This is a genomic window from Streptomyces sp. NPDC059009 (assembly GCF_042740175.1).
Taxonomy (GTDB): Bacteria; Actinomycetota; Actinomycetes; order Streptomycetales; family Streptomycetaceae; genus Streptomyces.
Map to the genome: position 1 here is coordinate 54,901 of NZ_JBHYJB010000015.1, position 57,671 is coordinate 112,571.

Below are 57,671 nucleotides of genomic sequence, written 5' to 3' on the forward strand. Positions count from 1 at the left end.
GCCGGGCGCCGACCGCAGCCGGGCCCTCATCGCCCCGGTGAGCACCTGCGCGCGCGACACCGGGTCGTAGTCGTCGCCGAGCGACTCGGGCAGGCCCGCCGAGTGCGTGAGGAGCTGGTGCAGGGTGATGGCCCGTTTGTCGGCGGGCACGTGCGGGAGGTACCGGCCGATCCGGTCACCCACGCGCAGCTCGCCCCTCATCTCCAGCTTGAGGATCGCGGCGGCGGTGAACTGCTTCGTGACCGACATGACGTCGTACACGGTGTCGCAGGTCGCGGGGGTCTTCGCCGCGCGGTCGGCGAGCCCGCGTCCGGCGCAGTGCGTGAGCTCGCCTCCCCGGGCGGCGGCCACGGTGATGCCGGGCCCCTCGGGGAGTGTCCGGTCGAGGTAGCGGTCGACGGCGTCCCCCGGGCCGACCTCCGCGCGGACGTCCGCGCACCCGACGAGTGCCGGCAGTGCCAGCGTGAGCAACAGCACCAGGGAACCGACCCGGCCCATGCATGCCTCCAAGACAACGACGACAGACCTGACAGATGTGAGGCCGAGGCTGACCGCCGCTCGTGGACTGGTTCAACGGATCCGCTGTGCGAGCTTGTGCGAGTTCCTGTACGCGCAGGTCAGCGACGGACGGCACACGGACAGCAGATGGACGGCAGCAGTCACCCGCACCGGCACACCGCCCTCGGAGGGACCCTCATGACGCCACCGCCCGTGCCGAACCCCGCCGCCGGAGAGGCCGAATTCATGGCCGAGCTGCGCCGTCTGAAGGAGTGGTCGGGCCTCAGCTACCGGGAGTTGGAGCGCGCGGCGGCCTCGGCGGGTGAGGTGCTGCCGTACTCGACGGCGGCGACGATGCTGCGCCGGGACCGGCTGCCGCGCGAGGCGGTCCTCGTCGCCTTCGCCGTCGCCTGCGGCCTCGACGCCGACGCCACCGGGCGGTGGGTGGCCGCCCGCCGGGAGCTGGCGATGGGGCCACGGCCGCCACGGCCGACCGTCGTGGAGCGGCCCGTACGGCACCGCCCGCGCCCACGTCTGAGCCCGCTCCCCCGCCTGCGGCTCGCGGCCGTCGGTGCGGTGGCGGCCGTCGCGGTCCTCCTCGGGGCGGGCGCGGCGGTGATCGGCACGGGGGACACGCAGGAGGAGCAGACAGTGCGGACGGTGGAAACGGTGGGGAGCGCACAACTCCCCTGATCCACGCCCCAATTGCTGGGCGGCAGGCCCATGACCCAGCACGGCCCGGAGGGGTGACTCCCCCTCCGGGCCGCACGGCCGGCCCCTCCCGTGGCCGGTGGGAAATGGTCTATCGCAGCCGCTCGCAGATCATCCGCGCCACGAGATCCGCCTGGTCCTGCACGAAGTAGTGCGTCCCGCCCGGGACCACCTCGAGGGACACCTCGCGGGCGTAGTACTCCCACGCCCGGTAGCCGACCTCGACGCCGTCCGTGGCCGGGTCCGCGTCGCCGATGACCACGTGGACGGGGGCGTCGAGACGGTTCCAGTCCTTCGCCGAGTCGGCCAGGAAGCGGATGCCCTCGCCCATGTCGTGGCGCAGGACGCGCAGCACGTGCTGCAGATCCCGCTCGTCGAATGCCTGATCGAAGCCGCCCAGCGAGACCAGGAACGCGTGCAGTTCCTCGTCGCTGGTGGCGAGCGCGGCGTCGATCGACTCGTCCGTGAGGGCGGGTGCGAACTCGCCGATCTGCCAGGGCGCGCCCAGGTGGACCGCCGCCAGGGGCAGCTCCCGGTCCTCCAGTCCGCGGGCGAGGAGCACCGCGAGCAGGGTGCCCGCGCAGTGCCCGTACAGGCTGAACGGTCCCTCGACCGAGGCGGTGATCTCCTCGGCGAGGCGGGCCACGGACTCGTTGCGGTCCACCATGGGCTGGTCGGGCAGCACCGGGTCGTGGCCGGGCAGGGCCACCGTCCACAGGTCCACGTCCGCCGGCAGCTGTTCGGCCAGCGGCTGGTACACGGTGGCGCTGCCGCCGCCGTAGGGGATGCAGACGATGCTGTGCCGCGGGGCCTGACCCGGGGCCCGGTCCGGGGTGAGCCGGTGCAGCCAGCGGTGCGTGCCGTCGCCGTCGGTGGTGGCCAGGTGCTCGGCGAGGGCGCGCGGCGTGGGGTTCTTGAACACCGCGATCACGGAAAGCCCCTGGCCGATGGCGCGGGCGAGCGTCACGGCCTTGAAGGAGTCGCCGCCGATGTCGAAGAAGTTGTCGTCGATGCCGACCTCGGGGATGCCGAGGACCTCGCTCCAGACCTCGACGATGCGCCGCTCGGCCGCGTTGGTCGGCGGGGTGACCGCCCCGGTCCGGCCCGTGGTGAGGGCAGGGGTGGGGGCGGGCAGCGCCTTGCGGTTCAGCTTCCCGTTGGTGGTCAGCGGGATGGCGTCGATCAGGACATAGGCGGTCGGCACCATGTACGAGGGCAGGACGCCCTTCAACGCGGCGCGCAGCGCGGCCGGTTCGGGCCCGCCGTCGGCGGCACCGCCTTCGCAACGGCTGCTTTCGCCGCCCCCGGCCGACGCGGGCACCACGTACGCCGTCAGGACGCTGTCCCCGACCGCGTCGGCGCGCACCAGGACGCGCGCCTCCGCCACCCCCTCCTGTGCGATCAGCGCCGCCTCGATCTCGCCCGGCTCGATGCGGAAGCCGCGCAGCTTGATCTGGTCGTCCGCCCGCCCCAGATACTCCAGTTGACCGTTCCGCGTCCAGCGCGCCAGGTCGCCGGAGCGGTAGAGGCGGCTGCCGGGCGGGCCGAAGGGGTTGTCGACGAAGCGTTCGGCGGTCAGCTCCGGGCGGCCCAGGTAGCCGCGGGCGAGCTGGCCGCCCGCCACGTACATCTCCCCCGGAACCCCGGCGGGCACCGGCCGGCGCGCCCCGTCCAGGACGTGGACCTCCAGGCCCGGCAGGCCGATGCCGATGGTGCTGCCGGTCTGCTCCGCGACCAGCGCCTCGGTGAGCGCGAGATGGCTGACGTGCACGGTCGTCTCGGTGATGCCGTACATGTTGACGAGGGTCGGCGCGTCCTCGGCGTGCCGCCCGTACCAGTCGCCGAGCTGCGCCAGGTCGAGGGCCTCGCCGCCGAACACCACGTACCGCAGGGCGAGTTGGGCGCCCAGCTCCGGCGCCTCACGGTCGGCGCGCATCAGCTGGTAGAAGGCGGACGGCGTCTGGTTGAGGACCGTGACCCCTTCCCGTACCAGCAGGGCGAGGAAGTCCTGCGGGGAGCGGCTCACCTCGTACGGGACCATGACCAGGCGGCCGCCGTGGAGCAGCGGGCCCCACAGCTCCCACACCGAGAAGTCGAAGGCGTACGAGTGGAACATGGTCCACACGTCGTCCCCGTCGAAGCCGAACAGGCCCTGGGAGGCGGTGAACAGGTTCATCACGTTCTCGTGCGTGACGACGACGCCCTTGGGGCGTCCGGTGGATCCGGACGTGTAGATGACGTACGCGGCGTCGGCGGCGCCCGCCGGTGCGGTGCGCTCGGCCGGGTCGAGGTCGTGGCCCGGCAGGCCGGAGAGGGTCTCTTCCGTCGTGGCCTCGGCGAGCGGGACGCGGGGCACGTCGCTGTCGGGGAGCCGGTCGGCGACCTCCGCCGTGGTGACGAGCAGCTCGGGGCCCGCGTCCTGAAGGATGTAGCCGATCCGGTCCCCCGGGCTGTCCGGGTCGATGGGCACGTACGCGGCCCCCGACTTCACGACGGCGAGCAGCGCGACGACCAGGTCGGCCGAGCGCGGCAGGGCGACCGCCACGAACCGGCCGGGTCCCGCGCCGCGGGCCGCGAGGAGGCGGGCGAGCCGGTTGGCCCGCGTGTTGAGCTCGGCGTAGTCGAGCGTCACGCCGTCGAAGGTGAGCGCGAGGCTGTCGGCCGCCCGGGCCGCCTGTGCCTCGAACGCCTCGGCCAGCGTCACGTCGGGCACGGGGCCGGCCGGCCCGCCCGCGCGGGCCCAGCGCGCCAGCCGCTCCTTCTCCGCGGCGTCCAGGACGTCGACGTCGTCGACCGCGATCGCCGGGTCCGCCACGACCTGGCGCAGCACCCGTACGAACCGCTCGGCGAGGCGCGCGACGGAGTCGCGGTCGAAGAGGTCGGAGGCGTACTCGATGAGCCCATCCACCCGACGCCCGTCCGCGCCGCCGGTACCCCCGGTACCCCGGGTACCGCCGGTCTCCGTCAGGTTGAAGAGCAGGTCGAACTTCGACACCCCGGTCCGCACGGACACGAACTCGGCCTCTAGGTCCGGCAGTTCGACGTCCGGCCGGGCGAGGTTCTGCCAGGACAGCATCACCTGGAACAGCGGCGGGTACGCGGTGGAGCGCTCCGGGTTGAGCACCTCCACCAGACGCTCGAACGGCACGTCCTGGTGGTCGTAGGCGGCCAGGGCCTTGCCCTGCACCTGCCCCACGAGCTGCGCGAACGTCGGGTTGTCCGCCAGCTCCGCACGGAGCACCCAGGTGTTCACGAAGATCCCGACCAGTTCGCTGAGCGCCTCGTCGGTGCGGCCCGCGATCGGGGAGCCGATCGTGATGTCGTCGCCCGCCCCGAGGCGGCGCAGCAGCACGGCGAGCGCCGACTGCATGACCATGGACACGGTGACGTCCCGCGCGAGCGCCAACTCCTCGATGGCGTCCAGGAGTTCACCGTCGATGGTGAAGTCGAGCAGCTCACCCCGGTGGCTGGCCCGCTCCGGCCGGGGGCGGTCGGTGGGCAGCTGGATCGGCTGCGGCACGTCCGTCAGCTCCTGGCGCCAGTACTCGGACTGACGGGACAGGACGCTGTCGGGGTCGGCCGCGTCCCCGAGCAGCTCGCGCTGCCACAGGGTGTAGTCGGCGTACTGGACGGGCAGTTCGGTGAAGTCCGGCGCCCGCCCCTCGCGGCGTGCGGTGTAGGCCGCCGAGACCTCCCGCACCAGCGGCCCCATGGACCCGCCGTCCGTCGCGATGTGGTGGATCACGAGGGCGAGGATGTGCTCGTCGGCACGGACGCGCACGATGCGGGCGCGCACGGGGATCTCCGCGCCGAGCCTGAACTCGTAGGCGGCCGCCTCGGCCAGGACGTCATCGACTTCCCCGGCCGCGGCTCCTCCGTCCATTGCGACGTCGACGACGGGCACCTCGAAGTCCACCTGGTCCACGGGCAGCACCACCTGCGCGGGCGTCCCGTCGGCGTCCTCCACGTACACGGTGCGCAGGCTCTCGTGCCGGGCGACGACGTCCCGGAGCGCGGCGGCAAGAGCGTCCGTGTCGAGCTCGCCGGTGAGCTTCAGGTTCAGCGGGATGTTGTACGTGGCGGACGGCCCTTCCAGCTTGTCCATGAACCACAGGCGGCGCTGGGCGAAGGACAGCGGCAGCTTCCCGGGCCGTTCCGTGACCCGCTGGAGGGGGCGCCGCAGCGGAGTGGTGTTCTCCGCCCCGAGATGGACGGCGAGTTCGGCGACCGTCGGCGACGTGAAGACCGTCTTGATCGGTATCTCGGCACCGAATTCGGTGCGGACGCGGCTGACCAGCCGCGTCGCCAGGAGCGAGTGCCCGCCGAGAGCGAAGAAGCTGTCGTCGATACCGACCGGCCGCTCCGGGCTGAAGCCGAGGACCTCGGCGAACAGCCCGGCCAGGGTCTCCTCCCCGGTGGTGCGCGGCGCCCGGTGTGCGACGGCGGTGAACTCCGGCTCGGGCAGGGCCCGCCGGTCCAGCTTCCCGTTCGGGAGGAGGGGGAGCCGGTCGAGGAGGACGAAGGCTGCCGGGACCATGAACTCGGGCAGCCGGTCGGCGACGAACCCTCGCACCTCCGCCACCGTGAGCCGCTCCCGCGCGAGCCCCTTGCTCTCGCTGGTCACGGCATAGCCGACGAGCTGCTGACCGGTGTGGGCTCCGGCTCCTTCACGGACGATGACGGCGGCCTGAGTGAGGGCCGGGTGCGTGGTGAGCACGGCCTCGACCTCGCCCGGCTCGACGCGGAAACCGCGGACCTTGACCTGACTGTCGCTGCGGCCGAGGTACTCCAGCCGCCCGTCGGCACCGAAGCGAGCGAGGTCGCCCGTGCGGTACATGCGGGCGCCGGGCACCGCGCTGAAGGGGTCGGCCACGAACCGGTCGGCGGTCAGGTCCGGCCGCCCGTGGTAGCCACGGCCGACGCTTCCGCCCACGTACAGCTCCCCCACCACACCCGAAGGAACGGGCTGGAGCGCGGAGTTGAGGACGTAGGTGCGCATGTTGCCCAGCGGCGAGCCGATCGGCGCGGAGCCGCCCTGGCCGTCCCAGTCCTGATCCCCGTGGAGGGTGAAGGTGGTCGCGTAGAAGGACTCCGTCTGCCCGTACGCGTTGACGACCCGAACCCCCGGGAACAGCTCCCGGACGCGGGCCACCAGGCCCGCGGGCAGCGCCTCGCCCGCGAAGACCAGGGTGTCGACCGTCGCGTTGCCCGCCAACTGGTCGGCCAGCTCGGCGAAAGCGGAGGGCACGGTGGAGATGACCTGACCGTCCCAGCCCGCGCGCTCGCCGAGCACCAGGACGTCGCGGACGATCTCGATCGAGCCACCGTGGCACAGGCTGGTGAACAGCTCGAAGACGGACACATCGAAGTTGATGGACGTGCTCGTCAGGGCGCGACGGCCCGGACCGGCCGCGATGCACTCGCTGAGGCGCGAGACACCGTTCACCACATTGCCGTGCGTGACGGCCACGCCCTTCGGGGTGCCGCTCGAACCGGACGTGTACATCACGTATGCCAAGTCGGCGCCGCCTACAGCGTGTTCGTTCCCGAGATCGCTCCCGTCCCCGGCGAGCAGGTCCACCTCATCCAGGAACAGCACCTCGGCTGCGGCATTCTCCGGCAGCACAGCCACCGTGTCCGAATCCGTGAGGATCACATGCGGCGCGGCCTCACCGAGGATGAAGCCAAGGCGGTGGCTCGGGTACTTCGGATCGACCGGCAGATACGCGCCCCCGGCCTTCCACACCGCCAGCAGCCCGACCACGAGATCGGCGGACCGAGGCAGCGACACCGCGACGACGGAACCACGCCGCACCCCGCGCTCGACCAGCACCCGCGCCAGCCGGTTCGCCCGCGCGTTCACCTCCGCGTACGAGAACTCGACACCCTCGCACACCACGGCCAACGCGCCCGCATCCACACCCACTTGGCGCTCGAACAGCTCCGGCACCGAAGCCCCGGCCACCGGCACCGACGTCGCGTTGAGCGCGGCGAACCGCTCCCGCTCACCGTCCGCCAGCACATCGACCCGGCCCACCGGGATCTGCGGGTCCGCCACCAACTGCCCCAGTACAGAGGCGAGTCGGGCGGCGATCGTCTCGACGGCATCCCGTTCCAGCGCGCTCGGCTGGTATTGGAGGTGCACTTGGAGGTGGGGGTCGGCGCCGACCATCAAGGTGAGCGGGTAGTGGGTGCCGGACATCGGGCGGATGCCGGTGAAGGAGATGCCGCCCGCCGTGTTGGCCTCGGCGAGGGCGACCTGGTCGACGGGGTAGGACTGGAAGACGACCAGGGTGTCGAACAGTTCCTTGAGCCCCATGGACTGCTGGATGTCGGACAGCCCGTGGTGGTGATGGTCCAGCAGGGCGCCCTGCCGCTGCTGCAGCCCGCGCAAGAGCTCCGCGAGCGAATCGCCGGGTGCGCACTGCACGCGTACGGGAAGGGTGTTGATGAACATGCCGACCATCGCGTTCACGCCCGGCACCGCGGGCGGGCGACCGGACACCGTCGCGCCGAACACCACGTCCGAGCGGCCCGTCAGCTGCCCCAGCAGCACCGCCCAGGCGCCCTGCACGAGCGTGTTCACCGTGACGCCCAGCTCGGCGGCCCGGCGCACCAGCGCCCTGGCGTCCGCCGCCGACAGGGGCGTGCTCACCTGGCCGATGCCCGTGCTCTCGACGTCGGTGACGGCGCCGGGCAGGAGCAGCGTGGGCTCCTCCACGCCGTCGAGTTCCCGCGCCCAGGCCCGCGCGGACGCCTCGTGGTCCTGGCCGTCCAGCCAGGCCAGGAAGTCGCGGTAGCCACGCACCCGCGGCAGCGCGGTCGCGGCGCCGTGCGCCCCGTACAGGCGCAGGATGTCCTGCATCAGGATGGGGAACGACCAGCCGTCGAAGAGGACGTGGTGCGCGGTGAGGACGAGTTGGGCGTCGTCCTCGCCCATGCGCACCAGTGTCATCCGCAGCAGCGGAGGGGCTGCCGGGTCGAAGTGCGCGGCGTGGTCCTCGGCGAGGAGCCGCTCGAAGGCTTCGGTGCGGGCGTCGTCGGCGAGGCCGCTCACGTCGATGTGCCGCCACGGCAGTTCGACGTTCTCGCTGACGATCTGGACGAGGTCGCCGCGCAGGTCGTACGTGAACGCGGTGCGGAGGTTGGGGTACCGGTCCAGGAGCGCCTGTCCGGCCGCCCGCATGCGGTCCGGGTCGACCTGGCCCTCGATGCGGAAGGCCAGCTGCATCTGGTACGCGTCGAAGTCGTCGTCGTTGAGCATGGCGTGGAACAGGAGCCCGGACTGGAGGGCCGTGAGCGGCCACACGTCCGAGAGGGCCGGGTAGCGGCGCTCCCAGACCTCGATGTCCTGCTGGGTGGCCCGCACGAGCGGCAGGTCCGAGGGCGTGAACCCGCCCGCGTCCGGGGCGGACACATGCCGGGCGATGCCCTCCAGGGCCTCGCACCACAGGTCCGCGAGCTCCTGCACCTCCGCGCGGTCGAGGACACCCGTGGGGAACCCGATGACCGCGTCGAGCCGGCCGCCCTCGTCGGTGTCGACCACCATCGAGTTGAACTCGACGGTCGACATCACCGGCATGTCGGCGTCCAGGTCCGCGGTCACGGTGTCGGTGTCCGGCACCTGGGTCCAGCCGAGGCCGCGCAGGTGGTCGGGCATGTCGGCGGCGGAGAAGCGGCCGAGGTAGTTGAAGCTGATCTGTCCGGTGGGGTGCCGGGCCAGTTCCGTGCTCGTCTCGTCGTTGAGGTAGCGCAGCAGACCGAAGCCGAGTCCCTTGTCCGGTACGGCGAGCAGCTGCTCCTTCACTGCTTTCAGGACCCCGCCCATGGCCGCACCACCGGCCAGCGCGTCGTCGACGTCGAACCCGGCCGTGTCCACACGCACCGGGAACATGCTCGTGAACCAGCCCACAGTGCTCGACAGGTCCGCGCCCGCCACGACCTCCTGCTCCCGCCCGTGACCCTCCAGCTTGATGAGCGCGGACGACTCCTCCACTCCACGCCCCCGCCGCCACTTGGCGACGGCCACCGCGAGCGCGGTCAGCAGCCCGTCGTTCACGCCGCCACGGAAGGCAGCGGGCACCGATGTGAGCAGGGTTTCCGTGACGGACGGCGACACCCGCACGCGGACGCGGTCGACGGTGGACATCACATCCACCTCCGGGTCCAGCGCCCGCGAGCCCAGGAGCGGGTCCGGGCCGTCGACAACCGCCTGCCACAAGGGCAGTTCGGCCGTGCGCGCAAGGCTGTGAGCCTCGTCCATGAGGGCGTGCGTCCAGCGCCGCACCGACGTCCCGGCGGCCGGCAGCTCCGGCGCCGCGCCTTCCCGTACGCGCCTCCATGCCTCGGCGAGGTCGGGCAGCAGGATCCGCCAGGACACTCCGTCGACGACGAGGTGATGCAGGGCGAGGAGCAGACGGCCCGCGCCATCGCCCTGCCCCGTGTCTGCCTCCGCGCTCTCCCCTGCGCTCTCGTCCCTGTCGAACCAGACGAACTGGGCCATGACCCCGCCCGCCGGGTCCAACCGGCCGACGGCGGCGTCCAGTTCGGCGGCCGCGCGACGCTGCCAGTCCGTTCCGTCCCAGGCGACGCGGCGCACCAGGGCGGGCACGTCGGCCGAGCCCACCGGGTCGATGCGCAGGCTCCCGCCGCTCTCGTCGAGGTCGAGGCGGGAGCGCAGGACGTCGTGGCGGTCGACGACCGCGCGCAGCGTCGCGTGCAGACCCTCCGCGTCGATGCCGCGGGGCAGGTCCACCGCGAGGGACATGGCGAACCGGCGGTGTCCGCCGCCCAGTTCGAGCAGGTACGCGGCGACGGGCAGCAGCGGCACCACACCGGTGCCCCCGCCCTCGAACTCCTCCAGGGCGGCGACGCTCCCCGTGCTCCCGGCCGCCTCGGCGAGCTCCGCCACGGTCCGGTGTTCGAAGATCTGCCGGGGGGTCACCTCGACGCCCTGCGCACGCGCCCGGGTGACCACCTGGATGGAGCGGATGCTGTCGCCGCCGACCACGAAGAAGTCGTCGTCGACGCCCACGCGGTCGAGGCCCAGGACGCCCGCATAGACGCCCGCGAGGATCTCCTCGACGCGCGTGCGCGGCGCCCGGTACTCGCCCCCGGCCGGCTCGGGCTCCGGCAGCGCGGCCCGGTCCAGCTTCCCGTTCGGCATCAACGGAAGCCGGTCGAGGAGCACGAGGGCCGACGGCACCATGAACTCGGGCAGCCTGCCCGACACGAACGACCGCACATCCCGTACGGAGAGACGGCCCGCGAGGACGTACTCGCTGTCCCCCACGCCCGCGCCCTCGGCGTCATCGCCGTCGCGCCGGGTGGAGAACGGGACGACGTAACCGACCAGCTGCTGACCGGTGTTGGCCCCCGCACCGTCGCGGACGAGGACGGCGGCCTGCGCGACGGCGGGGTGCGCGGTCAGCGCGGCCTCGACCTCGCCCGGCTCGACGCGGAACCCACGCACCTTGACCTGGCTGTCGCTGCGGCCGAGGTACTCCAGCCGCCCGTCGGCGTCGAAGCGGGCCAGGTCCCCGGTGCGGTACATGCGGGCGCCGGGCACCGCGCTGAAGGGGTCGGCCACGAAACGGTCGGCGGTCAGGTCGGGTCGGCCGTGGTAGCCGTGCGCGATGCTTCCGCCGACGTACAGCTCCCCCACCACGCCTGAAGGGACCTGCTGGAGCGCGGAGTTGAGGACGTAGGTGCGCATGTTGCCCAGCGGCGAGCCGATAGGAGTGACGGCGGCATGATCGTGCCCGTCATGGTCACCGTCGACGGAGTACGTGGTCGCGTAGAAGGACTCCGTCTGCCCGTACGCGTTGACGACCCGAACCCCCGGGAACAGCTCCCGCACCCGGCTCACCAGGCCCGCCGGGAGCCCCTCGCCCGCGAAGACCAGGGTGTCGACCGTCGCGTTGCCCGCCAACTGGTCAGCCAGCTCGGCGAAAGCGGACGGGACGGTGGAGATGATGTTGCCGGGCCATGTCTCGCGGCCGCGCTCGCCCAGGACCAGGACGTCGCGGACGATCTCGATCGAGCCGCCGTGGCACAGGCTGGTGAACAGCTCGAAGACGGACACATCGAAGTTGATGGACGTGCTCGCCAGGGCACGGCGGCCCGGACCGGCCGCGATGCATTCACTGAGGCGGGACACACCGTTGACGACATTGCCGTGCGTGACGGCCACGCCCTTCGGGGTGCCGCTCGAACCGGACGTGTACATCACATACGCCAAGTCGGCGCCGCCTACGGCGTGTTCGGCCCCGAGGTCGCCGCCGTCCCCGGCGAGCAGGTCGATCTCATCCAGGAACAGCACCTCGGCGTCACCGCTCTGCGGGAGCACGGCGACCGTGTCCGAGTCCGTGAGGATCACGCACGGCGCGGCCTCACCGAGGATGAAGTCCAGCCGGTGGCTGGGGTACTTGGGGTCGACCGGCAGATACGCGCCCCCGGCCTTCCACACCGCGAGCAGTCCCGCGACGAGGTCGGCGGACCGGGGCAGCGACACCGCCACCACGGAACCGCGCCCCACCCCGCGCTCGACCAGTACGCGCGCCAGCCGGTTCGCCCGCGCGTTCAGCTCCGCGTACGAGAACTCGACGCCCTCGCACACCACGGCGACCTCATCGGCACGGTCCCGCGCCTGCCGCTCGAAGAGCTGTGGAGTCAGGGCGGCCGCCGCGGGCGCCGACGTCTCGTTCAGCGCGGCCAGCCACGCGCGCTCGCCGGGTGCGAGGACGTCCACCTGGCCGACCGCCGCCTGCGGTTCGGCCGTCAACTGCCGCAGCACCCGCACGAATCGGTCGGCGATGCGCTCGGCCGTCGCGCGGTCGAAGAGGTCGGTGGCGTACTCGACGAGGCCCTGGACGTCCCGTGCGCCGGTGTCGGCCGTGCGCTCCGTGAGGTTGAAGAACAGGTCGAACTTGGCAGTGCCGGTGGTCGCGTGCACGAAGTCCACGCGGAGGCCCGGCAGGGCGAAGTCGGCCTGGGTGAAGTTCTGCCAGGCGAACATGACCTGGAACAGCGGGTGGTGGGCGGTGGAGCGGTCCGGGTTGAGGAGCTCCACCAGACGCTCGAAGGGTGCGTCCTGGTTTCCGTAGGCGCCGAGCGCCTTCTCCTTCACCTGCTCCAGCAGTCCGTCGAAGGACAGCGGCCGGGTGAGCTCGGCGCGCAGCACCCAGGTGTTGACGAAGAACCCGATGAGGTCGTTCAGGGCCTCGTCGGTGCGGCCCGCGATCGGGGAGCCGATGGCGATGTCGTCGCCCGCGCCCAGCTGGCGCAGCAGCACGGCGAGCGCCGCCTGCATGACCATCGAGACGGTCACGTCGCGCTCCTGCGCCAACTGCTCTATGCGCGCCAGGAGTTCGCCGTCCAGGGTGAACTCGGTCATGTCGCCGCGGTGGCTGGCCTTGGGCGGGCGCGGCCGGTCCGTCGGGAGCTGGAGCGGCTGCGGAATCCCGGCGAGGGCCTCCTGCCAGTAGCCGGTCTGGGCGGACAGGAGGCTGTCCGGGTCGGCCTCCTCGCCGAGGAGTTCGCGCTGCCACAGGGTGTAGTCGGCGTACTGGACGGGCAGTTCGGGCACCTCGGGCACGCGGCCCTCGCGGTGGGCGGCGTAGGCCGCCGAGACCTCGCGGATCAGCGCGGCGATCGACTCGCCGTCCCCCGCGATGTGGTGGAGGACGAGGGAGAGGATGTGCTCGTCGGGCCGCACGCGCAGGACGCGGGCGCGCAGGGGGATCTCCGAGGACAGGTCGAAGGCGTACCGGGCCGCCTCGGCGACGGCCCCGGACACCTCGTCCGCCGCCACCGCCACCACGGGCACGTCCGGGACCGTCTCGGCCACGGGCAGCACCACTTGCAGGGGCACCCCGTCGGTGTCCTCGGCGAACACGGTGCGCAGGCTCTCGTGCCGGGCGACGACGTCCCGGAGCGCGGCGGCGAGGGCATCGGTGTCGAGCTCGCCGGTGAGCTTCAGGTGCAGCGGGATGTTGTACGTGGCCGACGGGCCCTCGAACTTGTCCATGAACCACAGGCGGCGCTGGGCGAAGGACAGGGGCAGCCTGTCGGGGCGCCGGGTCACCCGGCGGAGGGTGCGGCGCAGCGGGGTGGTGCCCACGGCCAGGTGCGCGGCGAGTTCGGCGACGGTCGGCGACGTGAAGACTGTCTTGATCGGTATCTCGGCGCCGAGTTCGGTGCGGACGCGGCTGATCAGCCGCGTCGCCAGGAGCGAGTGCCCGCCGAGGGCGAAGAAGCTGTCGTCGATGCCGACCGGCCGCTCCGGGCTGAAGCCGAGGACCTCGGCGAACAGCCCGGCCAGGGCCTCTTCTCCGGTGGTGCGGGGCGCCCGGTGTGCGACGACGGTGAACTCCGGCTCGGGCAGGGCCCGCCGGTCCAGCTTCCCGTTCGGGAGGAGGGGGAGCCGGTCGAGGAGGACGAAGGCCGCCGGAACCATGAACTCGGGCAGCCGGTCGGCCACGAACCTCCTCAGGTCCTCGACCGTGAGCCCGCCTTCCGGGGCCGCCACGACGTAACCGGCCAGCTGCTGACCGGTGTTGGCCCCCGCACCGTCGCGGACGATGACGGCGGCCTGCGCGACGGCGTGGTGCGCGGTCAGCGCAGCTTCGACCTCGCCCGGCTCGACGCGGAACCCACGCACCTTGACTTGACTGTCGCTGCGGCCGAGGTACTCCAGCCGCCCGTCGGCGTCGAAGCGGGCCAGGTCCCCGGTGCGGTACATGCGGGCGCCGGGCACCGCGCTGAACGGGTCGGCCACGAAACGGTCGGCGGTCAGGTCGGGTCGGCCGTGGTAGCCGTGCGCGATGCTTCCGCCGACGTACAGCTCCCCCACCACGCCTGAAGGGACCTGCTGGAGCGCGGAGTTGAGGACGTAGGTGCGCATGTTGCCCAGCGGCGAGCCGATGGGGATCACGGCGGCATGGTCATGCCCGTCATGGTCACCGTCGACGGTGTACGTGGTCGCGTAGAAGGACTCCGTCTGCCCGTACGCGTTGACGACCCGAACCCCCGGGAACAGCTCCCGGACGCGGGCGACCAGGCCCGCGGGCAGTGCCTCGCCCGCGAAGACCAGGGTGTCGACCGTCGCCGCGTTGTCCGCCAACTGGTCAGCCAGCTCGGCGAAAGCGGAGGGCACGGTGGAGATGACCTGACCGTCCCACCCCGCGCGCTCGCCGAGCACCAGGACGTCACGGACGATCTCGATCGAGCCGCCGTGGCACAGGCTGGTGAACAGCTCGAAGACGGACACATCGAAGTTGATGGACGTGCTCGCCAGGGCACGGCGGCCCGGACCGGCCGCGATGCATTCACTGAGGCGGGACACACCGTTGACGACATTGCCGTGCGTGACGGCCACGCCCTTCGGAGTGCCGCTCGAACCGGACGTGTACATCACATACGCCAAGTCGGCGCCGCCTACGGCGTGTTCGGCCCCGAGGTCGCTGCCGTCCCCGGCGAGCAGGTCGATCTCATCCAGGAACAGCGAGTCGATCGCACTCGTCTCCGGCAGGACCCCCACTGTGTCCGAGTCCGTGAGGACCAGCTCCGGCCGGGCCTCGCCCAGGATGAAGTCCAGCCGGTGGCTCGGGTACTTCGGGTCGACCGGCAGATACGCGCCCCCGGCCTTCCACACCGCCAGCAGCCCGGTGACCAGATCCGCGGACCGGGGCAGCGACACCGCCACCACGGAACCGCGCCCCACCCCGCGCTCGACCAGTACGCGCGCCAGCCGGTTCGCCCGCGCGTTCACCTCCGCGTACGAGAACTCGACACCCTCGCACACCACAGCCAACGCACCCGCATCCACACTTACTTGGCGCTCGAACAGCTCCGGCACCGAAGCCCCGGCCACCGGCACCGACGTCTCATTGAGCGCGGCGAACCGCTCCCGCTCACCGTCCGCCAGCACATCGACCCGACCCACGGCGCCCTGCGGATCGGCCACCAACTGCCGTAGCACACGCGCCAGTCGGGCGGCGATCTCGTCGGCCGAGTCCTGCTGGAACAGGTGGCGCTGGTAGTGCAGGGCCAGCCGCAGTTGGGGGTCGACCTCGGCCATCACGGTGAGCGGGTAGTGGGTGCTGGAGACGGGGCGGATGCCGGTGACGGCGATGCCGGCCGCGTCGTTCGCCTCGTTGATGCCGAGGCGGTCCACGGGATAGGACTCGAACACCACCAGGGTGTCGAAGAGCGTCTGGATGCCCAGGTCCTGCTGGATGTCGGAGAGCCCGTGGTGGTGATGGTCCAGGAGGGCGCCCTGCCGCTGCTGGAGGCCCCGCAGAAGGTCGGCGAAGGAGTCGCCGGGTGCGCACTGCACGCGTACGGGAAGGGTGTTGATGAACATGCCGACCATCGCGTCGACCCCCGGCACCGCGGCCGGGCGACCGGACACCGTCGCGCCGAACACCACGTCCGAGCGGCCCGTCAGCTGCCCCAGCAGCACCGCCCAGGCACCCTGCACGAGCGTGTTGAGCGTGACCCCGAGTTCGGCGGCCCGGCGCACAAGCCCCTTGGCCTCCTCGGCCGACAGCGGCACTCCGGCCTGGCCGATGCCCGTGCTCTCGGTGTCGGTGACGGCTCCGGGCAGGAGCAGCGTGGGCTCCTCCACGCCGTCGAGTTCCCGCGCCCAGGCCCGCGCGGACGCCTCGTGGTCCTGGCCGTCCAGCCAGGCCAGGAAGTCGCGGTAGCCACGCACCCCGGGCAGGCCCGCGGGGTCGCCGTGCGCCCCGTACAGCATGAGGAGGTCCCGCATCAGGATGGGGAACGACCAGCCGTCGAAGAGGACGTGGTTGGCGGTCAGGACGAGTTCGCTGTGGTCGGGGGCCATCCTGACCAGCGTCAGTCGGAGCATGGGCGGCGCGGCCGGGTCGAAGTGCGTCCCGTGGTCCTCGACGAGGAAGCTCTCGAAGGCTTCGGTGCGGGCGGCGCTGTCGCCGAGTCCGGTCAAGTCGAGCTCGTGCCAGGGGAGTTCGGCGCCGTCGACCACGATCTGGACCTGGTGGCCCGCGGAGTCGGTGACGAAGGCGGTGCGCAGGTTGGCGTGGCGGTCGAGGAGCGCCTGTCCGGCCGCCCGCATGCGCTCCGGGTCGACCCGGCCCTCGAGGTGGAAGGCCAGCTGCATCTGGTACGCGTCGTAGGTGGCGTCGGCCAGCATCGTGTGGAAGAGCAGGCCGGACTGGAGGGGGGTGAGGGGCCAGACGTCGGTCAGTGTCGGGTGGCGGCGCTCCCAGTCCTCGATGTCCTGCTGGGTGGCCCGGACCAGCGGCAGGTCCGACGGGGTGCGGCCGCCTGCGTCCGGGGCCGACACATGACGGGCGATGCCCTCCAGGGCCTCGCACCACAGGTCCGCGAGCTGCTGCACCTCCGCGCGGTCGAGCACGCCCGTGGGGAATCCGATGGTGGCGTCCAGCTGACCGCCCTGGCCGGTGTCGACGACGAGGACGTTGATGTCGACGGTCGACATCGCGGGCCGGTCCGCGCCGGGCGGCGCCGCGAGCTCGGCCGCCTGGGTCCAGCCGAGGCCGCGGAGGTGGTCGGGCATGTCGGTGGCGGCGGAGAAGTGGCCGAGGTAGTTGAAGCCGATCTGTCCCGTCGCGTGCCGGGCCAGTTCGGCGCCCGTCTCGTCGTTGAGGTAGCGCAGCAGACCGAAGCCGAGTCCCTTGTCCGGTACGGCGAGCAGCTGCTCCTTCACTGCTTTCAGGACCCCGCCCATGGCCGCACCACCGGCCAGCGCGTCATCGAGGTCGAACCCGGCCGTGTCCACACGCACCGGGAACATGCTCGTGAACCAGCCCACAGTGCTCGACAGATCGGCGCCCGCCACGACCTCCTGCTCCCGCCCGTGACCCTCCAGCTTGATGAGCGCGGACGACTCCTCCACCCCGCGTCCGCGCCGCCACTTGGCGACGGCCACCGCGAGCGCGGTCAGCAGCCCGTCCTGCACACCACCGCGGAACACGGCGGGCACCGATGCGAGCAGCGCCTCGGTGACCGAGGGCGACACCCGCACGCGGACGCGGTCGACGGTGGACATCACATCCACCTCCGGGTCCAGCGCCCGCGAGCCGAGGAGCGGGTCCGGGCCGTCGAGGACGGACCGCCACAGGTCCATCTCGGCGAGCCGTTCGGTGCTGTGGGCCTCGTCGATGAGGGCGTGCGTCCAGCGCCGCACCGACGTCCCGGTGGCCGGGAGCTCCGGCGCCGCGCCTTCCCGTACGGCCTTCCATGCCTCGGCGAGGTCGGGCAGCAGGATCCGCCAGGACACTCCGTCGACGACGAGGTGGTGGAGGACCACCCAGAGCCGCCCCTTGCCTCCTGACGTCGGGCTGTCTCCTGGTGTCGGGGTGCCTTCCGACGTCGGGGTGAACCACACGAAGCGGGCCATCATGCCGTCGGCCGGCTTGAGGAGCCGGGCCGCCGCGTCCAGCTCGGCCGCCACCAGGCGGTCCCACTCCTCGCCCGCCCACGCGCCGTCGTGCTCGACGCGGTGGATCAGCTGCGCCACGTCCACGGAGCCCGCCGGACCGACGTGGAGGGAGGCATCGGGGCCGCCCGTACCGTCGAGGACCAGGCGTGAGCGCAGCACGTCGTGGTGGTCCACGACGGCGCTCAGGGTCGCCGTGAGGCCGGGCAGGTCGATGCCCTCGGGGAGGTCGAGCAGCATGGCCATCGCGAACTGGTCGTAGCCGCCGAGTTCGAGCATGTAGGCCGCGATCGGCAGCAGCGGCACCGCTCCCGTGCCCCCGCCCTCGAACTCCTCCAGGACGGCGGCGGCTCCGGTGTTGCCCGCCGCCTCGGCGACGCCCGCGACCGTGCGCCGCTCGAAGATCTGCTGGGGCGTGACCTCGACGCCTTGGGCGCGGGCCCGGGAGACCACCTGGATGGAGCGGATGCTGTCGCCGCCGACCACGAAGAAGTCGTCGTCGATGCCGACCCGCTCCAGTCCGAGGACGCCCGCGTAGACCCCGGCGAGGATCTCCTCGACCGGTGTGCGGGGCGCCCGGTACCGGCCCCCGCCGAACTCCGGCTCCGGGAGCGCCGCCCGGTCCAGCTTTCCGTTGGGCAGCAGCGGCAGGTGGTCGAGGACGACGAAGGCCGACGGCACCATGAACTCCGGCAGCCGGCTCGCGGCGAACTCACGGAGCTCCCGCACCGAGAGCCCGGCGGCCAGGTCCAGCTCCATGACGCCCCGGTCGGCGCCGCCGGAGCGGCCACCGCCCGAGCCCACGGGGACGACGTAACCCACCAGGCGCTTCCCGGAGTTGGCGGCGTCCCCGGCACGCCCGGCGGCCTCGTGGGCGATCACCACGGCCTGGCCGACGGCGGGGTGCGCGACGAGCGCGGCCTCGACCTCGCCCGGCTCGACACGGAAGCCGCGCACCTTCACCTGTGCGTCGTCGCGGCCCAGGTATTCGAGCTGCCCGTCCGCGTTCCAGCGGGCGAGGTCGCCCGTGCGGTACATGCGGGCGCCGGGCTCGGCCCCGAACGGGTCCGGCACGAACCGGTCCGCGGTCAGCTCGGGCCGCCCGTAGTACCCGCGCGCGATGCTGCCGCCCACGTACAACTCGCCCACCACACCGGCAGGTACGGGCCGCAGCGCGGGGCTGAGGACGTAGGTGCGCATGTTCCCCAGGGGCGCCCCGATGGGGGTGCCGCCCCGCTCCTCGTCCCCGCTCCGCCCGCCGTCGAGGGTGTGGGTGGTCGCGTAGAAGGACTCCGTCTGCCCGTACGCGTTGACGATCCTGACCCCCGGCAGGGCTTCCCTGACCCGGCTCACCAGGCTCCCGGGGAGCGCCTCACCGGCGAACACCAGGGTGTCGACCGTCGGGTTCCCCGCCAGTTGGTCCACCAGCTCGGCGAAGGCGGACGGCACGGTGGAGATGATGTGGCCGCCCCACGCGCCCCGGCCGCTCTCGCCGAGCACCAGGACGTCGCGGACCATCTCGATGGACCCGCCGTGGCAGAGGCTGGTGAAGATCTCGAAGACGGACACATCGAAGTTGATGGACGTGCTCGCCAGGGCGCGGCGCCCGGGACCGGCGGCGATGCACTCGCGCAGGCGGGAGACGCCGTTGACGAGGTTGCCGTGGCTGATCGCCACGCCCTTGGGCGTCCCGCTCGAACCGGACGTGTACATCACATACGCCAAGTCGGCTTCTGTTACGGCTCGTTGGGCGTCGGGATCGCTTCCGTCGCCGGTGGCCAGGTCGACCTCGTCGAGGAAGAGCACCTCGGCGTCGTCGCTCTGCGGGAGCACGGACACGGTGTCGGAGTCCATGAGGATCAGATGGGGCCGGGCCTCGCCGAGGATGTAGTCGAGCCGGTGGCTGGGGTACTTGGGGTCGACGGGCAGATACGCGCCTCCGGCCTTCCACACCGCGAGCAGCCCCGCGACGAGGTCGGCGGACCGCGGCAACGACACCGCCACCACAGAACCGCGCCGCACCCCGCGCTCGACCAGTACGCGCGCCAGCCGGTTCGCGCGCGCGTTCAGCTCTCCGTACGAGAAGTCGGTTCCCTCGCAGGTGACGGCGACCGCGTCGGCGTGGGCGTGCACCTGCCCCTGGAACAGCTCCGGAAGGGACGCCGCCGCCGTCGGTGCCGACGTCTCGTTGAGCGCGGCCAGCCGCTCCCGTTCGTCGGCCGCCAGGACGTCGATCCGGCCCACCGCGATCCGCGGATCCGCCGCCAACGCCCGCACGAATGCGAGCCATTGGGAGGAGTAGAGACCCAGATCCGTGTCGCTGTAGTGCTGCCCATTTCCCTCGAAGGAGATCTGCAGATCGCCCACGACCCGGCTGTCGTAGAACATAATCATCATCAACTCGTCGGTGACGCCCGGGGTGCAGCCGTCCCAGGTCGCCGTGCAGCCGTCGATTTCCATTCCCGTGACAAAGGGAAGGACGTTGACGCACGTACCGAAAGGCGAGCTGGCGATCGAACCGTCCAGGCCCTGCACGCGCCGAATGGCGGCGACTTCGTAGGCGGAGTGCTTCACTCCGGCTTTCATGTCGGCACCCACCGCGTGGGCGACGTCGGCGAAACTGGCGGACAGCGGGACCCGCACCCGCAGCGGGACGATATTGGCCCGCATTCCGTACGTGTTCCGCAGGATGCCGCCGCGGCTGGCCGCGGGCGTGGAGAGGGTGAACTCCTCCGGGTTTCCCATGGAGCGGAAGAACGCGGCCGTCGCGGCCGTCAGGAATACGGGTGTCGACACCCCGATGGACGCGGCGGCCTCGGTCCACCGGGCCATCTCACCGCTCTCGACGTCCACGACGCGGCGCAGCGACACATGGGTGTCGGAGCTGCGCTCGCCCTGGAGACGCCCGGCCGGGGGCAGGTCCTCCAGATAGGCCCGCCAGTACGCCGCGTCCTCCTCGAACTGGGCGGATCCGTAGTAGCGGACGTCCTCCTCGTTGATCTGCTCCGGCCCCGCGGACGTGCACTCGGGCAGCGGGGTGCCGTGCTTCAGGGCCGCGTGGACCTCGTTGAAGCGGCGCATGAGGAGGCGCATCGTCCCGTAGCCGTCGGTCACCACGTGGTGGATGACCAGCGCCAGCATGAACCGGGTCTCGCCGAGCTTGAGGAGGCCCGCGCGGAACAGCAGGTCACGCTCGAAGTCGAAGGGCGTGCGGTCGAGGTCGGCGACGAACTCCCGTGCCGCGGCCTCCGGTTCGGGCTCGCCGCTCATGTCGGCGAAGAACGGCTCCCAGTCGCCGATGTCCCGCACCACTTGCCGCAGGCCGTCGTCGGTCTCCACGAAATTGACGAGGGCGTTGCTGTGTTCGCTGAATACATGCCGGAGCGTCCGGAGGAAATGCGGGACATCCAATTCACCCTCGATCGTCCAGCGCACGCCGATGACGTTCGACTGGTCCGGGGCGAACTTCTGTGACAGCCAAATGCCTTCCTGCCGGGGGGACACCTTGAAATAGCCGGAAGACTGCATGGCCACCAAACTCCTTGCGATGCTCGACACGGGTGCGGGCGCACGTAACACACGTCTCAACTGCGCAGCTACTCAGTCTTAATAGGACAACTCCCCAAGTCAATCGCGCAGTTGCACACTCCGGTCGGCCACCGAAGGCAATTTCCGGACCGGAACATTCCGGTCAGGTCGCACGGGCGGCAGCAGGAATAGAACCGCGAAAGAACATGGAAAGGAGCCATGAAAGCGAGTACGGGAAGAAGCATCGACGGAAGCACGGAAGGAATGCACGGAAGACACCGGGGAAAGAAGCGCGGAAGGAATGCGGACCCGTAGGGAGGGGGCGGCGGGTCCGGCAGGGCCGACGGGGACAGCGGCAGGTCCGGGAGGCCCGGCAGCCGACCCGGCGTGTCCGGCTGGTGGGCGCCGACGGGTGCGGCTAGCCGACGTCGGCGGGGGCGAGGCCCAGGGCGGTGAGCGCGGACTCGCCCGCGGTGGTGTGCTCGGCCCCGGCGAGCAGCAGCGTGCGCGCCGACTGGTAGCGGCAGCCGGCCGCGTCGAACGCCGCCGCCGTGGCGAGCAGCCGCGGCCGGTCACCGTCGAGCAGCGCCTGCGCCCGGTCGACCTGGGCGGCGGCCACCGGGTTGCCCTCCACCACGGCCCGGGCGGCCGCGACCCGGGCCCGGGCCTCGGGGTGCCCGGCGAGCACCGCCGCCTCCGCCCGCAGGGCCGCGTACCAGTGCAGCCAGATCCAGCACACCCACTTCCACACCTGCTCCGGCTCGGGCGCGAGCCGCTCCGCCGCGGCCACGGCGTCCCCGTGGTGGAGCAGGACCATGGCGTCGAAGACCGCGCCGTAGCCGTGCCGGTGTTCCGGCGCCGTGTCGGCCCGCCCGGCCACCGCGAGCCAGCTCTCCCGCTCCGCGTCGTCGCCGCGCAGCCCGTGGACCATGGCCACCGCCGAGGCCGCCGCACCGAGGGAGAGCGAGCGCTGACGGCCGCTCCGCTCCCACGCCTCGACGAACCGCACACTGCGGCTCAGCACCGCGTCGGCGTGCCCGGCGAAGGCGTCGGCGGTCAGGATCCAGCAGGTGGCCTGGTGGCCCGCCTCGGCCAGCAGCGGATGCCCGGCGAGCCGCTCGCCCCACCGCCGGGCCCGGGGCAGGTCGCCCACGCCGAGGGCGGTTCCGGAGGCCATGGCGAGGGCGTCCATCACCTCGTGTGTGGCGGCGGGGGTGGGCGGCACGGACGCCAGGAGGTCGACGCGGCGGCGGGCGGCGGCCGCGACGGCGAAGGAGTCGCCGGTCCAACTCCGGGCGCCGGAGAGCGCGTCGAGGGCGGCGGACTCCGCCACGGGCTCGCCCTCGCGCCGCGCTGCCTCGACGGCACGCTCGGCGGCTGCGACGGTCTCGTGCACGGAGTTGTCCGTGTCCCCCTGCAGCGCGCCGAAGGCGTCGGCGAGAACCGCTGCTTCGGCGAGGGCCACGGCCGCGTGGGCGGCGTCGCCGGACAGCTCGCGGGCCCGCGCGAGCAGGGCGGTCGCCTCGGCCACGGCCGGCAGCCGCGTGAAGGAGGTGGAGAAGCGGTACGCGACGGTGGCGGCGGCCGCCAGGTCGCGGGCCGCCCCGACGCGGTCCCCGGCCCGCAACGCGGCGTCCGCGGCCGCACGGTGCAGCCGGAACATGTCGTCGCCGAGCCTGCGGCACCCGGCCACGGCGGCAGCGTTCCGCAGCTCGTCGGCGCCGGAGGCACAGGGGTCGCCAGAGGCACAGGAGTCGCCGAGGGCGCCCGCAGCAGCGGAGTCAGCGGGGAAACCGGGCGTGGCGGCGAGCCGGGCGGCCTGCTCATACCGCTCCTGCGCCTCGTCCAGCAGGTTCCGGGTGAAGGCGAGTTCGGCCAGGGACACGGCGAGGCGATGGGCGTCCGCGCGCAGCTCCGGCTGGTCGACCGCCCAGGCGAGGCCCGCCCGCAGATCGTCCGCGACGGCGTCGAACCGGGCGCGCCAGTCGGCGCCCGAACCCTCCGCCAGCCCGCTCGCGGCGGCCAGGCACCACGCCACGTGGCGGGACCGGACCACGACCGACTCACCGGCCTCGTCGAGCCGTTCCCTCCCGTACTGCCGAATGGTCTCCAGGGCCTGGTACCGCGTGCCGGTCTCGGACGGCACGACGGCCAGCAGGCTCTGCTCGGCGAGCCTGCCGAGCCCGTCGACGACCGCGGCGGGCTCCAGCGCGTGGATCCCGGCCACCCCGGCGACCCCGGCCACCTCGGCGACCCCGGCCACCTCGGCGACCCCGGCGACCCCGGCAACCCCGGCGACCCCGGCAACCCCGGCGACCCCGGCGACCCCGGCGACAGCCTCAGCAGTGAACGGCGCGACGAACACCGACACCCGGCGCAACAGCGCCTGGTCCCACGGCTCCAACAGGTCATGGCTCCAGTCGAGGACCGCGCGCACCGACCGGTGCCGCTCGTCCACGCGGGAGCCGCCGCTGAGGATGAGCAACTGGTCGGAGAGGCCGGAGGCGAGGCCGTCCAGGCCGAGCGTGGACCACCGCGCGGCGGCCAGCTCGATGGCCAGGGCCATGCCGCCGAGCCGTTCGCAGATGTCCACGACACCTTCGCTCACCGCCGGGCCCAGCGGCTGCCCGACCGCCGCCGCCCGGTCCATGAACAGGGCCACCGCCTCGGAGTCGTCGCCACCGGCCCGCGAGAGCGGCGGGACCGGGAAGACCCACTCGAAGGGCACCATGAGGCGAGCCCGGCTGGTGGCGAGCACCCGTACGCCCGGACAGGCCGCGAGCAGCGGCTCCAGGAACGGGGCCACTCCGTCGCGCAGGTGCTCGCAGTTGTCGAGCACCAGCAGCATCCGCCGGTCGGCGAGGGCGGCCGTCAGGGCCTCGTCGATGTCGCGTCCGGGTTGCTCGCCCACGCCCACGGCGGCGGCGACCGCCGCGCCCACCCGTGCCGGATCGGTCACCGGGACGAGGTCGACGAAGCCCACTCCGTCGGCGAAGTCCCCGGCCACGTCCGCCGCCACCGCGAGGGCGAGCCGGGTCTTCCCGACCCCGCCCGGACCGACGGCGGTCACGAGCCTGCGCTCCTTGGCGGCCGCGCCCAACTCCCCGCGCTCCCGGCCCCGTCCGACGAACGCGGTCAGCGGCGCCGGGAGCACGGCCGCCGAACGCGAAGGCCCCGCGCCGGCCCGCTCGGCCGCCCGCCGCGACAGCGCCCGCCGGTCCGCCACCTCCAGCTTGCGCAGCAGCGACGAGACATGGGACTCGACGGTCCGTACGGAGATGAACAGCCGCGCGGCGATCTCCGCGTTGCTGAGGTGCTCCCCGAGGAGAGCGAGCACGTCGCTCTCCCGAGCCGAGATCACTGGAGTGGTCACCGGGTCATTATCGGGGGCGTGTTCGAGGGGCATGTCGGTCGGGACCCTGTCCGCAGTGGCTGTCGGCGGCCACTCTCAGAGGTGGCCCTCGGTGCCGGCTCTCCGTGGTGCGTTCCGTGGTCACCACGGAGGCGGTCGGTGCGGGTCCGCGGGAACCTGAGACCACAGCAGAGACCGGCTCTCCGAACGGCCGGGGCCGCCGCCCAAGACCGCACCCAGAAGACCGAGGACCACCATGCCCACCACCCCCGCTCCCCCTCCGCCTCCCGCTCCCCGCAGCCGCACGGACCGCCGCCACGACACCGCCCACCGCCTGGCCCACGACGTCGACATCTGGGTGGCCACCGCCTCCCCCGACGGCACGCCCTACCTGGTCCCGCTGTCCTTCCACTGGGACGGCGAGGCGGTCCTGGTCGCGACCCCGGCGGACAGCCCGACCGGCAGAAACCTGGCCGCGACGCGCACGGCCCGCCTGGGCCTCGGCCCGACCCGCGACGTGACGATGATCGAGGCAACGGCAGAGGTCATCGAAGTGGACGCGCTGCCCCGGCAGTTGGCCGACGCCTTCACCGCACACACCGGCTTCGACCCGCGCACGCCGACGACGCCGTACCGCTGGTTCCGCCTCTCACCGAGCCGTGTGCAGGCATGGCGCGAGGCGAACGAACTACCGGGGCGGACGTTGATGCGTGACGGCAACTGGCTGTCCTGAACCCACACCACGAAGGAGACGAAAGATGAAGAAGAACACGACGGCGAAGACGACGACAGCGAAGACAACGGTGACGACGGCGGCGGCGAAGAGTACGGCCGACAACACGGCCGACAACACGAACGACGCCAAGACCGAAGGTTTCACGGACGAGGAACGGGCGGCGATGAAGGACCACGCCCAGGAGCTCAGGACAGCCCGGCGCACGTCACGCATGTCCAAGGCGGAGGCGGCGGCGCAGGCGGAGAGCGACGTGCTCGCGAAGATCGCCGAGATGCCGGAGCCGGACCGGGTCCTGGCGGAGCGGATCCACGCCATCGTGAAGGCGGACGCACCGGCCCTGGCGCCGAAGCTCTGGTACGGGATGCCCGCCTACGCCCTGGACGGCAAGGTCGTCTGCTTCTTCCAGGCCGCGCAGAAGTTCAAGTCGCGCTACGCGACGCTCGGCTTCAGCGACCAGGCGCACCTCGACGAGGGCACGATGTGGCCGGCCGCGTACGCGCTGACCGGGCTGACGCCGGAGGCCGAGGCACGGATCAGTACGCTGATCAAGCAGGCGGTGCGCTGAGCCCGGGCGCCGGGTGCCGGGCGCCGGGCGGCCATGTGGCCGAGAACGGGGAGCCGATGCCTCCGGGCGTCCTGGGCCGAGACCGACTGCCCGAGCAAGCCTCAGGACGGGGAGAGTCGCTGTGATCGTCTGGGTGAACGGTGCCTTCGGCAGCGGAAAGACCACATTGGTGGAGGAGTTGCGCCCGCGGTGGCCCGAAGCCCTGGTCTACGACCCGGAGTTGGTCGGGTACGCGCTGCGGGAGATCGTGGAGGTGCCCACCGGGGACTTCCAGGACCTCCGGCTGTGGCGGCGCCAGGTCGCCGGTCTCGCGATCGGTCTGGTCGAGGAGTACCGCCGTCCCCTGCTCGTCCCGATGACCCTGGTCGACCCCGCGTACGTGGGTGAGATCTTCGACGCGCTGCGGGACGCCGCCCTCGACATCCACCACTTCTTCCTCAAGGTCCCCCGCGACGTCCTGGAGCAGCGCATCGACGGCCGGGTCCTGGTCCCGGGGGACCCCGAACGGGAGGCGAAGGTCCGGCGCTGGTGCAAGGACCGGATCGCCCCGTGCGAGGCGGCGGCCGACTCCCTGCCCGGCGACACGGAGTTCCTGGACGGCCGGCTCCCCCCGCAGGAGCTGGCCGAACAGGTGCTGACCCGTCTCGGCGTGACGCCCCGGTCGTGATCGCCCGCGCCCCACCGGAGTCCGCGCGCCGACCGCGGTCAGCAACCCCCGGCGTCGGCGGAGGAGGTGCGCTGGCATGAAGGGGCGGGGTCGGCCTGCGCGGCGGGCGCCCCGCAGGAGAGGGCGACGGCAAGCGCGGCGGCCACCGCCAGAACCGCCCCCTCGGCGCGCAGGACGAGGCTGCGGCGAGCCCTGCGTCTGCGGTCGTTGCACAGCAGTTGGTTCAGGGTGCGTTCGGCGTTGCCGTGGAGCGGGCGGTCGCGCCAGGGACCCTCGTCGGCCCGTACCGGGTTGACGGCCCGCAGCAGTTCCAGTTCGTCGTCACGCATGGTCCGCTCCTCCTTCTCGCGCCGAGGGGTCGAATCGTAGGGACACGGTCATCTGCATGCGGTCGATCTCTCTGCGGAGCCTGCGGCGGGCCCGGTGCAGACGCATCGCCGCCGCACTGCGACTGCACCCCAGGGCCACGGCCAGTTCGTCCAGGTTGAGTTCCTCCCACGCGGTCAGGCGCAAAGCCTCCTGATCCGCGGGGGAGAGCTGCGCGAGGGCGTCGTGGACCCAGGAGCCGGGACGTTCGCTGTCGGGGCTGTCCACGATCTGGCGGCGGACGGCCACCTCGTGATGGCCGAGCCGGTGCAGGAGCCGCCGCCGACGGCCCAGGCCACGCACCGTGTTGGCCAGACAGTTGCGTGCCACTCCGTACAGCCAGGGCAGCGGCGCCTCGGGTATCTCGTCCCGGCGCCGCCACACTATGGCAAAGACATCCGCCACTACTTCCTCCACCTCGGCGGCCTCGCCACCGTCCCCCAGCCTGCGTGCCACGAACCGGCTCACCGCCCAGTAGTGCGCGCGGTAGGCATCGGCGAAGGCTTCGTCATTGCTCATGATCTGTCCGTGCTCATGATCCGTTGGTGTCCGGCACGGGCTCGATCTTCACACCCTCGTCCTGTGACGTTCGCGGCAGGGGGACCGGTGAAATTCTGAGCCCGTCCGGACACTTACCGATCATGAGGTTCCAGAAGTCCCAGAAGTCGCCGAGGTGGGTGACGTGGCTGACCACCACGGACCACAAGACGATCGGCACGCTCTATCTGGTCACGTCGTTCGCGTTCTTCTGCATCGGTGGGGTGATGGCGCTCTTCATGCGCGCCGAACTCGCCCGTCCCGGCACGCAGATCATGTCGAACGAGCAGTTCAACCAGGCGTTCACGATGCACGGCACGATCATGCTGCTGATGTTCGCGACGCCGCTGTTCGCGGGCTTCGCGAACTGGATCATGCCGCTGCAGATCGGCGCCCCCGACGTGGCGTTCCCGCGGCTGAACATGCTCGCCTACTGGCTGTACCTGTTCGGCTCACTGATCGCGATCGGCGGGTTCCTCACCCCGCAGGGGGCGGCGGACTTCGGCTGGACCGCGTACGTCCCGCTGTCCGGCGCGGTGAACTCGCCGGGCATCGGCAGCGACATGTGGATCATGGGCCTTGCCTTCTCGGGCTTCGGCACGATCCTCGGGTCGGTCAACTTCATCACCACCATCATCTGCCTGCGGGCGCCCGGCATGACGATGTTCCGGATGCCGATCTTCACCTGGAACGTGCTGCTCACCGCGGTGCTCGCGCTGCTGGCGTTCCCGGTGCTCGCCGCCGCGCTGTTCGCCCTGGAGGCGGACCGCAAGTTCGGCGCGCACATCTTCGACGCGGCGAACGGCGGGTCGCTGCTGTGGCAGCACCTCTTCTGGTTCTTCGGCCACCCAGAGGTCTACATCATCGCGCTGCCGTTCTTCGGCATCATCTCCGAGGTCATCCCGGTCTTCTCGCGCAAGCCGATGTTCGGCTACATGGGCCTGATCGGCGCGACCATCGCGATCGCGGGCCTGTCCGTGACAGTGTGGGCGCACCACATGTACGTCACGGGCGGCGTGCTCCTGCCGTTCTTCTCCTTCATGACGCTCCTGATCGCCGTGCCGACGGGCGTGAAGTTCTTCAACTGGATCGGCACGATGTGGAAGGGCTCGCTGTCCTTCGAGACCCCGATGCTGTGGGCGGTCGGCTTCCTCATCACGTTCGTCTTCGGCGGTCTGACGGGGGTCGTCCTGGCGTCACCGGTGATGGACTTCCACGTCTCGGACTCGTACTTCGTGGTCGCGCACTTCCACTACGTCGTCTTCGGCACCGTGGTGTTCGCGATGTTCTCCGGATTCCACTTCTGGTGGCCGAAGTTCACGGGCAAGATGCTCGACGAGCGCCTCGGCAAGATCACGTTCTGGACGCTGTTCGTGGGCTTCCACGGCACATTCCTCGTCCAGCACTGGCTGGGCACCAATGGAATGCAGCGCCGGATTCCGGATTACCTGGCGGTGGAGGGCCTGACCGCGCTCAATACCGTGTCGACCATCTTCTCCTTCCTGCTCGGCCTGTCCCTCCTGCCGTTCTTCTACAACGTCTGGAAGACAGCGAAGTACGGCAAGAAGATCGAGGTCGACGACCCGTGGGGCTACGGCCGTTCGCTGGAGTGGGCGACGACCTGTCCACCACCGCGCCACAATTACGCCGCCCTGCCGCGCATCCGCTCGGAGTCACCCGCATACGACCTGCACCACCCCGAGGCCACCTCGGACTCCGCCGAACTTGTGGCGGCGCCATGATCAGGGAGATCGAGGGCTACCTCCTGGTCGAAGCGGCCCGCTCCGAGGGCAGGGCCGCCGCCACACGCTTCGTACAGCAGCTTCCCTGGCTCACGGAAGCACAGCAGGAAGACATCGAACGCGCCTATGCCGAGGAGCACTTGGCGCTCACGCGACGGCTGTGGCAACGGACCGCGGAGCGGGCGGACGAGTTGCGCGCCGAGTACGAGGAGACCTACCGGGCACTGCGGCGGCGCCTCTGCGCCACCGCGTGCGCGGTCGGAGCGCTCCTCCTGGCCGGCCTCACCGTGTTGTTGGTGACTCCACCGCTGTGAGCGTCGCGGCCGCGGGTTCGGCCTCCGTGGCCGCTGCCGTTCGTACCTAACCGCGATACGTCTCCAGCAGCCGCAGCCACACCTCACTGATCGTCGGATACGACGGCACCGCGTGCCACAGGCGGCTGACCGGGACCTCTCCGGCGATCGCGACCGTCGCGGAGTGGATGAGTTCGCCGACGCCCGGGCCCACGAACGTGACGCCCAGGAGCACCTCGCGGTCGAGGTCGACGATCATGCGGGCGCGGCCTTCGTAGCCGTGGGCGTAGAGGCCCGCGCCGGCGACGCCCGCCATGTCGTAGTCGACGGCCCGGACGCGGTGGCCCGCCGCCTCTGCCTCGGCGAGGGTGAGGCCCGCCGAGGCCGCCTCGGGGTCGGTGAAGACGACCTGGGGGACGGCCGCGTGGTCGGCGGTGGCGGCGTGGGCGCCCCAGGGGTCCGTCTCGAGGAGGGGCACCTGCTGGGCGCGCGCCGTGATCGCGGCGCCCGCGATGCGGGCCTGGTACTTGCCCTGGTGGGTCAGGAGGTTGCGGTGGTTGGCGTCGCCGACCGCGTAGAGCCAGTCGCTGCCCTGGACGCGGCAGCTGTCGTCGACGGGCAGCCAGCTGCCGGGCGTGAGTCCCACCGTGTCCAGGCCGATGTCGTCCGTGCGCGGCGCCCGGCCCGTCGCGAACAGGATCTCCTCGGCCTCCAGGCGCGTGCCGTCGCCCAACTCGGCCGTGACGGTGTCCCCTTGGCGGGTCACGGACGTGACGGATGTCCGGGTGCGGACCTCCGCGCCCGCCTCCGTGAGGGCCTTCGCCACCAGTTCGCCCGCGAAGGGCTCCATGCGCGGCAGCAGTCCGTCGCCCCGTACGAGGAGAGTGACCTGCGCGCCGAGCGCCTGCCAGGCCGTGGCCATCTCCACGCCCACGACGCCGCCGCCCACCACGAGGAGGCGCCCCGGCACCTGGTCCGCGCTGGTCGCCTCGCGGCTGGTCCAGGGGCGCACGGCGGCGAGGCCGGGGAGGTCCGGCAGGACGGCGCGGCTGCCGGTGCACACCGCCACGGCGTGCCGGGCCGTGAGGGTCACGGTCTGGCCCTCGGGGGTGGCCACCGTGACCTGGCGGGATCCGGTGAGACGGCCGTGGCCCCGGTAGATGTCCGCGCCGATACTGTCCAGCCAGGCCACCTGGCCGTCGTCCTTCCAGTGCGAGGTGTAGTAGTCGCGGTGCGCGAGGACGGCGGCGGCGTCGAGGGGGCCCTGCACGGACTGGGTGAGGCCGGGGACCTTGCGGGCGTCGGCGCGGGCGACGACGGGGCGCAGCAGCGCCTTGCTCGGCATGCACGCCCAGTACGAGCACTCGCCGCCGATGAGCTCGCTCTCCACCACGGCCGTGCTCAGCCCGGCGGCGCGCACCCGGTCCGCCACGTTCTCGCCCACCGGTCCGGCGCCGAGGACCACCACGTCATACGTCTTGGGTTCCGTCATGAGGCCCAGTCTGGTCGTAGGTGTGCGGTGGGGCCACATGGGTACGCGCGCGGAATACGACCCGGGGCCGGGTCGTTGTGCGGGGCAGCGGCTTCACCCGAGGCACGGCCGCAGGAAGCCCCCAGCGAAGCCCGTTAGCGAGGAGAGATCAGCATGAGCAGCACGACGGTGGAGCTCACCAAGGAAAACTTCGACCAGTTGGTCACGGACAACGAATTCGTGCTGATCGACTTCTGGGCGTCCTGGTGCGGTCCCTGCCGGCAGTTCGCCCCTGTCTACGAGAAGGCCGCCGAGTCCAACCCCGACCTGGTCTTCGGCAAGGTCGACACGGAGGCGCAGCCGGAGCTGGCCGCCGCGTTCGGCATCCAGTCCATCCCGACGCTGATGATCGTCCGCGATCAGGTCGCCGTCTTCGCGCAGCCGGGCGCGCTGCCCGCGGAGGCCCTTGACGACGTCATCGGGCAGGCCCGCAAGCTGGACATGGACGAGGTGCGCAAGGCCGTCGCCGCCGAGCAGGCCGCCAATAACGGCCAGCCCGGCGAGTAGTCGCACAGACGCGCAACGAATCCAGCGAATCAAACGCATCAGGTGAGCGTGTGCGCCGGGGTCAGCTCGACTCCCGGCGCACCGTCGTCGCTCCCAGTACGTCGTGCTGTTCGGCCGCCTTGCCCGGCTCGCGGACGAGGCGGTCGACGAGTTCCGCGAGCTTCTTGCCCGAGGGCAGCTCCATGCGGACGGTGCTGAGCCGGGGGCGCAGCAGCCGCCCCAGCATCAGGTCGTCGGCGCCGACCACGGCCGTCTCGTCCGGCACCGCGACGCCCGCGTCCTGGAGGGCGCGCATCAGGAGCATCGCGTATTCGTCGTTGTACGCGAACACCGCGTCGAGCCCGAGCCCCCGCCAGCGCGATGCGAGCCGGGACGCCGACTCCTCCTCGTAGGCGAGCGGAAGCTCGGTGATCTCGGCGGCCGTGCCGCGCACGGCTTGGCGGGCCCCTTCGAGGCGGGGCTGGGAGAAGGGTTCGAGGCCGGTCTCCTCGGGGACCACGACGCCGATGCGGCGGCAGCCGCGCTCCAGGAGGTGGGCGGCCGCGCTGTGGCCGACCCTGCGCTGGTCCATGAGCAGGGCGTGGGCGCCCTCGTCGGCGCCGCTGCCGAGCGTCAGGACGGCCTTGGCCCCGGCGCGCCGCAGCAGCGCGACGCCGCCCGCGCCGAGGGCGGTCGCCTCGGGTGCGAGGACCGCGACGGGGCGCAGCTCGGCCCAGGCGCGGGCGGCGTCCTCGCCGGTCAGGCCGAGGCTGCCGTACTGCACGACGGTGTAGTCGAGGCGGCTGAGCGCCCACTGGAGCTCGTTGAGGAAGCCGCTGTAGAGGGGGCCCGCGGGGATCTGAGGCGTGGGCATGAGCACGATGCGGGTGTGGCCCGCGCGCAGGCTGCGGGCGGCGGCGTGCGGGACGTAGCCGAGTTCCTTGGCCGCTTCGTGGACGCGTTGGCGGGTGGGTTCGCTGATGCGGACGGCGCTGGTGTTGTTCAGGACGTAGCTGACGGTGGCGCGCGAGACGCCCGCCAGACGCGCGACGTCGGCGCTTGTCGGCACGGCGCCCGGCACGGCTGCCGACGCGGAACTCGGCCCGGAGTTCGACGCGTCGGGGTGCGGGGGCTGCGGGGGCTGCGGATTCGGTATCTGCACCATGACGAGGGCATCTTCGCAGACCGGCGCGGTGCTCTCCCAGGCGGGCACGGGGGCGCTGCCGCGCGTGCCCCGGGGCGCTCATGGTCAGGCGCGGGAGCGGCGGCGCGAGCGCCGTGACCACGGGGAGGGGCGCGCGGAGCAGAGGCTCAGGCGCGTCCCCACCGGGAGGGGCGGCGGGGTCAGGGGGCGGGCGCCGGGAGCAGGGGGCTCGGCGAGGGAGCACGACCCGCTCCCCCGTCGGTCCACTCACCCGTGGACCCGCAAGGCCGTCAGGCGGTTCCCGCCCATCCCCGGGAACCCCGGACGCCCCGTGCACCCCGGACGCCCCGAGCACCCGCGACACCCCAGCCACGCCCTCCACCTCAACTCCCCCACCCCCGTTCCCCGTTGGCACCCCCTCCGGTTACCGTTCGGTACAGCCACCAAGCCACCAAGCCACCAAGCCACCAGGCCGCCCAGCCACCCAGCCGCCCCCGAGCAAAGGTGCCCTCACATGACTGTCGACCGTGCCGATGGGCTCCAGCGGACCGCTCGCGCGCTGGCCGCCGGGGAGGTGTCCTCGCGGGAGCTGACCGAGCGGGCCCTCGCGCGCATCGAGGCGGCGCAGCCGGCGCTGAACGCCTTCAAACTGGTGCGCGCCGAGGCCGCGCTGGCCGAGGCGGACGCCGCCGACAAGGCCCTCGCCGCCGGAGAGGCGCACCAACGGCCGCTCCTCGGCGTGCCGTTGGCCGTGAAGGACGACATGGACATCGCCGGTGAGCCCACCGCCTTCGGGTGTGCCGGCGACTTCCCGCCGCAGAGCGCGGACTGCGAAGCCGTGCGCAGGCTGCGCGCCGCGGGCGCCGTGGTGGTGGCGAAGAGCAACAGCTGCGAGCTGGGCCAGTGGCCCTTCACCGAAGGGCCCGCCTTCGGGGACACCCGTAATCCGTGGAACACCGCCCACACCCCGGGCGGCTCTTCGGGCGGTTCGGCCGCCGCCGTCGCCGCGGGCCTCGTCCCGGCGGCGCTCGGCTCGGACGGCGCGGGCTCCGTGCGGATACCCGCGGCCTGGACGCATCTCGTGGGCATCAAGCCGCAGCGCGGCCGGATCTCCACGTGGCCATGGCCCGAGGCGTTCCAGGGCATCACCGTGAACGGCCCGCTGGCCAGGACCGTCGCCGACGCCGCCCTCCTCCTGGACGCGGCGAGCGGCAACCACGAGGGCGATCTGCACCGGCCGCCGCCCGTCCGCGCGGCCGAGGCGGCCACCCGCGAACCGGGCCGCCTGCGGATCGCCCTCTCCGTGCGCATGCCGTTCACGGCGACCCCGAAGCGCCTGGACCCGGCCGTCCGGGAGAAGGTCGCGGGCCTCGCCAAGCGCCTGGTCGCGCTCGGCCACGACGTCGAGGTGGCCGATCCGCGCTACGGGCAGATCGGGCTCGCCTTCGTGCCGCGCGCCACGGCGGGCATCGCCCAGTGGACCCGCGAGGTCCCGGACCCCGCCCTGCTCGACCCGCGCACCCGGGAGGCCGCCCGCATGGGGCGGCTGCTCGGCGGGGCGCCGCTGCGGCTCGCGCGCCGCGCCGAGAGCGTCCTGCACCGCCGGGTCGGCGCGATCTTCCGCACGTACGACGTGGTCCTCGCCCCGACCACCGCGACGCCCCCGCCCCGTATCGGCGCGATGGCGCAGCTCAGCGGCTGGCGCACCGACCGGGCGATGATCGCCGCGTGCCCGTACGCCTGGCCGTGGAACGTCCTCGGCTGGCCGGGCGTGAACGTGCCCGCGGGGCGTGTGGCCGGCGGCCTCCCGGTCGGCGCGCAGCTCCTCGGCCCGGCGGGCAGCGAACCGCTCCTGATCTCTCTGGCGGCACAGTTGGAGGCGGATCAGCGTTGGTACGAGCAGTGGCCGGAGGCGTATGCGGGCACCGCCGAACCCGCCCCGTAGCCCCCACGGACGTGGTCAGAGGTGCGACTCCGGAATGCGGGCGGACAGGCCCCCGTCCACGGGCAGGACCGCGCCGGTCACGAACGAGGCATCGGGCCCGGCGAGGAACGCGACCGCCCCCGCCACCTCTTCGGGCAGCCCGGGCCGCCGCAGCGGATACACCTCGACCTTCGCGGCGAGCGCCGCCGGGTCCTGCCGCAGGCCGGCGTTGCGCTCGACCTCGATGAGGCCGGGCGAGACGGCGTTGACGCGAATGCCGTGCGGGCCCCACTCGTGTGCGGCGGTGCGCGTGAAGGCGACGAGTCCGGCCTTGGCCGCCGAGTAGGCGCCGTAGTCGAGGGAGGCGAACTGGGCGTGCACGGACGCGATGTTGACGATCGCGCCGGGGCGGCCCGCCTCGATGAGCGGGCGGGCGAAGGCCCGCGACAGCCGGACGGCGGCGTGCAGGCACACGTCGAAGGTGTGCGCCCAGCCCGCCACGGTCCCGTCGAGGAGGGGCGCGCGCTCTTCGGCGTAGGCGCAGTTGACCAGGGTGTCGGGGAGCGCGGGCGCGGCGGCGAGGACCCGGGCGGGGGCGTCGGCGTCGGTGAGGTCGGCGACGACGGCGGTGATGCGGGGGCGGCCCGGCCCCGAGTCGCGCTTCTCCAACTCCCTCACGGAGTCCAGGATGTCCACCGCCACGACGTGCCGCCCCCGCGCCAGCTGGTCCAGGGCGACCACGCGGCCGATGCCGCGGGCCGCCCCGGTCACGACCGCCACGCCGCCCGCCACACCGACCGCCCTGCCATCCGCCGTGCCGCCTGCCGCGTCGGCACGCGTCGGGCCCGCCTCATTCGCACTCATCTCGTCAGCAACTCCTTGCCGCTCGCCGTCGATCAACGCCGCCCAGCGTCGCTCACCGGCGCCCTGCGCGCGAGGGTCCGCCACAGCGCGGGCTCCTCGAACCCCAGCGCCCACAGCGAGGTGTTGACCACCCCGTAGCGCCGCGCGACCGCCAGATGCGCGGCGGTCCCGCGCGCGTCCTGGTACCAGACCGTGCGCCGCGTCTTCCCTTCCTTGTACGTGAAGTGGGGCGTCCGGGACGCCGGGTCGAGGTGGTAGCGGGCGCCGACGCGGCGGCGCAGCGCCTCCGCCTCCTTCCACGTCACGTGCCGGGCGCGGCCCTTGCGGCCGACGGCCCAGTCCCAGCCGTACGCGGGCAGCGCCAACTCCAGCTTGCGGCGCGGCACTTCGGCGGTGGCGCGGCGCAGGATCTCGCCGTACCAGGCCGGTGTGGACAGCGGCCCGGGCGATCCGTCGGCCCAGTGCAGGTTGTACGCCATGACCCGCATGCGGTCGGCGGCGGCGCCGAGCCTGCGGTAGTCCCAGATCCGGCCGCTGCCCGCGGTCTTCGGGGAGACGGTGACGACGCACTGCTTGTGCCGGGCGTGCAGGCGGCGGCAGAGGTCGGTGACGAGCGTGGTGTATCCGGCGCGGACCTTCTTGTACGCGGGGGTGGGCGTCGGCGCGATGGTCTCGTAGTCGAGGTCGATGCCGTCGTAGGCGCGGCTCGCGACGACGCGCAGCAGCGCCTCGATGTGCCGGGCGCGGCGCCGGGGGTCGGTCACGACGGCGGCGAGCACGCCCTTGGGGAGCTTCTCCATGACGGTCGGCACGACCTTGATGCCCTTGCGGTGCAGCCCGTCGATGATGTGGCGGTCCCCGGCTCCCGGGTGCCCGTCGACGCGTCCGGCGGACTTCACCTCGTACCAGAAGGGGCTGACGGTGTGGAGCTGGTCGGCGTGGGCGAGGGCGCTGCGGTAGCCGGCCTCCTGCTCCCAGTAGGGGAGCCAGCCGGAGGCGGTGCGGGCGGGGCGCCCCCGTTCCGGGGGCTCTTCGGCCCGGGCGGGCGCCGGGGTCAGGGCCGCCGCGGTCAGGGCGGCGGTGAGCGCGGCGGGGATCCAGGTCTCGCGTATGCGCCGGCTCCGGCTGCGTTCTCTGTTGGGCACCATGGGGCGAGCCTGCGGGCCATCCGGCGCCCCCGCTCAGCGGATTGGGCCAGTCAGGCTCTACGGTGACCCGCGTGACTGCTTCCATCGATGATCCGCATCTGAACGACAACCCCGGCCGCACGGGCCGCACCGCCACCACGGAGGCCGAGCCGCGTGAGGTCGGCCGGGTCCACACCGAGTACGCGCCCGCCCACGACGGCGACCCCGATCCCGGCGAGATCGTGTGGACGTGGGTCCCCTACGAGGAGAACGACGGCCGCGGCAAGGACCGCCCCGTCCTCGTCGTGGCCCGGGAGGCGGCGGGCACCCTGCTCGCCGTGCAGCTGTCCAGCAAGCGGCACGACAGCGAGCGGGACTGGGTGCCCATCGGCAGCGGGCCCTGGGACCGCGAGGGGCGCGACTCGTGGGTGGACATCGACCGGGTGCTGCGCGTGCACGAGCGGGGCATGCGCCGGGAGGCGTGCGCGCTGGACCGGATGCGCTTCGACCTCGTGGTGCTGCGGCTCAGGGAGCGGTACGGCTGGCGCTGAGGGACGGCGCCGCCGTGCGGTGAGCCGGGGGCTGCGCCGTGCGGGCCGGGAACGCCTCCTCGAAGGCGGCCCGCGTCCGGGATCCCCGGGCGCCGTCGAGCACCCCGAACACGATGTGCGTGAAGCGGCCCGCGAACCGGCCGCCGTCGCCGATGTGCCGCCGGAACGCCTCCGCGACCTGCGCCGGGTCGTTGCGGAACACCCCGCACCCCCACGCCCCGAGCACGAGCCGCCGGTAGCCGCAGGCCAGCGCCGTCTCCAACACCCGCTCGGCACGCGCCGCGAGGGCGTACGGAACGTCGGCGGTGCGCTCCGGTGCGTTGCGGGCGATCACTCCCGCGTTCGGCGCGGGTGAGGTCAGGAAGCCCACCTGGTACGGCCGGTCGAAGAGCCGTCCCCGGTCGTCCCGAAAGACGGGGACGGCCGGGGCGTGGATGACGCGGTCGCTGTAGAACGGGTCGCGGTGGGTACGGTGGTGGTCGTAGAACTCGGGGACCTCCAGCAGGCAGGTGTAGAGCGCGGAGGCCCGGCACAGGGCCTCCTCCTGTGCCTGCGCGCCGTTCAGATAGCCACCTCCGGGGTTGCGGGCGGAGGCGAAGTCGAGGACGGCGACGGGGTCTTCGGCGACGTCCGCGACGTCGGCGGCTTCAGTGAGGCGCCGCGCCGCTTCCAGGCTGCTCTCGCCCGTGACCTCGATCCTTGTGCGCTCCGGCGCGCTCTGTGTGCGGTCCCGCGCGCTCTGCGTGCGCACCGGCTCCGGTTCCGGCTCCGGTTCCGGCACAGGCACCGCCTCCGGCCCGAACAGCCGTGTCCCCGCGCGCGCCACCGCCACCTCTTCGGCGATGCTCACGCGGTGTCCGCCCGGCGCGGCGTACCCGCCCGCCGCGACGATCTGCTCGGTCTGCCGCGCCTGTCCGCGCAGCCGGGCGCTCACGCCCGCACCCCCGCGATGCCGCGCACCTCGCCGCGCGCCGCGTCCCCCGTCTCGTACATGAACACATGGTGAGCGGCGCGCGTCACCGGGCGCAACAGGCTTTTCCCGCCCGAGGGGCACTCTTGTGCGAACGGCCGCGAGGGTCTTGGGTGGAGCGAGCGTCGCCAACTCGGTCCACCCCACACCGAGTTGGACCGGTCGGCCCGCAACCCGCGGACCAGGCGAGACAACCGGACGGGAGACCCGCATGCCCGAGGGAGACTGTACGAACCGGCAGGCCGGACAGCAGATGAAGCCCCGGACGACGGTCCGGGACCCGGTGACCGAGGCCGAGGTCGAGGCCCTCGTCCACGGCATCTGCTTCAAGACCGGGCCGCCCCGCACCACCGGCGTCGAGCTGGAGTGGCTCGTCCACGACCCGCGCCTGCCCCACCTGCCCGTACCCCCCGCCCGCCACGAGGCGGCCCACGCCGCACTGCGGGCCCTGCCCCTGCACCACTCGGCCCTCACCGTCGAACCCGGCGGCCAGCTGGAGCTCAGCTCGCTGCCCGCCGCGTCCCTCATGGACTGTGTGAGAGGCATGGCGGCCGACATGGCCGCGGTCCGCGCCACGCTGTGGGCCCACGAGCTCACCCTCACCGGACTCGGCGCCGATCCCTGGCGCCCGCCCGTCCGCGTGCTGCGCCAGCCCCGCTACGACGCGATGGAGCGCTGCTTCGACCGCACGGGTCCCGAGGGGCGCCGCATGATGTGCTCCACGGCGTCGGTGCAGATCTGCCTGGACGCCGGGCACGAGGAGCCGGGCCCGCTCGGCTACGGGCGCCGCTGGCGGCTCGCACACCTGCTGGGTCCCGTCCTGGTCGCCGCGTTCGCCAACTCCCCCTTCCAGGACGGCCGTCCGACCGGGTGGCGCTCCACCCGGCAGGCCGTGTGGGCGGGCATCGCCACGGACCGCGCGGGCGCCCCGTCGCTGGACGAGGAGCCGCGGGCGGCGTGGACGCGGCACGCGCTGGATGCGGGGGTGATGTGCGTACGGGAGTCACGGGAGCCGGGTGCCGACACCGCCACCGGCGGGCCGCCGCCCTGGCTCGTCCCCGAAGGGCTCAGCTTTCGCGCCTGGACCCGCTCCGGTCTCCCCCGCCCGCCGACCCGCGCCGACCTCGACTACCACCTCACCACGCTGTTCCCGCCGGTCCGCCCCCGCGGCCACCTGGAGCTGCGCATGGTCGACGCGCAGCCCGGCGACGACGGCTGGGTGGTGCCGCTCGCCGTCACGAGCGCCCTGTTCGACGACGCGCAGGCGGCCGAGACCGCCTACCGGTCCGTCAAACCCCTGGCCGAGCGCGCCGGTTCGGGCCCCGCACCCGCCAATGCGCTGTGGCTGTGCGCGGCGCGCGAGGGCCTCACCGATCCGGAGCTGCACGAGGCGGCGCTCGCCTGCTTCACGGCCGCACTGGACGCGCTGCCCCGCATCGGAGCCGCGCCCGACGTCGTGGAGGCCGTCGCCGCGTTCATGGACCGCCATGTCGCGCGCGGCCGCTGCCCCGCCGACGACCTCCTCGACCGACTCACGCACCACTCAGGGACCCTCGCGTCCGGGAAGGAAGCCCGCCGATGACCGGCCGCCGCACACCCGATGCCGATTCCGCCACCCGTTCCGCCACCCGTCCCTCCGGCCGTTCCCCCGACCGCTCCGCCGACCGTTCCGCAGGCCCACCCCCCGACTCTCCCGACGAGCTGCGCGCCCGCGCCCTCGCCGAGCTGCTCGCCGCGCGCGAGCGCACCTCGGCGCTGACCTCGTGCGTCGACGATCCCGAACTGACCGCCCAGCACTCGCCGTTGATGTCGCCCCTGGTGTGGGACCTGGCGCACATCGGCAACCAGGAGGAGCTGTGGCTGCTGCGCGCGGTGGCGGGGCGAGACGCGATGCGGCCGGAGATCGACTCGCTGTACGACGCGTTCGAGCATCCGCGCGCCGAGCGGCCGACGCTGCCGCTGCTCGCACCGGACGAGGCGCGCCGCTACGCCGCCGAGGTGCGGGGCCGGGCCCTCGACGTCCTGGACAGCAGCCCGCTGCGCGGCAGCAGGCTCACCGACGCGGGCTTCGCCTTCGGGATGATCGCGCAGCATGAGCAGCAGCACGACGAGACCATGCTCATCACCCATCAGCTGCGCCGGGGCGCTCCCGTGCTCACCGCGCCGGAGCCGGAGCCCGCGCCGCCGTTCACCGGTCCGGCCGAAGTCCTGGTCCCCGGCGGCCCGTTCACCATGGGAACCTCGACGGAGCCCTGGTCGCTCGACAACGAGCGCCCGGCCCACACCCGGCTCGTGCCGCCGTTCTTCATCGACACCACGCCCGTGACCAACGCCGCGTACCAGTCCTTCATCGACGACGGCGGGTACGCGGAGAGCCGCTGGTGGGCCCCGGCGGGCTGGGACATGATCCGCTCGGGCGGCATCACGGCCCCGCTGTTCTGGCGCCGCGAGGGCGGGCAGTGGCTGCGGCGCCGCTTCGGACATCTCGAGCCGGTGGCGCCCGACGAGCCGGTCCTGCACGTCAGTTGGTACGAGGCGGACGCGTACGCGCGCTGGGCGGGGCGGCGTCTGCCCACCGAGACCGAGTGGGAGAAGGCGGCCCGGCACGACCCGGTGAGCGGCCGTTCGCTGCGCTACCCGTGGGGCGACACCGACCCCACCCCGGAGCGGGCCAACCTCGGCCAGCGCCATCTGCGGCCCGCCCGCGCGGGCAGCTACCCGGCGGGGGAATCGCCGCTGGGCGTACGGCAGTTGATCGGCGACGTGTGGGAGTGGACGTCCAGCGACTTCCTTCCCTACCCGGGCTTCGTGGCCTTCCCCTACCGGGAGTACTCGGAGGTGTTCTTCGGCGGCGACTACAAGGTGCTGCGCGGCGGGGCGTTCTCCGTGGCGCCGGTGGCCTGCCGGGGCACGTTCCGCAACTGGGACCACCCGGTGCGGCGGCAGATCTTCTCCGGGTTCCGCACCGCACGGGACGCCGCGCCGACGGAGGCCGACCGCACGGACACCGGCCCCCTGGGGCACGTCTGATGTGCCGTCATCTCGCCTTCCTCGGACCGCCCGAGCCGCTCGGCGCGCTCCTCGTGGCGCCCGCGCACGGCCTCTACCGGCAGTCGTGGGCGCCCCGCCGACAGCAGCACGGCACCGTCAACGCCGATGGTTTCGGGGTGGGTTGGTACGCGGAGGGCGACCCGGTGCCCGCCCGCTACCGCCGCCCGGGGCCGATCTGGGCCGACCAGTCCTTCGCCGACCTGGCCCGGGTGGTGCGCTCCGGGGCGCTGCTCGCGGCGGTGCGGGACGCGACCGTGGCGGGCGCCGACGGGGAGGCCGCGGCGGCGCCGTTCGCGGCCGGGCCGTGGCTGTTCAGCCACAACGGCGCGGTGGCGGGCTGGCCCCGCTCGCTCGCCCCGCTCGTGCGCGACCTGCCCCCGGAGGACGTACTGACCCTGGAGGCGCGCTGTGACGCGGCCCTGGTGTGGGCGCTGGTCCTGCACCGGCTGCGGCGCGGCGACGAGGAGACGCAAGCCCTCGCGGACACGGTCCTTGAAGTCGCCGAGGCGGCCCCCGGATCGCGCCTCAACCTCCTGCTCACCAACGGCGAGACGATCGCCGCGACCGCCTGGGGCGACACCCTCTGGTACCGCGCCGAACCCGACCGCCGCACCGTCGTGGCCTCCGAGCCCTACGACGACGACCCGCACTGGCGGCAGGTGCCCGACCGCACCCTGCTCGCCGCCAGCCGCACCGACGTACTGCTGACCCCGCTCAAGGAGCCCACCGCGTGAGCCCGTTCCTGCTGACCCGGACCCTGCCCGAGGACGCCACCGACGCCGACCTGCGCGCCGACGTCCTGCATGGACTGACCCGCCCCCGAGCTCTCGACCCCGCTCGAGCAGGGGGGACCCCCTCCCGAGCTCTCGACCCCGCTCGAGCAGGGGGGACCCCCTCCCGAGCCCTCGACCCCGCTCGAGCAGGGGGGACGCCCTTCCTCAAGTCCCTGCCGCCCAAGTGGTTCTACGACGCGCGCGGCAGCGAGCTCTTCGAGGAGATCACGGAACTGCCCGAGTACTACCCCACGCGCGCGGAGCGCGCGATCCTGCACCGCCGCGCCGCCCGCATCGCCGAGGTCACCGAGGCCCGCACCCTGGTGGAGCTGGGCTCGGGCTCCTCGGAAAAGACCCGGCACCTCATCGCGGCGCTCCCGGCCCTGCACACGTACGTCCCGGTCGACGTCAGCGAGTCGGCGCTGACGGGCGCGGGCCACGCCCTGCTCGCCGAGCACCCCTCGCTCAACGTCCACGCCCTGCTGGCCGACTTCACCCGCGGCCTGGCCCTGCCGGGCACGCCGGGCCCCCGGCTCGTGGCGTTCCTCGGCGGCACGATCGGCAACCTGCTGCCCGCCGAGCGCGCGATGTTCCTCTCCTCGGTCCGCTCCCTCCTCGAACCGGGCGACGCGCTGCTGCTCGGCACGGACCTGGTGAAGGACGAGAAGACCCTGGTGGCGGCCTACGACGACGCGGCGGGCGTCACCGCCGCCTTCAACAAGAACGTCCTCACGGTCATCAACCGCGAACTCGGCGCCGACTTCGACCCGGCCGCCTTCGACCACGTCGCCGTCTGGGACCGCACCCACGAGTGGATCGAGATGCGCCTGCGCGCCCGCTCGCCCCAGACGGTGAAGATCCCCGCGCTGGACCTCGCCGTCGACTTCGAGGCCGAGGAGGAACTCCGTACGGAGATCTCGGCGAAATTCCGGGAGGAGGGCATACGGAGTGAACTGGCGGCCGCGGGGCTGCGGTTGACCCAGTGGTGGACGGACGAGGAGGACCGCTTCGCGCTGTCGCTGAGCGTGGCGGACTGAGATGCCGGGGGCCGCGCACGCCGTGCCCTCCTGAGCCGTCGGGACTCTCCTGGGCCGTCGGGACTCTCCTGATCCGTCGGGGCTCTCCTGAGTCGCCGGGTCACCTCACGCCTTGTTCTCGTCAAGGGCCTCGGTGATCCGCCGGGAGGCGGCCCGCGCGGCCGCCGCCGGGTCCGCCCCCTTCAGCACCGCCGACATGTACACCTTGATCGGGTTGTCCGCCTCGACCTCCGCCCAGCGGGGCGACGCGGGGGTGGCGCGCCCCCGCGCCGCCCCCACGGCCATGGCCGCGACGGCCTCGTCGCCCTCCACCACGCCGGACAGAGTCGTCTTGTTGGGGACGTAGTTCATGGTCCGGGCCAGCTCGGTCTGCCACTTCTCGCCCGCGAGCGCCTCGATGACGGCCACGGCGCCCTTGCGGTTCCTGGTGCGGGCGGGCACCACCAGATCGGACCCGCCAGTGAAGACGGCACCGGCCCGGGACGCGGTCCTGCCGGGCACGGGAAAGTATCCGAGCTTCCCCTTCATCTCCGGATTCTTCTGCTCGATCGCACGCGCCGCGCCCGGCACGGCGACGATCTGTGCGACGTCCCCCTTCGCGAACTCCTCGGCCTGCGGCGGGTGTTCCTCGTCCGCGCCCCGGGGCCCGTCACCGAGCGCCTGAAGCCGCCGGTAGAAGTCCATGCCGCGCAGCGCCGCCGCCGAGTGCAGCGCTCCCTCCCAGGTCCCGGCACGCTCCTCGGCGAGCTCACCGCCCTCGTCCCAGATGAACCCGGCGAGCGTGTACCAGTCCTGCCCCGCCAGATAAATGCCCTGCCGGGAGCCGGAGTTGAGGCGCCGGGTGTCGGCCAGCCACTCGTCGCGGGTGCGCGGCGGGCGGCGGATCCCGGCGCGGGCGAACAGCTCCTTGTGGTAGATCACGACGCGGTTCGCCGCGTACCAGGGGATGCCGTACTGGCTGCCCCGGTGGCTGCCCGGCTGGGCGAGGCCGGGCAGCCAGTCGTTCATGCCGAGGTCGCGGGCGGACTCCAGGGTGAGGTCGTCCAGGCCGCCCTGGTCGACGTACTGGGCGACCTGCGTGTTGCCGACCTCGATGACGTCCGGCACCCCGTCGCCGCCCCGCGCGAGGGCCGCCTTCACCTTGGGCCCGATGCCGGTCCACTCCTGGACGTGGATATCGAGGGAGAGGTCGTCGTGCTGCTTCTCGAAGTCCTCGGTGAAGCTCTTGACGAACCCGGCCGAGGCGCTGCCCCGCATGAGCCAGACGGTGACGGTGCGCCGCTTCTCGCCGCCGCCGGTCAGGGCGCCGCAGCCGGCGAGGAGCGTGCCGCCGGCGAGGGCGAGCGGGAGGGACAGGAGGGTTCGGCGGGAGGTCTGGCGCACGTCGGTCACTTTCTGCCTGCGGACAGGGAAGGGGGCCCGACGTGGGGAGAGCGAGTGGCTCGAACGGGATGAGGCAGGAGTTTGGTATAGACCAAAGTCCTGGTCAAGAGGCTGGACCGGGGAGCCGCCACTACGGTGGAGGTCATCCCACCGCGGCGGAGAGGAGCACACCCCCTCATGTCCAGCCACACCTATCGCGTCACCGAGATCGTCGGCACCGCGCCCGAGGGCGTCGACCAGGCCATTCGCAACGGCATCAGCCGTGCCTCGCGCACCATCCGCAACCTGGACTGGTTCGAGGTGACCCAGGTTCGCGGCCACATCGTGGACGGCGAGATCGAACACTTCCAGGTCGGCCTGAAGGTCGGCTTCCGCCTGGAGGACGAGGACGAGGACGCGTAGGCGGCGGGCGGAAGAGGGGCTCCCGGGCGAGCGAGCCCAGGCGCCCCTCCTTACGCTGCTCACGTGACCGACGACAGCAGCAGACCTCTGGCCGTGTTCGACCTCGACGGCACACTCGCCGACACCGGGCACCGCCAGCGGTTCCTGCAGCGGAAGCCGCGTGACTGGAACGCCTTCTTCGCCGCCGCCCCGGACGATCCCCCGCTCGCGCGCGGGGTCGCCCTCGCCCTGGAGAGCGCCGAGGAGTGCGAGGTCGTCTACCTCACGGGGCGCCCGGAGCGGTGCCACGCGGACACCGTCGCATGGCTGGCGCGGCAGGGGCTGCCCACGGGCCGGATCTGGATGCGCCGCGACCACGACCGGCGCCCCGCCCGCCGCACCAAGCTGGAGATCCTGCGCAGGCTCGCCCGCGACCGGGAGATCCGCATGCTCGTGGACGACGACGAGCTGGTCTGCGACGACGCCGAACAGGCGGGGTTCACCGTCGTCAGGGCCCGCTGGGCCGCGCAGTCGGCGGAGCTGCGGGACGCGCAGGAACGGCAGGGGCGCACCTGAAGCGCGTCGAGGAAGCGCGTCGCGGAAGCGAGCCGAAGAAGCGGGCCGAGGAAGCGGGCCGAAGAAGCACGCGAGGAAGCACGCCGTCCGCTCCGGGAATCCTGACGGCGCCCACACGTTGAAGGCAACGTGAGCTCTCTGATCGAAGAAACCCGGTTCTCCGTCCTCGACCGCTCCCGCACCCGGGAGGGCTACGAGGGCCCGCAGGCCCTGCGCGACACCGTGGCCTTCGCCCGCGAGATCGAAGGGCTCGGCTACCACCGCATCTGGGTCTCCGAGCACCACGGCGTGCCCGGCGTCGCGGGCTCCGCGCCGACGGTGCTCGCGGCGGCCGTCGCGGCGGCGACCCGGTCCATCCGGGTGGGCACGGGCGGCGTGATGCTGCCGAACCACCAACCCCTCGTGGTGGCCGAGCAGTTCGGGGTCCTGGAGTCCCTCTTCCCCGGCCGGATCGACATGGGGCTCGGCCGCTCCGTCGGCTTCACGGACGGCGTCCGCAGGGCCCTCGGCCGGGACAAGCATGCCGCCAACGCCGTCGACTTCGCCGCGCACCTGGCCGAGCTGCTCGCCTTCTTCGAGGGCACCTCGGAGACCGGGGTGCACGCGCGCCCGACCGAAGGGCTCACCGTCCCGCCGTACATCCTCGCGACCGGCGAGGGCGCCACCATCGCCGCGCAGGCGGGCCTGCCGCTGGTCATCGGCGACCCCCGGGGCCGCGAGAAGATGCTCCGCGCCATCGACGCCTACCGCTCGGCGTTCCGCCCCTCCCCCTGGGCGCACGAGCCGTACGTCGTCGTGGCGGGCACCGTCGCCGTCGCCGCCACCGAGGAGTCCGCCCGCCGCCTGCTGATACCGGAGGCGTGGTCGATGGCGTACTCCCGCACCCACGGCACGTTCCCCGCCCTGGCGCCCGCCGAGCGCGTGGAGTCGCTGACCGGGGTCATGACGGAGAAGGAGCGCGGCTTCTACGAGTCGGGGCTCCGCGGCCACATCCACGGCACCGAGGAGCAGGTCACCGACCAGCTGGAGACCCTCCTCAAGGAGAGCGACGCCCAGGAGATCATGGTCACCACCAGCACCTACGACCGGGAGGGCCTCGTGGACTCCTTCCGCCGCCTGGCCCGGCTCGCGAGTCTGGTCCCGGCCTGATTCCTTGGAGACACCCTAGAATTCTGGGGTTTGCCCAGCCCCGCCCGCGTACGGAGTCCGTCCCATGTCCCACCCCCACGATCCCTTCGTACGCGTCCGGGGCGCCCGCGAGCACAACCTCCGGGGCGTCGACGTGGACATCCCGCGCGACGTCCTCGCCGTGTTCACCGGCGTCTCCGGCTCGGGCAAGTCGAGCCTGGCCTTCGGCACCTTGTACGCGGAGGCGCAGCGGCGCTACTTCGAGTCCGTCGCCCCCTACGCCCGCCGCCTCATCCATCAGGTGGGGGCACCCAAGGTCGGAGAGATCACCGGGCTGCCGCCCGCGGTCTCGCTCCAGCAGAGCCGCTCGGCGCCCACCTCGCGCTCCTCGGTCGGCACGGTCACCACCCTCTCCAATTCCCTGCGGATGCTGTTCTCCCGCGCGGGCAGCTATCCGCCGGGCGCGGAGCGCCTGGACTCGGACGCCTTCTCGCCGAACACGGCGGCCGGGGCCTGCCCGGAGTGCCACGGCCTCGGCCGCGTCCACCGCACCACGGAGGCACTGCTCGTCCCCGATCCGTCCCTCTCCATCCGGGACGGCGCCATCGCGGCCTGGCCGGGCGCCTGGCAGGGCAAGAACCTCCGCGACGTCCTGGACACCCTCGGCCACGACGTCGACCGGCCGTGGCGGGAGCTGGCCCAGGCCGACCGCGACTGGATCCTGTTCACCGACGAGCAGCCGGTGGTCACGGTGCACCCGGTCCGGGACGCGGGCCGCATCCAACGCCCGTACCAGGGCACCTATATGAGCGCCCGCCGCTATGTCATGAAGACCTTCGCGGACTCCAAGAGCCAGACGCTGCGCGCCAAGGCGGAGCGCTTCCTGCAGAGCGAGCCGTGCCCGGCGTGCGGCGGGAGCAGGCTGCGGCCCGAGTCGCTCGCCGTCACGTTCGCGGGCCGCACGATCGCCGAGCTCGCCGCGCTCCCCCTCGCCGAACTGGCCGCCGCCCTCAAGGGAGTTGACACCTCCGAGACCGCGCGCGTCCTCACCGGGGACCTGCTCGCGCGCATCGCCACCATCACCGAGCTCGGCCTCGGCTATCTGTCCCCGGACCGCCCGACCCCCACACTCTCGGCGGGCGAACTGCAACGGCTGCGCCTGGCGACGCAGCTGCGCTCCGGCCTCTTCGGCGTCGTCTACGTCCTGGACGAGCCCTCGGCCGGGCTCCACCCCGCCGACACCGAGGCCCTGCTCACGGTCCTCGACCGGCTGAAGGCCGCGGGCAACTCCGTCTTCGTCGTGGAGCACCACCTCGACGTCGTCCGGCACGCCGACTGGCTCGTCGACGTCGGGCCGCACGCCGGGGAGCACGGCGGGCAGGTCCTGCACAGCGGGCCCGTGGAGGCACTCGCCGACAGTGCCGCCGTCGCGGACTCGGCGACGGCCCGCTTCCTCTTCCATGACGCTCCCCCTCCCGTACGTGAAGTCCGCGCGCCCCGCGGCTGGTTGAAGGTCGGCCCGGTGACCCGGCACAACCTCCGCGAGGTCGGCGCGGAGTTCCCCCTCGGCGCCTTCACGGCCGTCACCGGGGTGTCCGGCTCCGGCAAGTCGACCCTGATCGGTGAGATCACCGAGGAACTGGACGGCGTGGGCCGCCTGGTCTGCGTCGACCAGAAGCCGATCGGCCGTACCCCGCGCTCCAACCTGGCCACCTACACCGGCCTCTTCGACGTGGTGCGCAGGGCCTTCGCGGACACGGACACGGCGCGCGCCCGCGGCTACGGCGTCGGCCGGTTCTCCTTCAACGTCGCGGGCGGCCGCTGCGAGACCTGCCAGGGCGAGGGCTTCGTCAGCGTGGAGCTGCTCTTCCTGCCCAGCACGTACGCGCCGTGCCCGGACTGCGCCGGGGCCCGCTACAACCCCGAGACCCTCGAAGTCACCTACCACGGACGGAACATCGCGCAGGTCCTGGACCTGACCGTCGAGACCGCCGCGGAGTTCTTCGCCGACGCGGGCACCCCGGCCGTGGAGCGGAGCCTGCGCACGCTCCTGGACGTGGGCCTCGGCTACCTGCGGCTCGGCCAGCCCGCGACGGAGCTCTCCGGCGGCGAGGCCCAGCGCATCAAGCTGGCGAGCGAACTGCAGCGGCTGCGCCGCGGTCACACCCTGTACCTCCTGGACGAGCCGACGACGGGCCTGCACCCGGCCGACGTCGAGGTCCTGATGCGCCAGCTGCAGGGCCTGGTCGACGCGGGCCACTCGGTCGTGGTGGTCGAACACGACATGGCGGTGGTCGCGGCCGCGGACTGGGTGATCGATCTGGGCCCCGGCGGCGGCGACGCGGGCGGCCGGATCGTGGCGTCGGGCCCCCCGGCCGAGGTGGCCTCGGCCGCGGGGAGCAGGACGGCGCCGTACCTCGCACGGGCGCTGGGCCGCTAGCCGGGCCCGCCCGCCGGGCGAAGGCCGCCACCGAGGGCCGGATCGCCCCCTTGTGGTCGCACCTCCTCCTTCCCATAATCCTGCATCAACACGAGTTGCCAACTCGTGTTGATACGCCAGGAGTTCACCCTCGCCCCGCACATCCCGGCCCACCGACCACGGGAGCCCGGCATGGCAACTCGGCAGGACGTGGCACGGCTCGCGGGCACCTCGCCCTCGGTCGTCAGCTACGTGCTCAACAACGGTCCGCGATCCGTCGCCCCGGCCACCCGGGAGCGGGTCCTCGCCGCCGTACGGGAACTCGACTACCGGCCCAACGCGGTGGCCCGCTCGCTGCGGATGAGCCACACGATGACGCTCGGCCTGGTCGTGCCGGACGCCGCGAACCCCTTCTTCGCGGAGCTGGCGCGCGCGTTGGAGGACCACGCCTGGGCGGCCGGTTACACGCTGCTCGTCGGCAACAGCGTGGACGACGCCGGTCGCGAGGCCGGGTACCTGCGCACCTTCGTGGACCGCCAGGTCGACGGCCTCGTGCTCATCCCCTCCCACGGGGACCGGCCCTGGCGCGCCGAGCTGGCCCGCTCCGGGGTGGCCTGCCTGGTCCTCGACCGGGAGCTGGACGGGGTGGACACCTCGCACGTCCTGGTCGACAACGCACGGGGCGCGCAGGAAGCAGTGCGCCACCTGCTCGGGCACGGGCGGCGAAGGATCGGCTGTGTGGCCGGGCCCGTCGGGATCCGGCCGACCGTGGACCGTGTGGCCGGCTGGCGCACGGCGCTCACCGAGGCGGGCTTCACGCCCGGAGAGGACGGCGCAGACGCGGGAGATGGCGGGGACGGCAGCGGGGGCGGCAGGAGCAGGGAGAACAACGGGAGCAGCGGGAGCAGCGACGGGACTGTGGGCCGTCGGGGCGAAGTCCCCCTCGTGCACTGCTCGTTCGGCCGTCTCGCCGGCTACCGCACGGGGCTCGCGCTGCTGGACCGGGACCGGCGCCTGGACGCCCTGTTCGTGACCTCGGACCTGCAGGCCGCGGGGGTGATGCGGGCGGCGACGGAGCTGGGCATCCGGGTCCCGGACGACCTGGCGATCGTCTCCTTCGACGGCATCGCGGCCGCCGCCTACACGAGCCCTGCGCTGTCCACGATGCGTCAGCCCTTCGAGGAGCTCGGGCGGCTCGCGGTGCGGCGGCTGCTGGCCCGTGTCCGGCAGCCGGACCTGGCTCCGACCCGGGACGTGCTGCCGGTGACGCTGCTCGAACGCGGCTCCTGCGGCTGCCCCGACCCGGCGGGCGGCGTACCCGCCGACACCTCTGCGGACGCTTCCACGAAGAGCACCCCCGAAAGGAGTTGCCCCGACTGAGCGCGGGCCGCCCGTACGCCCGCCGACGCACCCACGCAGCAGCGAACACCCGACCGGAAGGCAGTACGCGATGAAGCGCACGACCGTTCCCGCTCCCGTTCCCTCGCCCGCTCCCCTCCCCTCACGCGCTCCCGTCCCCTCACGCGCCCTCCTCTCCTCCCTCGCTCTCGTCCTCGGCGCCGCGACGGTCCTGACCGCGTGCGGCCAGGAAGGCGACGGCGCGGCCGCCGACAAGCCGGGCGACGGCGGCCGGCCCACCGTCTGCCTGGTGATGAAGTCCCTGGGCAATGAGTACTTCCAGGTCATGCAGAAGGGCGCCGAGAAGCACGCGAAGGAGCGCGGCGACCTCGACCTGAAGACCAGCGGCATCCAGAACGAGACCGACATCGACGGCCAGGTCGCCGCCATCAACAAGTGCGTCACCCAACAGGCCGACGCCCTCGTCATCGCGCCCGCCGACTCCCGCGCCCTGGTGGCACCCCTCAAGCGCGCCGAGAAGCAGGGCCTGAAGGTCATCAACATCGACGTGAAGCTCGACGACGGGGCGCTCAAGTCCAACGACATGAAGGTGCCCTTCGTCGGCCCCGACAACAAGGCGGGCGCCCGCCTCTCCGGCGACGTCCTCGCCAAGAAGCTCGGCAAGGGCGCCTCGGTGGTGCTCCTGGAGGGCAGCCCGGGGGCCGACAACGCCCGCGACCGCACCGCAGGGTTCCGCGCCTCGGTCAAGGCCGGAGGGCTGAAGCTCGTCGATTCCAAGACGGCCCACTGGGAGACCGACGAGGCGTACAACATCGTCAGCAACATGCTCACCTCCCACCCCGGCATCAAGGGCGTCCTCGCCTCGAACGACTCGATGGCGCTCGGTGCGCTCAAGGCCATCGACGCCAAGAAGGCGGACGTGAAGGTCGCGTCGTTCGACAACATCGAGGCGATCAGGCCGTACGTGCAGAAGGGCCGGGTCGTCGCGACGGTCGACCAGTACGCGGCGAAGCAGGCCGCCGACGGCATCGACCAGGCCATGAAGGCGGTCAAGGGCGACGAGCCGACGGGCTGGGTGAAGACCGACGTGAAGGTCGTCACCGCCGACGACCTGGGCTGACGGAGGCCCGCCATGACCTCACAGCCGGAACCCGCCGTGACCTCCGAGCGGCAGCCCGTCCTCCGAGTGGCGGGCGTCTCCAAGGCGTTCCCCGGCGTCGTCGCCCTCGACGGGGTCCACCTGGATCTCGTCCCCGGCGAGGTGCACGCCCTGCTCGGCGAGAACGGCGCGGGCAAGTCGACCCTCGTCAAGATCCTCGCGGGCACCCAGGCAGCCGACGCCGGGTCGCTGCGCCTGGGCGGCGAGCCGTACGCGCCCCGCGACGCGGCGGCCGCCATGCGTGCCGGAGTGCAGGTCGTCCACCAGGAACTCAACCTCCTGCCGCACCTGACCGTCGCCGAGAACCTCTTCCTGCAGCATCTGCCGCGCCGCTTCGGCTGGTTCGTCGACCGGCGCACCCTCCACCGCGAGACCGAGCGGCTGCTCGCCGAGGTCGGCCTGGAGACCCGGCCGCAGACGAAGGTGGAGCGGCTCGGCATCGCCCAGATGCAGCTCCTGGAGATCGCCAGGACCCTGCGGCAGGACTGCCGCGTCCTGGTGATGGACGAGCCGACCGCCACGCTCACCCCGCGCGAGAAGGAGAGGCTCTTCGAGCTGCTGCGCGCGCTCACCGCGCGCGGCACCGCGGTCCTGTACATCTCTCACCACCTTGAAGAGGTCTTCGAACTGGCCGACCGCATGACGGTGTTCCGCAACGGCCGCCAAGTGGTCACCAAGGACGTCGCGGGCACGGACACGGCCGAGGTGATCCGTCTGATGGTCGGCCGCGACCTGGCGCAGGAGTACCCGCCGTACGTGGAGCGCGTCCCCGGGCCGGAGCTGCTCCGCGCCGAGGGGCTGCGGCCGCGCGGCGGCGCCCCCGTGTCGTTCGCGCTGCGGGCCGGTGAGGTCGTGGGCGTGGCGGGCCTGGTGGGCTCGGGGCGCACCGAGACCGTGCGGGCGCTGTTCGGCGCCGACCGTCCGGCGGGCGGCCGGGTCCTGGTGCGCGGCCGACCGGTGCGGGTCCGTGGCCCGCGCGACGCCGTGCGCCACGGCATCAGCCTGCTCACGGAGGACCGCAAGGGACAGGGCCTCGTCCTCGACCTGTCGGTGGGCGCGAACGTGTCGCTCGCCGCCACCCGCAAGGTGTCCCGGGGCGGGCTGCTGCGCCGGGGCGAGGAGGACCGGCTCGCCCGCGAGGCGGTGGAGCGGCTCGGCGTGCGAACTCCCGGCGTGCGCACGGCGGTTCGCACCCTGTCCGGCGGCAACCAGCAGAAGGTCGTCCTCGGCCGGTGGCTGCTCGCGGGCACGGACGTCCTCGTGGTCGACGAGCCGACGCGCGGCATCGACGTGGGCGCCCGCTACGAGATCCACAAGGAGTTGGTCGACCTCGCCGCGGACGGCAAGGCGCTCCTGGTCGTCTCCTCGGACCTGTCCGAGCTCATGGGGATCTGCGACCGGATCCTCGTGTTCTCCCGCGGCCGGATCGCGGGCGAGGTGGGCCGCGCCGACTTCGACAGCTCCCGCATCCTGCGCCTCGCCTACTCCGGCTATGTGAAAGGAGTTCGCGCATGACCTCCACCCCCGCCCTGGAACTCAAGGAACCCAAGGACCCCGAGGAGAGGGGCACCGCCGCGTCCCTCACCCGGCAGGCGATGGGCGAGGCCGGGATCGGGGTCGCGCTGCTCGCCCTGGTGGCCGTGTTCACCCTGGCCGCGCCCAAGTTCGCGACGACGGGCAACCTCACCCACATCGCCACCGAGATCACCCTCAACACGATGCTCGCGGTCGGTCTGACCTTCGTCATCCTGGTCGGCGGCATCGATCTGTCGGTGGGCTCGGTGATGGCGCTGTCCGCCGTGGTGGCGGGCGACGTCCTCACGAAGAAGGACCTGTCGGCGCCGGTGGCGGTGGTGCTCGCCGTCCTGGTGTCGGTGGGGGTCGGCATGGTCTGCGGCCTCATCAACGGCTTCGTCTCGGAGACCTGGCGCGTGCCGTCGTTCATCGTCACGCTCGGCATGCTCAATGTCGCCCGCGGCGCCGCCCTCGACTACACGGACGCCAAGACGCAGTACGACTTCCCGAGCGGCTTCAGCCGCTTCGGCACGTCGACGCTGCTCGGTGTGCCCGCCCTGTTCTGGATCGCGCTGGTGATGGTCGCGGTGGGCCATCTGGTGCTCACCCGGACCGTGTTCGGGCGGCTCGTCTTCGCGATCGGCTCGAACGAGGAGGCGGTGCGGCTCTCCGGACACCGCACCTCCGTCGTGAAGGTCGCCGTGTTCGTCATCGCGGGCTTCGCCGTCGGCATCGCCGCGATCACCTACATGGCGCGCCTGAACATCGCCTCGCCGATCCTGGGCGGCGGCTACGAGCTGAGCGCGATCGCGGCCGTGGTGATCGGCGGGGCGTCCCTGTCCGGCGGCAAGGGCTCGATGATCGGCACGCTGCTCGGCGCCTGTCTGCTCGGCGTGCTCACCAACGGCCTTCTCCTGATGGGGGTTTCGGACTTCCAGCGTCAGATGATCACCGGTGGCGTGATCATGGTGGCGGTGGTGGTGGACCATTACCGTGACCTCCTCGCCGCCCGGCTCGGCTGACCGCCCACCAGGCCCGGCCCGGCGCAGCCGACGGCTCCGACAGCCCCCGTGGGCCCGGCCGGGCGCCCCTTCTCGTACACCCGCAGCCCCTGCGACACCCCGAGCGGCACCAGGGCGAGCTCGACGACCAGCGCCTTCCACGCGTAGTAGAGGTTGACGGCCTTGGTGGCGTACACACAGGGGATGTTGGCCAGGACGCCGACCAGGGACAGCCTGCGGCGGCGGGCCGCGTACACGAGCGGTGGTGCGGTCAGCAGCATCTCCGCCCCCGCCCACCAGGCGAGGCTCCCGCCCAGGGTCCGCTCGGTGGTGGCCGCGAGCAGGAAGGGCGTGGCCCACCACAGCGGCGCCGTGACGATCTCGACGAGGGCCAGCAGGATCCACAGCGCCAGCATCGGCTTGGCCGTGAGCGAACGGCCCAGGTGCAGCCGCACGTTCTGGCAGAAGCCCGCCATCCACCGCCACACCTGCTTGCGCAGATAGGTCAGCGTCTCGGGGTCCGCCGCCCAGGCCACCGCGTCGCTGACGTAGAGCGCCCGGCGGCCCGCGAGCTGCTGGGACCAGGTGAAGTCCATGTCCTCGACGATGGTGCGCTCGGGAAAGCCTCCGAAGGCCACCAGGTCCGCGCGGCGGAACACCGAGCAGCAGCCCGAGCACACCAGCGGGCTCCCGGCCGCGTGCTGGATGGGCCGGTGCCAGTGAAAGCCGAACAGGTACTCCACGGACCGGCCCCGCTCCCAGACCGTCCGGGTGTGCCGCGTCTGGACGTTGCCCGCCGCGACGACCACCTCCGGGTCGTCGAAGACCGGCACGACGCGCTCGATGTAGTCCTCCGCCAGGACCGTGTCGGCGTCGACCGCGAGCACCAGCTCCGTGGTGCAGTGCGGCAGGGCGTAGTTCTGTGCTCGGGCCTTGCTGCCGAGGTTCGCCGGTGGCTGCAGCACCGTCGCCCCGTACGCCGCGGCCACCTCTCCCGTGCGGTCGGTGGAGGCGTCATCGACCACGAACACGCGGGCCGGCGCGACCGTCTGCCGCGCGAGCGAGGCGAGGGTCGCCGGGAGCCCCTCCTCCTCGTTGTGCGCGGGCACGATGACCGTGACGCCGCGCCGACCGCCCGTACCGGAATCCCCCGCCGCGCCCGCGCCAAGCTTCAGCGCCGACCCCGCGCCCACGCCCAGCTTCAGCCCTGTCCCCGCGCCCATACCCATACCGAACTCCCCCGATCTTCCGCACCGCGCCCACCCCGAGCACGATCAGTCCCACCACGCCGTAGACCAGCGTGCTGATGCCGATGAACGGCAGTCCTCCGTGCATCCCGCCCTCCCCGTGATCCATCGACAGATCACGCTAGAGGAATCGGGCACGCGACATCCGGAGCCGGACATTCCTGTGGATAACTCGGCATCAGTGCAGGCAGCGAGGTCGCGGAATCAGCGGCGGTCAGCTGCGGCCTGCTGCGGCCTGCTGCGGCCTGCTGCGGCCTGCTGCGGTCAACAGCGGTCAGCGGCGACCTGCGACGGTCAGCCACAATCCTCCCAATAGGCCCGCCGCAGCGCCGACTTGGCCAGCTTGCCCGTCGGCGTGCGCGGCAGCTCCGCCGCGAAGTCCACCGACCGCGGCGCCTTGTAGTGCGCGATCCTCCCGCGCACGAACTCGATCAGCTCACGCCCCAGCTCGGGGCCCGCGGCCACGCCGTCCTCGACGCGCACCACCGCCTTGACCGCCTCCCCCAGCTCCGGGTCCGGCACCCCGATCACCGCGACGTCCGCCACCGCGGGGTGCAGCACGAGGCAGTCCTCGGCCTCCTGCGGATAGACGTTCACGCCGCCCGAGATGATCGTGAAGGCCCTGCGGTCGGTGAGGAAGAGGTAGCCGTCCTCGTCGACGTGGCCGATGTCGCCGGTCGTGGTCCAGTTGGGGTGGTCGGGGTGCTGGGCCTGCCGGGTGCGGTCCTCGTCGCCGTGGTAGCGGAACGGGAGTTCCTCGCGCTCGAAGTAGACCGTGCCCGTCTCGCCGACGGCCAGTTCCTTGCCGTCCTCGTCGCAGACGTGCAGCTCACCGAGGAGCCCGGCGCGCCCCACCGAGCCGGGCTTGCGCAGCCATTCGTCCGGGTCGATGAAGGTGATCCCGTTGCCTTCGGTCGAGGAGTAGTACTCGTACAGGATCGGCCCCCACCACTCCATCATCCGCTGCTTGACCTCGGCGGCGCAGGGCGCGGCCGCGTGGATGGCCACCCGCATCGACGCCAGGTCGTGCCGCGCCCGCACGGCGTCGGGCAGCTTCAGCATCCGTACGAACATGGTCGGCACCCACTGGCTGTGCGTCACGCGGTGCCGCTCGATCGCGGCGAGGGCGCCCGCCGCCTCGAAGGAGTCCATGAGCACGACGGTCCCGCCGGTCGCGGTGACCGTCCCGCAGAAGCGCAGCGGCGCCGCGTGGTAGAGGGGTGCGGGGCAGAGGTAGACGGTCTCCTCGTCGAAGCCGTACATCGCCTTGAACAGGGGGGTGTACGCGGTCGGTTGCTCGCGCACGTCGCCGTCGGGCAGCTTCGGCTTGATGCCCTTGGGGCGGCCGGTGGTGCCGGAGGAGTACAGCATGTCGGCGCCGAGCGGCTGGTGCGCCGGAGGTTCCGCGGACGCGGCGGCCAGGGCCGCGTCATAGGTCCCGTCGTCGAAGCAGAGGCGTTCCGCGACGGGCGCCACCTCCTGTACACGGGAGGCGAGTTCACCGAGCGAGCCCGAGTAGACCAGGGCGTCGGCGCCGCAGTCCCGGACGATGTACGCGGCCTCGTCGGCGGTCAGGTGGTGGTTGACGGCCGTGAGGTAGAGGCCCGAGCGCAGCGCCGCCCAGTAGACCTCCATGACCCGGGGGTGGTTGTCGGAGAGGAGGGCGAGGTGGTCGCCCCTGCGCAGCCCCGCGGCCCGCAGATGGTCCGCGAGCCGCAGGGAGTTCTCTTCGAGGTGTCCGTAGGTGAGGGTCCGGCCGCCGTCGGCGGTGACGACGGCCGGGGTGGCGGGGTCGTACGCTCCGGGATACATGGCGGGACCGTACACCTAGGATGTGACGCCACGTCAGAGTGCGTACGGCCCCGGCCCCCTGGCTACCGGCCGACCTTCCGCGTGGCCCGCAGCCACTCCTTGTTCATCGCCGCGATGGACGGCAGCGGGATCCCCTTCGGGCAGGCCGTCGCGCACTCGCCGGTGAGCGTGCAGCCGCCGAAGCCCTCCTCGTCCATCTGCGCCACCATGTCGAGGACGCGGGTCTCGCGCTCGGGTGCGCCCTGCGGCAGCACGTTCAGGTGGTTGACCTTGGCCGAAGTGAACAGCATGGCCGAGCCGTTGGGGCAGGCCGCGACGCAGGCGCCGCAGCCGATGCACTCGGCGTGCTCGAAGGCGAAGTCCGCGTCCGGCTTCGGCACGGGTGTGGCGTGCGCCTCGGGCGCGGCGCCCGTCGGGGCGCTGATGTAGCCGCCGGACTGGATGATCCGGTCGAAGGCCGAGCGATCGACGACCAGGTCCTTGATGACCGGGAAGGCGGCGGCCCGCCACGGCTCGATGTCGATCGTGTCGCCGTCCTGGAAGGAGCGCATGTGGAGCTGGCAGGTGGTGGTGCGCTCGGGTCCGTGGGCGTCGCCGTTGATCACCAACGAGCAGGCGCCGCAGATGCCTTCGCGGCAGTCGTGGTCGAAGGCGACGGGGTCCTCACCCTTGACGATGAGCTCTTCATTGAGCGTGTCGAGCATCTCCAGGAAGGACATGTCGGAGGAGATGCCGTCCACTTCGTACGTGGACATGGCGCCTTCCGCCTCGGTGGTGCGCTGTCGCCAGACGCG

General features: G+C 72.6%; 34 protein-coding genes and 1 pseudogene (2 of these 35 only partly in view). 21 read left to right on the forward strand and 14 right to left on the reverse strand.

Annotated features, from left to right (window positions below):
* Positions 1-498, reverse strand: the 5' portion of a protein-coding gene (locus ACFWYM_RS17200) for a serine hydrolase domain-containing protein (protein ID WP_384836880.1). 609 nt of this gene lie to the left of the window's left edge; the window shows 498 of its 1,107 coding nt (coding positions 1-498); it begins with the start codon at positions 496-498; the stop codon falls past the left edge of the window.
* A gap of 147 nt (positions 499-645) precedes the next feature.
* On the opposite strand from ACFWYM_RS17200, the gene ACFWYM_RS17205 reads away from it, so the two are divergent.
* Complete coding sequence (locus tag ACFWYM_RS17205; protein ID WP_384836883.1) at positions 646-1,191, forward strand: helix-turn-helix domain-containing protein; 546 nt, start codon at positions 646-648, stop codon at positions 1,189-1,191.
* Between the two features lie 109 nt (positions 1,192-1,300).
* On the opposite strand, the gene ACFWYM_RS17210 is transcribed toward ACFWYM_RS17205, so the two are convergent.
* Complete coding sequence (locus tag ACFWYM_RS17210; RefSeq protein ID WP_384836886.1) at positions 1,301-21,187, reverse strand: non-ribosomal peptide synthase/polyketide synthase; 19,887 nt, start codon at positions 21,185-21,187, stop codon at positions 1,301-1,303.
* Positions 21,188-21,599: 412 nt separating this feature from the next.
* On the reverse strand, positions 21,600-24,554 hold the full coding sequence (locus ACFWYM_RS17215) for an ATP-binding protein (RefSeq protein ID WP_384836889.1): 2,955 nt from the start codon (positions 24,552-24,554) through the stop codon (positions 21,600-21,602).
* A gap of 235 nt (positions 24,555-24,789) precedes the next feature.
* Between ACFWYM_RS17215 and ACFWYM_RS17220 the strand changes: the two genes are divergently transcribed.
* The 3 genes from ACFWYM_RS17220 (at position 24,790) to ACFWYM_RS17230 (ending at position 26,501) form a co-directional block, all read left to right on the forward strand.
* Positions 24,790-25,266 carry a pyridoxamine 5'-phosphate oxidase family protein gene (locus tag ACFWYM_RS17220; RefSeq protein ID WP_384836892.1) on the forward strand — a complete coding sequence of 159 codons (477 nt, stop codon included), beginning with the start codon at positions 24,790-24,792 and terminating at the stop codon, positions 25,264-25,266.
* Positions 25,267-25,432: 166 nt separating this feature from the next.
* Positions 25,433-25,834: an iron chaperone gene (locus ACFWYM_RS17225; protein ID WP_384837146.1), complete on the forward strand. Its 402-nt coding sequence runs from the start codon at positions 25,433-25,435 to the stop codon at positions 25,832-25,834.
* 121 nt (positions 25,835-25,955) lie between these two features.
* Complete coding sequence (locus ACFWYM_RS17230) at positions 25,956-26,501, forward strand: AAA family ATPase (protein WP_384836896.1); 546 nt, start codon at positions 25,956-25,958, stop codon at positions 26,499-26,501.
* 38 nt (positions 26,502-26,539) lie between these two features.
* Here ACFWYM_RS17230 and ACFWYM_RS17235 read toward each other — a convergent pair whose 3' ends face one another.
* Both ACFWYM_RS17235 and ACFWYM_RS17240 read right to left on the reverse strand, forming a co-directional pair.
* Positions 26,540-26,830, reverse strand: coding sequence for a hypothetical protein (locus ACFWYM_RS17235; RefSeq protein ID WP_384836899.1), 291 nt, complete (start codon positions 26,828-26,830; stop codon positions 26,540-26,542).
* Positions 26,823-27,386 (reverse strand): RNA polymerase sigma factor, encoded by a 564-nt coding sequence (locus tag ACFWYM_RS17240; RefSeq protein WP_384836902.1) that lies wholly within the window; start codon positions 27,384-27,386, stop codon positions 26,823-26,825. The genes ACFWYM_RS17235 and ACFWYM_RS17240 overlap by 8 nt, the downstream gene beginning before the upstream one ends.
* A 158-nt stretch (positions 27,387-27,544) precedes the next feature.
* Here ACFWYM_RS17240 and ctaD point away from each other — a divergent pair.
* Together ctaD and ACFWYM_RS17250 are read left to right on the forward strand one after the other, a co-directional pair.
* Positions 27,545-29,146, forward strand: a pseudogene (gene ctaD, locus ACFWYM_RS17245) (cytochrome c oxidase subunit I); the annotation flags it as partial.
* Positions 29,143-29,460, forward strand: a complete 318-nt coding sequence (locus ACFWYM_RS17250) for a hypothetical protein (RefSeq protein ID WP_384836905.1) — start codon at positions 29,143-29,145, stop codon at positions 29,458-29,460. The pseudogene ctaD and the gene ACFWYM_RS17250, both read left to right, overlap by 4 nt.
* Before the next feature lie 46 nt (positions 29,461-29,506).
* Here ACFWYM_RS17250 and ACFWYM_RS17255 read toward each other — a convergent pair whose 3' ends face one another.
* Positions 29,507-30,931 (reverse strand): dihydrolipoyl dehydrogenase family protein, encoded by a 1,425-nt coding sequence (locus tag ACFWYM_RS17255; protein WP_384836908.1) that lies wholly within the window; start codon positions 30,929-30,931, stop codon positions 29,507-29,509.
* A 153-nt stretch (positions 30,932-31,084) separates the two neighbouring features.
* Here ACFWYM_RS17255 and trxA point away from each other — a divergent pair, with 153 nt between their 5' ends.
* Entirely contained in the window at positions 31,085-31,477 is a 393-nt protein-coding gene (gene trxA / locus ACFWYM_RS17260) for a thioredoxin (protein ID WP_384836911.1), read from the forward strand.
* A 61-nt stretch (positions 31,478-31,538) separates the two neighbouring features.
* Here trxA and ACFWYM_RS17265 read toward each other — a convergent pair whose 3' ends face one another.
* Positions 31,539-32,621: a LacI family DNA-binding transcriptional regulator gene (locus ACFWYM_RS17265; protein ID WP_384836914.1), complete on the reverse strand. Its 1,083-nt coding sequence runs from the start codon at positions 32,619-32,621 to the stop codon at positions 31,539-31,541.
* Between the two features lie 493 nt (positions 32,622-33,114).
* On the opposite strand from ACFWYM_RS17265, the gene ACFWYM_RS17270 reads away from it, so the two are divergent.
* On the forward strand, positions 33,115-34,545 hold the full coding sequence (locus tag ACFWYM_RS17270; protein WP_384836917.1) for an amidase: 1,431 nt from the start codon (positions 33,115-33,117) through the stop codon (positions 34,543-34,545).
* A 15-nt stretch (positions 34,546-34,560) separates the two neighbouring features.
* On the opposite strand, the gene ACFWYM_RS17275 is transcribed toward ACFWYM_RS17270, so the two are convergent.
* Together ACFWYM_RS17275 and ACFWYM_RS17280 are read right to left on the reverse strand one after the other, a co-directional pair.
* Complete coding sequence (locus ACFWYM_RS17275; RefSeq protein ID WP_384836920.1) at positions 34,561-35,388, reverse strand: SDR family NAD(P)-dependent oxidoreductase; 828 nt, start codon at positions 35,386-35,388, stop codon at positions 34,561-34,563.
* A gap of 32 nt (positions 35,389-35,420) precedes the next feature.
* Complete coding sequence (locus ACFWYM_RS17280; RefSeq protein ID WP_384836923.1) at positions 35,421-36,536, reverse strand: glycosyl hydrolase family 18 protein; 1,116 nt, start codon at positions 36,534-36,536, stop codon at positions 35,421-35,423.
* A 62-nt stretch (positions 36,537-36,598) separates the two neighbouring features.
* Between ACFWYM_RS17280 and ACFWYM_RS17285 the strand changes: the two genes are divergently transcribed.
* Positions 36,599-37,066 carry a type II toxin-antitoxin system PemK/MazF family toxin gene (locus ACFWYM_RS17285; protein WP_384836926.1) on the forward strand — a complete coding sequence of 156 codons (468 nt, stop codon included), beginning with the start codon at positions 36,599-36,601 and terminating at the stop codon, positions 37,064-37,066.
* On the opposite strand, the gene ACFWYM_RS17290 is transcribed toward ACFWYM_RS17285, so the two are convergent.
* Positions 37,041-38,000: a TIGR02452 family protein gene (locus ACFWYM_RS17290; RefSeq protein WP_384836929.1), complete on the reverse strand. Its 960-nt coding sequence runs from the start codon at positions 37,998-38,000 to the stop codon at positions 37,041-37,043. The genes ACFWYM_RS17285 and ACFWYM_RS17290 overlap by 26 nt on opposite strands.
* A gap of 247 nt (positions 38,001-38,247) precedes the next feature.
* Between ACFWYM_RS17290 and egtA the strand changes: the two genes are divergently transcribed.
* From egtA to egtD, 4 genes are read left to right on the forward strand one after another with little or no spacing between them, the layout of a single operon-like run.
* Complete coding sequence (gene egtA / locus ACFWYM_RS17295; RefSeq protein ID WP_384836931.1) at positions 38,248-39,618, forward strand: ergothioneine biosynthesis glutamate--cysteine ligase EgtA; 1,371 nt, start codon at positions 38,248-38,250, stop codon at positions 39,616-39,618.
* Positions 39,615-41,066: an ergothioneine biosynthesis protein EgtB gene (gene egtB / locus ACFWYM_RS17300; RefSeq protein ID WP_384836934.1), complete on the forward strand. Its 1,452-nt coding sequence runs from the start codon at positions 39,615-39,617 to the stop codon at positions 41,064-41,066. Before egtA ends, egtB begins: the two co-directional genes overlap by 4 nt.
* Positions 41,066-41,821, forward strand: coding sequence for an ergothioneine biosynthesis protein EgtC (gene egtC, locus ACFWYM_RS17305; RefSeq protein ID WP_384836937.1), 756 nt, complete (start codon positions 41,066-41,068; stop codon positions 41,819-41,821). The genes egtB and egtC overlap by 1 nt, the downstream gene beginning before the upstream one ends.
* Positions 41,818-42,897, forward strand: a complete 1,080-nt coding sequence (egtD, locus tag ACFWYM_RS17310) for an L-histidine N(alpha)-methyltransferase (protein ID WP_384836940.1) — start codon at positions 41,818-41,820, stop codon at positions 42,895-42,897. The genes egtC and egtD overlap by 4 nt, the downstream gene beginning before the upstream one ends.
* 105 nt (positions 42,898-43,002) lie before the next feature.
* Here the strand turns inward: egtD and ACFWYM_RS17315 are convergent, their stop codons facing one another.
* Positions 43,003-44,280: an extracellular solute-binding protein gene (locus ACFWYM_RS17315; RefSeq protein ID WP_384836943.1), complete on the reverse strand. Its 1,278-nt coding sequence runs from the start codon at positions 44,278-44,280 to the stop codon at positions 43,003-43,005.
* A gap of 177 nt (positions 44,281-44,457) precedes the next feature.
* On the opposite strand from ACFWYM_RS17315, the gene ACFWYM_RS17320 reads away from it, so the two are divergent.
* The 8 genes from ACFWYM_RS17320 to ACFWYM_RS17355 all read left to right on the forward strand — a co-directional run bounded on the left by ACFWYM_RS17320 (position 44,458) and on the right by ACFWYM_RS17355 (position 53,839).
* Complete coding sequence (locus ACFWYM_RS17320; protein ID WP_384836946.1) at positions 44,458-44,682, forward strand: dodecin; 225 nt, start codon at positions 44,458-44,460, stop codon at positions 44,680-44,682.
* Between the two features lie 63 nt (positions 44,683-44,745).
* Positions 44,746-45,237: a hypothetical protein gene (locus ACFWYM_RS17325; RefSeq protein WP_384836949.1), complete on the forward strand. Its 492-nt coding sequence runs from the start codon at positions 44,746-44,748 to the stop codon at positions 45,235-45,237.
* A gap of 129 nt (positions 45,238-45,366) precedes the next feature.
* Positions 45,367-46,386, forward strand: coding sequence for an MsnO8 family LLM class oxidoreductase (locus tag ACFWYM_RS17330; RefSeq protein WP_384836952.1), 1,020 nt, complete (start codon positions 45,367-45,369; stop codon positions 46,384-46,386).
* Positions 46,387-46,450: 64 nt separating this feature from the next.
* The gene (locus tag ACFWYM_RS17335; protein WP_384836955.1) at positions 46,451-48,805 is read left to right on the forward strand and encodes an ATP-binding cassette domain-containing protein; all 2,355 of its coding nucleotides are present in this window, start codon (positions 46,451-46,453) and stop codon (positions 48,803-48,805) included.
* Between the two features lie 171 nt (positions 48,806-48,976).
* Entirely contained in the window at positions 48,977-50,164 is a 1,188-nt protein-coding gene (locus ACFWYM_RS17340; protein WP_384836958.1) for a LacI family DNA-binding transcriptional regulator, read from the forward strand.
* Positions 50,165-50,234: 70 nt separating this feature from the next.
* On the forward strand, positions 50,235-51,263 hold the full coding sequence (locus tag ACFWYM_RS17345) for a sugar ABC transporter substrate-binding protein (RefSeq protein ID WP_384836961.1): 1,029 nt from the start codon (positions 50,235-50,237) through the stop codon (positions 51,261-51,263).
* A gap of 12 nt (positions 51,264-51,275) precedes the next feature.
* Positions 51,276-52,817 (forward strand): sugar ABC transporter ATP-binding protein, encoded by a 1,542-nt coding sequence (locus tag ACFWYM_RS17350; protein ID WP_384836964.1) that lies wholly within the window; start codon positions 51,276-51,278, stop codon positions 52,815-52,817.
* Positions 52,814-53,839 (forward strand): ABC transporter permease, encoded by a 1,026-nt coding sequence (locus ACFWYM_RS17355; RefSeq protein WP_384836967.1) that lies wholly within the window; start codon positions 52,814-52,816, stop codon positions 53,837-53,839. The genes ACFWYM_RS17350 and ACFWYM_RS17355 overlap by 4 nt, the downstream gene beginning before the upstream one ends.
* On the opposite strand, the gene ACFWYM_RS17360 is transcribed toward ACFWYM_RS17355, so the two are convergent.
* The 3 genes from ACFWYM_RS17360 to ACFWYM_RS17370 form a co-directional block, all read right to left on the reverse strand.
* Positions 53,806-55,041, reverse strand: a complete 1,236-nt coding sequence (locus ACFWYM_RS17360) for a glycosyltransferase family 2 protein (protein WP_384836970.1) — start codon at positions 55,039-55,041, stop codon at positions 53,806-53,808. The two genes, ACFWYM_RS17355 and ACFWYM_RS17360, sit on opposite strands and share 34 nt — an antisense overlap.
* A gap of 318 nt (positions 55,042-55,359) precedes the next feature.
* Positions 55,360-56,877, reverse strand: a complete 1,518-nt coding sequence (locus tag ACFWYM_RS17365) for an acyl-CoA synthetase (protein WP_384836973.1) — start codon at positions 56,875-56,877, stop codon at positions 55,360-55,362.
* A gap of 62 nt (positions 56,878-56,939) precedes the next feature.
* A protein-coding gene (locus ACFWYM_RS17370; protein ID WP_384836976.1) for a succinate dehydrogenase/fumarate reductase iron-sulfur subunit crosses the window boundary here: on the reverse strand, positions 56,940-57,671 show its 3' portion. It continues 15 nt past the right edge of the window; the window shows 732 of its 747 coding nt (coding positions 16-747); its start codon lies beyond the right edge, outside the window; the stop codon is at positions 56,940-56,942.

Coding starts and splice junctions, on each gene's coding strand:
- ACFWYM_RS17205 (WP_384836883.1), top strand. CDS start 646: ATGGACGGCAGCAGTCACCCGCACCGGCACACCGCCCTCGGAGGGACC.
- ACFWYM_RS17220 (WP_384836892.1), top strand. CDS start 24,790: ATGCCCACCACCCCCGCTCCCCCTCCGCCTCCCGCTCCCCGCAGCCGC.
- ACFWYM_RS17225 (WP_384837146.1), top strand. CDS start 25,433: ATGAAGGACCACGCCCAGGAGCTCAGGACAGCCCGGCGCACGTCACGC.
- ACFWYM_RS17235 (WP_384836899.1), bottom strand. CDS start 26,830: ATGCGTGACGACGAACTGGAACTGCTGCGGGCCGTCAACCCGGTACGG.
- ACFWYM_RS17240 (WP_384836902.1), bottom strand. CDS start 27,386: ATGAGCAATGACGAAGCCTTCGCCGATGCCTACCGCGCGCACTACTGG.
- ACFWYM_RS17250 (WP_384836905.1), top strand. CDS start 29,143: ATGATCAGGGAGATCGAGGGCTACCTCCTGGTCGAAGCGGCCCGCTCC.
- ACFWYM_RS17255 (WP_384836908.1), bottom strand. CDS start 30,931: ATGACGGAACCCAAGACGTATGACGTGGTGGTCCTCGGCGCCGGACCG.
- trxA (WP_384836911.1), top strand. CDS start 31,085: ATGAGCAGCACGACGGTGGAGCTCACCAAGGAAAACTTCGACCAGTTG.
- ACFWYM_RS17265 (WP_384836914.1), bottom strand. CDS start 32,621: ATGGTGCAGATACCGAATCCGCAGCCCCCGCAGCCCCCGCACCCCGAC.
- ACFWYM_RS17270 (WP_384836917.1), top strand. CDS start 33,115: ATGACTGTCGACCGTGCCGATGGGCTCCAGCGGACCGCTCGCGCGCTG.
- ACFWYM_RS17275 (WP_384836920.1), bottom strand. CDS start 35,388: ATGAGTGCGAATGAGGCGGGCCCGACGCGTGCCGACGCGGCAGGCGGC.
- ACFWYM_RS17280 (WP_384836923.1), bottom strand. CDS start 36,536: ATGGTGCCCAACAGAGAACGCAGCCGGAGCCGGCGCATACGCGAGACC.
- egtA (WP_384836931.1), top strand. CDS start 38,248: ATGCCCGAGGGAGACTGTACGAACCGGCAGGCCGGACAGCAGATGAAG.
- egtB (WP_384836934.1), top strand. CDS start 39,615: ATGACCGGCCGCCGCACACCCGATGCCGATTCCGCCACCCGTTCCGCC.
- egtC (WP_384836937.1), top strand. CDS start 41,066: ATGTGCCGTCATCTCGCCTTCCTCGGACCGCCCGAGCCGCTCGGCGCG.
- ACFWYM_RS17320 (WP_384836946.1), top strand. CDS start 44,458: ATGTCCAGCCACACCTATCGCGTCACCGAGATCGTCGGCACCGCGCCC.
- ACFWYM_RS17335 (WP_384836955.1), top strand. CDS start 46,451: ATGTCCCACCCCCACGATCCCTTCGTACGCGTCCGGGGCGCCCGCGAG.
- ACFWYM_RS17340 (WP_384836958.1), top strand. CDS start 48,977: ATGGCAACTCGGCAGGACGTGGCACGGCTCGCGGGCACCTCGCCCTCG.
- ACFWYM_RS17345 (WP_384836961.1), top strand. CDS start 50,235: ATGAAGCGCACGACCGTTCCCGCTCCCGTTCCCTCGCCCGCTCCCCTC.
- ACFWYM_RS17350 (WP_384836964.1), top strand. CDS start 51,276: ATGACCTCACAGCCGGAACCCGCCGTGACCTCCGAGCGGCAGCCCGTC.
- ACFWYM_RS17355 (WP_384836967.1), top strand. CDS start 52,814: ATGACCTCCACCCCCGCCCTGGAACTCAAGGAACCCAAGGACCCCGAG.
- ACFWYM_RS17360 (WP_384836970.1), bottom strand. CDS start 55,041: ATGGGCGCGGGGACAGGGCTGAAGCTGGGCGTGGGCGCGGGGTCGGCG.
- ACFWYM_RS17365 (WP_384836973.1), bottom strand. CDS start 56,877: ATGTATCCCGGAGCGTACGACCCCGCCACCCCGGCCGTCGTCACCGCC.